Source organism: Pedobacter sp. GW456-11-11-14-TSB4 (assembly GCF_059424425.1).
In genome coordinates this window covers 1-57,671 of sequence record NZ_JBWKZK010000008.1, presented here as the reverse complement: position 1 = coordinate 57,671, position 57,671 = coordinate 1, and the positions used below count along the sequence as shown (strand labels likewise).

At 36.0% G+C, this 57,671-nt stretch carries 47 protein-coding genes (1 of these 47 running past the window's edge); 30 read left to right on the top strand and 17 right to left on the bottom strand.

The genetic code is table 11. From position 1 onward, the window contains the following. Positions 1–103, bottom strand: the 5' end (the start) of a protein-coding gene (locus AC07XU_RS17895; protein WP_494945000.1) for a phosphoribosyltransferase family protein. The gene continues 407 nt to the left of window position 1, outside the view; only the first 103 of its 510 coding nucleotides appear in the window; its start codon is at positions 101–103; its stop codon lies beyond the left edge, outside the window. Positions 104–235: 132 nt separating this feature from the next. On the opposite strand from AC07XU_RS17895, the gene AC07XU_RS17890 reads away from it, so the two are divergent. Further along, on the top strand, positions 236–952 hold the full coding sequence (locus AC07XU_RS17890) for a head GIN domain-containing protein (protein WP_494944999.1): 717 nt from the start codon (positions 236–238) through the stop codon (positions 950–952). A gap of 200 nt (positions 953–1,152) precedes the next feature. On the opposite strand, the gene AC07XU_RS17885 is transcribed toward AC07XU_RS17890, so the two are convergent. The 4 genes from AC07XU_RS17885 to AC07XU_RS17870 all read right to left on the bottom strand — a co-directional run bounded on the left by AC07XU_RS17885 (position 1,153) and on the right by AC07XU_RS17870 (position 3,806). Next, positions 1,153–1,566: a hypothetical protein gene (locus tag AC07XU_RS17885; RefSeq protein WP_494944998.1), complete on the bottom strand. Its 414-nt coding sequence runs from the start codon at positions 1,564–1,566 to the stop codon at positions 1,153–1,155. Positions 1,567–1,570: 4 nt separating this feature from the next. After that, complete coding sequence (locus AC07XU_RS17880) at positions 1,571–2,137, bottom strand: hypothetical protein (RefSeq protein ID WP_494944997.1); 567 nt, start codon at positions 2,135–2,137, stop codon at positions 1,571–1,573. Then, a complete protein-coding gene (gene rlmD / locus AC07XU_RS17875; RefSeq protein ID WP_494944996.1) occupies positions 2,138–3,565 on the bottom strand; it encodes a 23S rRNA (uracil(1939)-C(5))-methyltransferase RlmD in 1,428 nt (475 codons plus the stop codon). Between the two features lie 130 nt (positions 3,566–3,695). After that, positions 3,696–3,806 carry a phenylalanyl-tRNA synthetase subunit alpha gene (locus tag AC07XU_RS17870; protein ID WP_494944995.1) on the bottom strand — a complete coding sequence of 37 codons (111 nt, stop codon included), beginning with the start codon at positions 3,804–3,806 and terminating at the stop codon, positions 3,696–3,698. A gap of 293 nt (positions 3,807–4,099) precedes the next feature. Here AC07XU_RS17870 and AC07XU_RS17865 point away from each other — a divergent pair, with 293 nt between their 5' ends. Beyond that, complete coding sequence (locus AC07XU_RS17865) at positions 4,100–4,663, top strand: hypothetical protein (protein ID WP_494944994.1); 564 nt, start codon at positions 4,100–4,102, stop codon at positions 4,661–4,663. A gap of 180 nt (positions 4,664–4,843) precedes the next feature. On the opposite strand, the gene AC07XU_RS17860 is transcribed toward AC07XU_RS17865, so the two are convergent. From AC07XU_RS17860 to kbl, 5 genes are all read right to left on the bottom strand, one after another. Continuing rightward, a complete protein-coding gene (locus tag AC07XU_RS17860) occupies positions 4,844–5,419 on the bottom strand; it encodes a TetR/AcrR family transcriptional regulator (protein ID WP_494944993.1) in 576 nt (191 codons plus the stop codon). Next, positions 5,419–5,832: a Rieske (2Fe-2S) protein gene (locus tag AC07XU_RS17855; RefSeq protein WP_494944992.1), complete on the bottom strand. Its 414-nt coding sequence runs from the start codon at positions 5,830–5,832 to the stop codon at positions 5,419–5,421. The genes AC07XU_RS17860 and AC07XU_RS17855 overlap by 1 nt, the downstream gene beginning before the upstream one ends. Then, entirely contained in the window at positions 5,833–6,873 is a 1,041-nt protein-coding gene (gene pheS, locus AC07XU_RS17850) for a phenylalanine--tRNA ligase subunit alpha (protein ID WP_494945024.1), read from the bottom strand. A 107-nt stretch (positions 6,874–6,980) separates the two neighbouring features. After that, positions 6,981–7,910 (bottom strand): alpha/beta hydrolase, encoded by a 930-nt coding sequence (locus AC07XU_RS17845; RefSeq protein WP_494944991.1) that lies wholly within the window; start codon positions 7,908–7,910, stop codon positions 6,981–6,983. Between the two features lie 34 nt (positions 7,911–7,944). Then, entirely contained in the window at positions 7,945–9,132 is a 1,188-nt protein-coding gene (gene kbl / locus AC07XU_RS17840) for a glycine C-acetyltransferase (RefSeq protein WP_494944990.1), read from the bottom strand. Between the two features lie 133 nt (positions 9,133–9,265). Between kbl and AC07XU_RS17835 the strand changes: the two genes are divergently transcribed. The 11 genes from AC07XU_RS17835 (at position 9,266) to AC07XU_RS17785 (ending at position 28,754) form a co-directional block, all read left to right on the top strand. Next, on the top strand, positions 9,266–11,716 hold the full coding sequence (locus tag AC07XU_RS17835) for a DUF5686 and carboxypeptidase regulatory-like domain-containing protein (RefSeq protein ID WP_494944989.1): 2,451 nt from the start codon (positions 9,266–9,268) through the stop codon (positions 11,714–11,716). A gap of 127 nt (positions 11,717–11,843) precedes the next feature. After that, on the top strand, positions 11,844–12,776 hold the full coding sequence (gene trhO / locus AC07XU_RS17830) for an oxygen-dependent tRNA uridine(34) hydroxylase TrhO (protein WP_494945023.1): 933 nt from the start codon (positions 11,844–11,846) through the stop codon (positions 12,774–12,776). A 96-nt stretch (positions 12,777–12,872) separates the two neighbouring features. Beyond that, the gene (locus AC07XU_RS17825; protein WP_494944988.1) at positions 12,873–15,773 is read left to right on the top strand and encodes a triple tyrosine motif-containing protein; all 2,901 of its coding nucleotides are present in this window, start codon (positions 12,873–12,875) and stop codon (positions 15,771–15,773) included. Positions 15,774–16,026: 253 nt separating this feature from the next. Continuing rightward, positions 16,027–19,059, top strand: a complete 3,033-nt coding sequence (locus AC07XU_RS17820; protein ID WP_494944987.1) for a SusC/RagA family TonB-linked outer membrane protein — start codon at positions 16,027–16,029, stop codon at positions 19,057–19,059. A gap of 27 nt (positions 19,060–19,086) precedes the next feature. After that, the gene (locus AC07XU_RS17815; protein ID WP_494944986.1) at positions 19,087–20,634 is read left to right on the top strand and encodes a RagB/SusD family nutrient uptake outer membrane protein; all 1,548 of its coding nucleotides are present in this window, start codon (positions 19,087–19,089) and stop codon (positions 20,632–20,634) included. Between the two features lie 19 nt (positions 20,635–20,653). Then, positions 20,654–21,580, top strand: a complete 927-nt coding sequence (locus AC07XU_RS17810; protein WP_494944985.1) for a LamG-like jellyroll fold domain-containing protein — start codon at positions 20,654–20,656, stop codon at positions 21,578–21,580. A gap of 78 nt (positions 21,581–21,658) precedes the next feature. Next, complete coding sequence (locus AC07XU_RS17805; RefSeq protein WP_494944984.1) at positions 21,659–23,329, top strand: glucoamylase family protein; 1,671 nt, start codon at positions 21,659–21,661, stop codon at positions 23,327–23,329. A 12-nt stretch (positions 23,330–23,341) separates the two neighbouring features. After that, entirely contained in the window at positions 23,342–24,676 is a 1,335-nt protein-coding gene (locus AC07XU_RS17800) for a glucoamylase family protein (protein WP_494944983.1), read from the top strand. Between the two features lie 28 nt (positions 24,677–24,704). Continuing rightward, entirely contained in the window at positions 24,705–27,002 is a 2,298-nt protein-coding gene (bglX, locus tag AC07XU_RS17795; RefSeq protein WP_494944982.1) for a beta-glucosidase BglX, read from the top strand. A gap of 44 nt (positions 27,003–27,046) precedes the next feature. After that, a complete protein-coding gene (locus AC07XU_RS17790) occupies positions 27,047–27,823 on the top strand; it encodes a carboxylesterase family protein (protein ID WP_494944981.1) in 777 nt (258 codons plus the stop codon). A gap of 535 nt (positions 27,824–28,358) precedes the next feature. Further along, on the top strand, positions 28,359–28,754 hold the full coding sequence (locus AC07XU_RS17785; protein ID WP_494944980.1) for a hypothetical protein: 396 nt from the start codon (positions 28,359–28,361) through the stop codon (positions 28,752–28,754). 39 nt (positions 28,755–28,793) lie between these two features. Here the strand turns inward: AC07XU_RS17785 and AC07XU_RS17780 are convergent, their stop codons facing one another. Both AC07XU_RS17780 and AC07XU_RS17775 read right to left on the bottom strand, forming a co-directional pair. After that, positions 28,794–29,522, bottom strand: a complete 729-nt coding sequence (locus AC07XU_RS17780; protein WP_494944979.1) for a YebC/PmpR family DNA-binding transcriptional regulator — start codon at positions 29,520–29,522, stop codon at positions 28,794–28,796. A 156-nt stretch (positions 29,523–29,678) separates the two neighbouring features. Then, complete coding sequence (locus tag AC07XU_RS17775) at positions 29,679–30,623, bottom strand: NAD-dependent epimerase/dehydratase family protein (RefSeq protein WP_494944978.1); 945 nt, start codon at positions 30,621–30,623, stop codon at positions 29,679–29,681. Positions 30,624–30,865: 242 nt separating this feature from the next. Between AC07XU_RS17775 and AC07XU_RS17770 the strand changes: the two genes are divergently transcribed. From AC07XU_RS17770 to AC07XU_RS17730, 9 genes are all read left to right on the top strand, one after another. Then, entirely contained in the window at positions 30,866–31,546 is a 681-nt protein-coding gene (locus AC07XU_RS17770) for a gluconate 2-dehydrogenase subunit 3 family protein (protein WP_494944977.1), read from the top strand. Positions 31,547–31,564: 18 nt separating this feature from the next. Next, complete coding sequence (locus tag AC07XU_RS17765; RefSeq protein ID WP_494944976.1) at positions 31,565–33,265, top strand: GMC oxidoreductase; 1,701 nt, start codon at positions 31,565–31,567, stop codon at positions 33,263–33,265. A gap of 93 nt (positions 33,266–33,358) precedes the next feature. Further along, on the top strand, positions 33,359–34,513 hold the full coding sequence (locus tag AC07XU_RS17760; RefSeq protein WP_494944975.1) for a Gfo/Idh/MocA family protein: 1,155 nt from the start codon (positions 33,359–33,361) through the stop codon (positions 34,511–34,513). A gap of 5 nt (positions 34,514–34,518) precedes the next feature. Then, a complete protein-coding gene (locus AC07XU_RS17755) occupies positions 34,519–35,571 on the top strand; it encodes a sugar phosphate isomerase/epimerase family protein (RefSeq protein ID WP_494944974.1) in 1,053 nt (350 codons plus the stop codon). 44 nt (positions 35,572–35,615) lie between these two features. Continuing rightward, positions 35,616–36,002: a c-type cytochrome gene (locus tag AC07XU_RS17750; protein WP_494944973.1), complete on the top strand. Its 387-nt coding sequence runs from the start codon at positions 35,616–35,618 to the stop codon at positions 36,000–36,002. Positions 36,003–36,024: 22 nt separating this feature from the next. Next, a complete protein-coding gene (locus AC07XU_RS17745; RefSeq protein ID WP_494944972.1) occupies positions 36,025–37,482 on the top strand; it encodes a Gfo/Idh/MocA family protein in 1,458 nt (485 codons plus the stop codon). 75 nt (positions 37,483–37,557) lie between these two features. Then, complete coding sequence (locus tag AC07XU_RS17740; protein WP_494944971.1) at positions 37,558–38,241, top strand: 3-keto-disaccharide hydrolase; 684 nt, start codon at positions 37,558–37,560, stop codon at positions 38,239–38,241. Positions 38,242–38,317: 76 nt separating this feature from the next. Then, on the top strand, positions 38,318–39,535 hold the full coding sequence (locus AC07XU_RS17735) for a nucleoside permease (protein ID WP_494944970.1): 1,218 nt from the start codon (positions 38,318–38,320) through the stop codon (positions 39,533–39,535). 21 nt (positions 39,536–39,556) lie between these two features. Beyond that, positions 39,557–40,432 (top strand): TIM barrel protein, encoded by an 876-nt coding sequence (locus AC07XU_RS17730; RefSeq protein ID WP_494944969.1) that lies wholly within the window; start codon positions 39,557–39,559, stop codon positions 40,430–40,432. 1 nt (position 40,433) lies between these two features. On the opposite strand, the gene AC07XU_RS17725 is transcribed toward AC07XU_RS17730, so the two are convergent. The 3 genes from AC07XU_RS17725 to AC07XU_RS17715 are packed head-to-tail and all read right to left on the bottom strand — an operon-like array spanning position 40,434 to position 43,450. Then, positions 40,434–41,180 carry a YdcF family protein gene (locus AC07XU_RS17725; RefSeq protein WP_494944968.1) on the bottom strand — a complete coding sequence of 249 codons (747 nt, stop codon included), beginning with the start codon at positions 41,178–41,180 and terminating at the stop codon, positions 40,434–40,436. Positions 41,181–41,222: 42 nt separating this feature from the next. Next, a complete protein-coding gene (locus tag AC07XU_RS17720; RefSeq protein WP_494944967.1) occupies positions 41,223–41,591 on the bottom strand; it encodes a YtxH domain-containing protein in 369 nt (122 codons plus the stop codon). Positions 41,592–41,644: 53 nt separating this feature from the next. Then, the gene (locus tag AC07XU_RS17715) at positions 41,645–43,450 is read right to left on the bottom strand and encodes a lamin tail domain-containing protein (protein WP_494944966.1); all 1,806 of its coding nucleotides are present in this window, start codon (positions 43,448–43,450) and stop codon (positions 41,645–41,647) included. Between the two features lie 49 nt (positions 43,451–43,499). Here AC07XU_RS17715 and AC07XU_RS17710 point away from each other — a divergent pair, with 49 nt between their 5' ends. From AC07XU_RS17710 to AC07XU_RS17675, 8 genes are all read left to right on the top strand, one after another. After that, positions 43,500–44,492: an aspartate-semialdehyde dehydrogenase gene (locus tag AC07XU_RS17710; RefSeq protein WP_494944965.1), complete on the top strand. Its 993-nt coding sequence runs from the start codon at positions 43,500–43,502 to the stop codon at positions 44,490–44,492. A 118-nt stretch (positions 44,493–44,610) separates the two neighbouring features. After that, a complete protein-coding gene (dacB, locus tag AC07XU_RS17705) occupies positions 44,611–46,020 on the top strand; it encodes a D-alanyl-D-alanine carboxypeptidase/D-alanyl-D-alanine endopeptidase (protein ID WP_494944964.1) in 1,410 nt (469 codons plus the stop codon). 106 nt (positions 46,021–46,126) lie between these two features. Further along, positions 46,127–46,636 (top strand): GNAT family N-acetyltransferase, encoded by a 510-nt coding sequence (locus tag AC07XU_RS17700; protein WP_494944963.1) that lies wholly within the window; start codon positions 46,127–46,129, stop codon positions 46,634–46,636. Between the two features lie 119 nt (positions 46,637–46,755). Next, complete coding sequence (locus tag AC07XU_RS17695) at positions 46,756–48,714, top strand: beta-N-acetylhexosaminidase (protein ID WP_494944962.1); 1,959 nt, start codon at positions 46,756–46,758, stop codon at positions 48,712–48,714. A 15-nt stretch (positions 48,715–48,729) separates the two neighbouring features. Next, positions 48,730–50,247, top strand: coding sequence for a glycosyltransferase family 39 protein (locus AC07XU_RS17690; protein WP_494944961.1), 1,518 nt, complete (start codon positions 48,730–48,732; stop codon positions 50,245–50,247). Between the two features lie 191 nt (positions 50,248–50,438). Then, complete coding sequence (locus AC07XU_RS17685; protein ID WP_494944960.1) at positions 50,439–52,142, top strand: M28 family peptidase; 1,704 nt, start codon at positions 50,439–50,441, stop codon at positions 52,140–52,142. Then, positions 52,142–53,134, top strand: a complete 993-nt coding sequence (locus tag AC07XU_RS17680) for a metallophosphoesterase family protein (RefSeq protein ID WP_494944959.1) — start codon at positions 52,142–52,144, stop codon at positions 53,132–53,134. Before AC07XU_RS17685 ends, AC07XU_RS17680 begins: the two co-directional genes overlap by 1 nt. Before the next feature lie 61 nt (positions 53,135–53,195). Continuing rightward, entirely contained in the window at positions 53,196–53,594 is a 399-nt protein-coding gene (locus AC07XU_RS17675) for an acyl-CoA thioesterase (protein WP_494944958.1), read from the top strand. A 352-nt stretch (positions 53,595–53,946) separates the two neighbouring features. Here AC07XU_RS17675 and AC07XU_RS17670 read toward each other — a convergent pair whose 3' ends face one another. Both AC07XU_RS17670 and AC07XU_RS17665 read right to left on the bottom strand, forming a co-directional pair. Further along, positions 53,947–54,852 carry a PorP/SprF family type IX secretion system membrane protein gene (locus AC07XU_RS17670; RefSeq protein ID WP_494944957.1) on the bottom strand — a complete coding sequence of 302 codons (906 nt, stop codon included), beginning with the start codon at positions 54,850–54,852 and terminating at the stop codon, positions 53,947–53,949. 50 nt (positions 54,853–54,902) lie between these two features. Then, positions 54,903–57,671, bottom strand: a 2,769-nt coding sequence (locus AC07XU_RS17665; RefSeq protein ID WP_494944956.1) for an MBG domain-containing protein, incomplete at its 5' end; no start/stop codon positions are given.

Sequence of the window (57,671 nt, the reverse complement as noted above, 5' to 3'; positions counted from 1 at the left end):
TTTCCTTTTCATCTAAATTATCTTCTAATATTTGATAGGCAATCCGATTTATCTTTTGAGCTATTTGTTTTTTATCGAGAATTAAGACTTGATTATTAGGCATGTTCTGGCATTTTTAAGCTTTACAAAAGAACGACTTTTAAGCCTCAAAAACCAATACAAAAAAATAATTTACTTTTTATGCAACGTTTCCTGTGCAATTGCGTCTAATAAACACAGACCTCAAATACAGATTATGAAATTTTTAAACTCAGCAAAATCATCTCTGCTTGTTTTATTAGCACTTACTTTATTTAATTTAAGCGCTAGTGCCCAAAGCAGCAAAAGTGTTAACGTTAAGTCTTTTAATGAAATTACCGTATCTAGCGGAATTGACTTATACCTAACTCAATCGGCTAACGAAACCTTAACAATTAAAGGCAATGAAGATTTAATTAAAGATGTTATTGTTGAACAAAAAGGAAGTTCGATAGTAATTAAATATAAAGATGGAGTTAGTTGGAGCCGCATGTTTAAAAACGAAAGTATTAAGGCTTATATAAATTACAAGAATATTAAAGCATTAACTGCTAGCGGAGGCTCTGATGTTTTTACTCAAAACAGCTTAAAAGCTGATGCTTTAGCTTTAAAAGCGAGTGGAGGTTCTGATTTAAAATTAACGCTTGCTGTAAAAGATTTAAGCTTAACAATTAGTGGCGGCAGTGATGCTGAGCTAAAAGGAAGTGGTGAAAACTTAATTGCAAGTGCAAGCGGGGGTTCTGATATTGATGCTTTTGCTTATATAGTTAATAATGCAAAGGTTGCAATTAGTGGCGGTAGCGATGCTAATGTTTACGTTAACAAAGCGCTTGAAGCTAGTGCTAGCGGCGGCAGTGATGTCAGTTTTAAAGGTAATGCATCATTAAAAAAGACATCATCATCTAAAAGTGGTGATGTAAGAAGAGTAAAATAATCTAAATCCCGCATTTGCGGATAAATAGATATAGAATAATTTTAGTTTAGTTTTAGTTTAAAAAGCCAATATTGTGGATGCAATATCGGCTTTTATTTTACCAACTTACTTTTGTGCGCTCCCTATTCTCGAAGAGAGGGAATTAGCAGCTTGTGAGACATAACCATAAATCCGAACTTCGCCAAGTTTCGGTTGTCTTATTACTTCCCTTTGGGATAAGGATAATAAACAAAATTTGCTCCTTCTGGAACAACTACAAAAACACACATGTAATTTTCTGGTTTTTTGTAAGTTTTTAGAAACTGCTCTTTCTTATCAGGATGGATAATTCCTTTTTGTATAAATTCTTCTAATGTTGAAGCTTGAATTGTCCAATCTGTATTAAGTTCTGCTTTATTTAAAATCACTTCACCAATACTTACTTCATGCTGGTGGGCTATAAAAATTGGGTTTAATGAAATACCTTCCATCATTATTTCAACAGCTACTTCCCTAATCGAATCTGCGTAAAAAGTTAAATCTTTCTCTAAACTTACTAGCGGACTTTTCTTCTCTTTTTTTGGCGCTCCATTTTCATCTGAGCTTAAATTGCTCAATAACTCTTCACTCTCCATATACTTAAAACTTAATCTCTTTTTTTAGTGTAATAAATTTATCATCGGCTAAACTATCTGTTAGCATTGCAAAACCATCTGCTGATTTAATTATTCGTTTACTCAGCGGATATTGATCTGAACAAAAATACATACTGCCCTTTTTAATCAATTTCCATTTTTTATTTTTAACTGAATATAGGTTTAAACTTGCCCAACAACTACTAAACCAGTCTGGCCGCAACAAAAGCTCTGGTATGCCATCGCCATCCAAATCGTTGCCTAAAAATAAATCAGCACCAATTGCTTCTTTATGTGCTAACATGGGCAAATTTTTATTTGAGAAATATACATAAGTGATGTATTCTTTCCTTTTATCTCCCATATCATCCTCAATTGGTTTCGGTTTAACGATAAAGGCTGTATCTATTTTACTGAGCAAAACTGTATCAATAATTCCATCTTTTGCCTTCTCAATTTGAGCGATATTACTTATTGTATCTGACAATTTCTGGTCATTTGTTTTGTCTTTAACTTCGGCATTACAAGCGCCAAATAAAACAACTATAACAAAACAAAGCCAGTTTTTCATTTATTTCAATTTAAGTAAAACCACGTTTTCTACATGTTGTGTATGCGGAAACATGTCTACAGGTTTAATGCGTACCACATCATACTTCTCTTTTAGCAAAGCTAAATCTCTAGCTTGAGTAGCAGCGTTACAACTTACATACACAATTTTTTCTGCTTCCATTTCTAACAAACGCTCAACCACATCTGCATGCATACCTGCTCTAGGCGGGTCGGTAATTACCACATCAGGCTTACCATGCGATGCAATAAAATCTGCGGTTAAAATATCCTTCATATCGCCAGCATAAAAAATGGTGTTGTTAATGCCATTTAGTTCGGTATTAAACTTTGCATCTTCTATCGCCGTTGGCACATATTCAATTCCTACAACCTGCTTTACACTACAAGCTACAAAATTGGCAATGGTACCCGCACCAGTATATAAATCGTAAACCAATTCATCACCTTTAAAGCCAGCAAACTCTTTGGTAATTTTATACAATTCGTAAGCCTGATTAGAATTGGTTTGATAAAAAGATTTAGCACCTATTTTAAATTTAACAACGCCATTATCTGTTGGCATTTGCTCAAAAATATGATCTCTACCAGCATAAGTTATCACTTCTTGATCAAAAATGGTATCGTTCTTTTTCTGATTTTCGATATAAAGCAAAGAAGTAATTTCTGGAAATGAAGTTTTTAAATGCTCCATTAAACCATTTATTTGCTCTTGTTCTGCATAAGCGAAAACAACCACTACCATCACCTCTCCTGTTGATGATGTTCTAATGATCAGATTTCTTAAAGCACCTTCGTGGTTACGCAAATCGTAAAAGCTAATGTTATTGGCTAAAGCGTAGGCTCTAACGCTTAATCGTAGGCTATTACTTGGCTCTGCTTGTAAATAGCAATGCTCAATATCTAAAATTTTATCAAAACGCAACGGTACATGAAAACCCAAAGCATTCATTTCTCTACCTTCAGCTTCAAACTCCATGTCGGTTGCGTTTAACCAACGTTTGTTGCTAAAAGTATATTCTAATTTATTTCTGTAGTATTTATTTTCTGCCGAACCTAAAATTGGCTCCATTGACGATGTATCTATTTTGGCCAAACGTTGCAAAGCAGCCTCCACATTTTTTTGTTTAAAGCGCAGTTGGGCCGCGTAATCCATGTGTTGCCATTTACAACCACCACAGGAACCAAAATGACTGCAAAAAGGATCTACCCTATGTTCTGATTTGGTTTGTACGTTTTCAATGATCGCTTCAGCAAAATTCTTCTTCTTTTTCACCACGCGGATATCAACCACATCGCCCGGAACGGCTTTGTCTACAAAAATCACCAATTCATCGGCTTTGCCAACGCCTTTTCCTTCTTCTGCAATGTCAATAATGCTTAGTCCTGCAATACGGATTGGCTCAGCATTTCTTCTGTTTCTACTCATTAATGCAAAGATAGTAAAAAGGTAGAAGGTAAAAGGCTTAAAGGTTGAAGGTTTAAGAAGCTAAAATTTAATCGTATTGAGCCCTTTCCTTTTGGTAGGGTTAGGTGCAGAGAACAAAAAAATGCTTAATCTATTTGCCGAAAACTTTAAGAATAAATCCAAAAGCACCTTCTAACCAATTAAATTTTACATCAAATTGCTCATCAACCAAAACCGAAAACTCTAATAATTCTTTACTCATTTCAATAGATTTAATGATGATTAATATTACAAAAGTATAGTTTTATACCGAAAACCAAAACGGTATATGTTATTATAATGTTAATTTTTAGAAAAGCAATGTTCTGAGCTTTTATTTAAGGATTGTCCCGCTATCACTTCAATTCCCGATGAAAAATCGGGATATTTCCGTTTTATCGGGTTTATGATATTACTGATTGTGCAACTATTTTAAATTGCATAGTTTTAATAGAGCCAGATTTAAAGATAAATGCCAACCGTTAGTAAGTGTAAATAATTATTTAACTTAACAACATGAAGAAATATATTTTAATTCTCGCTCTTGCATCAATAAGTATTTACGCAAATGCCCAACAAAAATCTGGCGCTCAGCAGTTTTGGGATACTTTAAAACAACATTGCGGCAAAGCTTACCAAGGTGAAGTAACTCAAGGTATAACCGATGATTTTAAAAATGGCGCATTAATTATGCATGTTAAATTTTGTGATGACGGAACAATTAAAATCCCATTTTTTGTAGGCGAAAATAGATCTAGAACCTGGGTTTTAACACTTAAAAACGATCGTATTTTGTTAAAACATGACCACCGACATGAAGATGGCACCGAAGATAAAGTTACGCAATATGGTGGTATGACAACCAATAGCGGACAAGCAGGCATTCAGGTTTTTCCTGCAGATCAGCAAACGGCAGATATGCTACCAACCGCAGCTGGCAATGTTTGGTGGATAACAATAGACAAAGATTTCTTTTCTTATAATTTACGCAGAATTGGTTCTGATCGGGTATTTACTGTAAAATTTAACTTAGCTAAGCCTGTAGAAACGCCTAAGGCACCCTGGGGCTGGAAAGATTAATTAAAATTTTTTTTTGGCGATAAAATCGCCCTTCTCGAGCATCCTCGTTACAAACGAGGACGATTTAGGGATGATTTTCTTCCATTACCAAAATTCGGCAACCTAAATCTACTTCAGGATTTTTCTTGTAAACAGAACGGATGCTGAAAAAATTCAGCATGACGACAAATAATTAAAATCTTACAACGCGGCTTTTACCAAATAGGGCAATAACTCTTTTTGAAAAGTTACAAAGTTCTTGCGTACATCGGAATCGCTAACTGAAGTAAAGGCAAATGAGAAAACAATACTTTTACTGGCTTTTAGTAAAAATGCCAATCCGCCTTTGCGAGCTGGGTTATTTTTAAAATGATCTAATTGTAAATAGGCAGAAAGTAACAAAGCCTCAAGCTGGTCTGATAAGTGTTTTAAAAACTCTTGCGAATTTGCATTCTCGCGAACAAAATCCCAGCCAATAAACTCGTTGCAAACCGTGTAAGATAAGCGGCAGGTTTTCATCACCAAAGCTTTTAAATGCTCTTCTTCGTTTTCGAAATTAACTTTATTGCTTAAAATTTCACGAAGATTAACATCCAAGTAGTCCATTAAAATTGCATCTAAAACTTGTTCTTTGCTATCGAAATATTTGTAAATAGTTGCCTTCGCAATACGTGCCTTTTTGGCAATTTCGTTTACACTGGTTTTATGGTAACCGTATTTCCTAAAAAGCTCTTTAGCTGCTCTTACAATGCTTTCTTTTATTTTTTCTGGCTCCATTAATTAGTTACTTGTAAAGTATTACCAGCAATGGTAACACTGTACCTTTTTAGGGATGTTGTAGCTGGCGCCTTAACCGGGCTGCCATCATACAATGAATATTTGGCGCCAGAAATACGATCTGTAGCCGTTAAATTTGGGTCGTCTATCTCAACTGCATTTTTTTGTTCTGGATTTACAGTACTACATCTATCATAAGCCACATACGCGTTATCCGCTCTACGATAAATAATAATACCTGCAACACCATAACCACTAAAACTCACCGCACCACCTGCAGAGCTTAATCTACTTAAACGTGGGTCGGTTAATGGCATATTAAAATTTACGGGAAAATCTGGTATTAGGTTTTGCTCTTTCGCACATGAAGTGCAAATTGAAATGAACAAAAGTAAACCAAATAACTTTTTCATCTATATAATCGCAGTTTTATATTGTTTTAAGAAACGCACATCATTCTCAGAGAATAAACGTAAATCTTTGATCTCGAATTTTAAGTTGGCGATACGCTCTATTCCCATACCAAATGCAAAACCACTGTATTTTTTACTGTCGATACCGCAGTTTTCTAAAACGTTTGGATCTACCATTCCGCAACCCAAAATTTCTACCCAACCACTTCCTTTACACATTTGGCAACCAGCACCTTTACAAATGGTACAAGAAATATCCATTTCGGCACTTGGCTCGGTAAACGGAAAATAAGATGGACGGAAACGTACTTTAGTTCCCTCTCCATAAAGCTCTTGTACAAAATAGAAAAGTGTTTGTTTTAAATCGGCAAATGAAACATTTTCATCAACGTATAATCCTTCTACCTGATGGAAGAAGCAATGTGCTCTTGCAGAAATTGCTTCGTTACGGTAAACGCGACCAGGCATTAAAGCTCTAAAAGGCGGCTGACCAGCCTCCATCATACGAACTTGTACAGATGAAGTATGTGTACGCAATGCGATGTCACCTTTCTCGCCTCCTTTTTTAATGAAGAAGGTATCTTGCATATCTCTCGCAGGATGCTCTTCTGGAAAATTTAAAGCAGAGAAGTTATGCCAATCATCTTCAATTTCGGGTCCCTCAGCAACGCTAAAGCCTAGCTTATTAAAAATCTCTATGATTTCTCTTCTTACTAAAGCTAATGGGTGACGAGCACCAATTTCAAAACCCTCACCAGGCAATGTTAAATCAAGTTGTGAATCTTCAGTTTTCTGTTTTGAGTTTTCAGTTAGCTCATTTAAGGCTTGATATTTAGCTTCTGCTAATTGCTTAAATTCATTTAAAACTTTTCCCAAAGTTCTTTTTTCTTCAGGAGAAACAGCTTTAAATTCATCAAAAATATCTTTAATAATACCTTTTGTACCTAAAAAACGAATACGAAATTGTTCCAGCTCATCTGCACTTGTAGTATTAAATGCATTTATTTCTGCTGTATATTGTGTGATCTGCTCTTGCAACATGCGCCAAATATACGGCATTTTATAGAATTATTTTAAAGCCACGAGTTCAAATACCAAGTTGAAATACATTTATTACAACAAAATGAACTGAAGAGTAAAAAATTGCGCTAATCTAATGTTGTATTAAAATAAAGTACAGATGCATCTAATACCTCCTGCCATTTTCCAGTTTGCGAAAAAAAGTGATTGGCTCCAACAACGTAAAAAAATTGATTTGGCACTTTTAATTCATTTAACTTAGCTCTAAATGCGCTGTAAGTTGTAATATCTTGTTTAGGTAAGCCTTGCAAATCATTATTTTCTGGCAACACATTTAATGTTGGTATTTTTCTATCCACATTTGCTACACTTAAAGCGCTAATCTCCTTATAGTAAGCCTCATTTTCCAAGCTAACTTCGTAACCAGTATAGCGATAACCTGCCTCAAAAAGTAAAGGCGGTAAAAACTGCCAATTTGGGATATTCGAAAAAACAAAATCTAATGGCCCTGCTAAATTAGAAACTGCCTTAACCTTGTTTATATTTCTCTTATCGTAGCTGTACAAAAGCGATAAGGATGCACCAGCACTATGCCCAATCATAACAATTCGATCTGCATTTAACACCCATTCTTTGGCATTAGCCATTGCATAATCAACTATGCTACTCATATCAGTAACTTGATCTTTTACCTTAACTTCACTCTCTAACCTTACGGGAACAGCTTGAGTAGATAAACCCGTACCATTAACCAATCGATAATTTACATTTAAAACTGCGTAACCTTTTGTTGCCAGATACTTTGCTTGTGTAGTAAATTCAGATTTATCGCCTCCTATAAAGCTACCTCCATGCACTAATATAATAATCCCTGTGTTTAATGTTCTATTTGCAGGCAAATAAACATCCATCTTCTGCTTGGCATCAGAACCGTAAGCAACATCTAACATCGTTTTTGCTTGAGCTTCTACTTGGTAAGCTGGCTGATCATTTTTATCGCAACTAGCAAAAAACAATAATAAAATGATATTGAAGAAAACAACTTTGAAATTTTTCATATTGACAATAAAAATTATAACGAATTAGATGTAATTAAATTACACCTAACTCTTTACCAACTTTTGTAAATGCAGCAATTGCTTTATCTAAGTGATGTTGCTCATGTGCTGCAGAAAGCTGTACTCTAATTCTAGCTTTTCCTTGTCCAACTACAGGATAGAAAAATCCTACTACATAAATGCCTTCATCTAACATTTTTGCTGCAAATGATTGTGCTATTTTGGCGTCATATAACATTACTGGTACGATTGGATGAAAACCTGGTTTAATATCAAAACCAGCAGCAGTCATTTTTTCTCTGAAATATTTGGTGTTACTTTCTAATTTATCGCGAAGTGATGTCGTTTCACTTAGCATATCTAAAACAGCAACTGATGCACCAGCAATTGCAGGAGCTAATGTATTTGAAAATAAATATGGACGTGAGCGTTGACGGAGCATATCAACAATTTCTTTTTTACCAGAAGTAAATCCGCCAGATGCGCCACCTAAAGCCTTACCTAAAGTACCCGTAATAATATCTACACGATCCATAACATTAAAATGCTCATGCGTACCACGACCAGTTTTACCAATAAAACCAGTACAGTGTGATTCATCTATCATTACCAATGCTTCATATTTATCGGCTAAATCACAAATTTGATCTAAAGGCGCCACAGAACCATCCATAGAAAAAGCACCATCAGTTACAATAATTTTATGTCTGCAATCTTTTGCTGCAATTAATTGAGCTTCCAAATCAGCCATGTCGGCATTTTTGTAGCGAAAACGTTGTGCCTTACATAATCTCACGCCATCAATAATAGATGCGTGATTTAATTCATCAGAAATAATTGCATCTTCTGCTCCAAACAAAGGTTCAAAAACCCCACCATTTGCATCAAATGCAGCAGCGTATAAAATGGTATCTTCAGTTCCTAAAAATTCAGAAATTTTAGCCTCTAATTCTTTATGAATATCTTGTGTACCACAAATAAAACGAACAGAAGACATGCCATAACCATAATCATCGATGGCTTTTTTTGCAGCTTCGATAACTTTTGGATGAGACGATAAACCCAAATAGTTATTGGCGCAAAAATTAATTACTTCTGCTCCGCTACTTACTTTTATATCAGCACCCTGTGGTGTGGTAATAATTCTTTCGCGTTTAAATAATCCGGCATTTTCTATTTCTTGAAGCTCTTTTTGCAGAACAGGTTGAAGGGTTTTGTACATAATAATTATTTTGGTGCAACCAATAGTGATTAATTTTCGTCACAAATATAATATTTTGCTCGTTAACAAACTTTAACACATTAAATGCGTTAACTTTTACAACTAAAGCGATATTTACAACTTTAATATCTATATGAAGAAAATATACCTCTCTATTGTTTTTATGTTAGCGATAACTAGCTTATCATTAGCGCAATACCAAATCACTGGAAAAATTACCGAAAGTAATGGCGATGCTATTCCTTTTGCATCAATATATATAAAAAATACAAGCAAAGGGGTTTCGGCAAATGTTGATGGCATGTATACCATTAACATAGGAAAAGGTGCTTACACTCTAGTTTATACTGCTATTGGTTTTAAAACTACAGAGAAAACTATCGAAGTAAGCAGTAATCTAACTGTAAATCAGGCTTTGCCAACCGAAAGTTATACATTAAATAATGTGGTGATTAGACCTAATGCCGAAGATCCGGCTTATGAAATTATAAGACAAGCTATTAGATTAAGAAAACAACATTTAAACGAGGTAAAAGAATTTAGTACTGATGTTTATACCAAAGGATTACAAAAATTGGTAAGTGCTCCCAAAAAGTTTATGGGAAGAGATATTCAAAAAACTTTAAACCTAGATACCAACAGACAAGGAATTTTATACCTTTCAGAAACTCAATCCACTTTCAGCTTTAAAAGACCAAATAAAATTCACGAAGAGATGGTCTCTTCTAAAGTATCTGGTAATAATAACGCATTTAGTTTTAATAAAGCTTCAGATTTGATTGTGAATTTTTATGAGAATTTGATGCTAGAAAATACTGGTTTAAGTGGCCGAAGTTTTGTTTCGCCAATAGCAGATAATGCGCTATTTTACTACAGGTACAAACTTTTAGGGAGTACCCAAGAAAATGGAGTTACCATTAATAAAATTGAAGTTATACCCAGACGTAAAAATGATCCAGTTTTTAGAGGTATCATTTATATAGCCGATGATAGCTGGCGTTTATTAGGCACCAACCTAAATTTAACAGAAGATGCTGGCATAAACTTCGTAGATACTTTAAATATTAGTCAGCAGTTTGTGAAGGTTGAGGATGTTTACATGCCATCTAGTGTAAGATTTCAGTTTAATGGCGGCATTTTAAAGTTCAAATTTGAAGGTTATTTCATTGGTATTTATAGCAATTATAATATCAAACCTAAATTTCCGGAGAAATTCTTTACTGCCGAAATTTTAAAAGTTACTAAAGCTGTAAACAAAAAGGATTCTTTGTATTGGATGAATAATAGGCCTATTCAGCTAACAGAAGAAGAAAAATTAGACTATAAAAAGAAAGATAGTATTGCATTGCTCAAACAATCTAAACCTTATCTAGATTCTTTAGAGAACAAAAACAATAAATTTGGAATTGGGAAGCTATTTTTATCAGGCTACACAATTAACAATAGGTACGATAAAAAATATATTTCCTTTGATCCGTTAATCACTTCTATTTTTTATAACACAGTTGAAGGGCTTGCTTTAAAATATGGCGTAACTTTTAGGAAGAATTTTGAGGATAGAAAAAGTTTTTCGATTAGACCAGAAGTTCGATATGGCTTTAGCAATAGAATTTTTACGGCAAACCTAAGCTCAAGTTATTATTACGATCCACTTAAAAGAGCTAGCGTAAGTGCAAGTTTCGGGACAGAAATTGCCGATTTAAATAGATACGGAACTATGAGTTTACGTTCTAACACCATCAACTCGTTACTTTTTGAAACAAACTTGCTTAAGCTTTATAAAAAAGAATTTTTCACTTTAAGTTCTACAAGAGAATTGGCAGATGGTTTACAAGCTTATGCCACTGTTGAATATGCTAAAAATAGTACGCTGCAAAACACCAGCGATTATAGTTTTAGAGATATATCTGACAAAGCTTTTACGTCTAACAACCCTTTCACACCAAGCTTAGAAACTCCTTTATTTCCAACCCATACTTCGTTTAATATATCGGCTAGTTTAGTTTATACCATCGGGCAAACTTACATTACCAGACCAGATGGTAAATTTTATCAGGAGTCAAAATATCCGCGTTTTCAATTAAACTATAGAAAAGGTTTTAAAGGGATTTTAAATAGTGAGGTAGATTTTGATTATCTAGGACTTGAAATCTATCAAGAACGGATTAGTGCTGGTTTACTCGGCTATTTTTCCTTTGTTGTTGGAGCAGGAAAATTCTTAAATAATAAGGTTGTTTATTATCCAGATAGTAAACATTTTAGAGGAAATAATTCAACTATCTTCCCTCCTAACTTAAGGAAATTTAGATTTTTGGATTTTTACCAATATAGCACGGATAGACATTTTGCTGAGGCACATATTGAGCATAATTTTGGCGGCTTACTGATTAACAAAATTCCTTTACTTCGTAAACTTAAGTTCGAAGAAATTATTGGGGCCAGCTATTTAACCCAACCAAATAAAAAGAATTACAAAGAATTTTACTTTGGTATAGAGCGCTTTGGTTTTGGCGTAAGTTATGGTTATGCTTATGATGGTAGTAAAAAGGTTGATCAAGGATTTAGAATTGCCTATAGTTTGTAAACTCCATCAATCCTCAATGGAATGCTTAAGATTTTGCACATCAACCCCTTAAGCCTTCGCCCTTGCAACCTTGTGCCTTTTTCCTTACATTTGCATCATTAAACGCCGTTTGCAGCGGTATCAATAAATTATGATGTACAATACTTTACTCTATTATTGCTATTCACCTATAGCAGATGCTGAACAATTTGCAGCAGATCACTTGGTTTTTTGTAAATCTTTGGGTTTAGTTGGCAGAATTATAGTGGCCGAAGAAGGTTTAAACGGAACTGTTTCTGGCACTAAAGAAGCTTGTGATGCTTACATGCAAGCCATACATGCCGATGAACGTTTTGCAAAAACAGAATTTAAAATTGATGAAGTTGCTGAGCCTTCTTTTATTAAAATGCATTGCAGGTACAAGGCTGAGATTGTGCATTCTGGATTAAGAGACACAAGCATTATCAACCCAAATAAGCAAACTGGAAAATATTTGGAACCCAAAGAATTTAGCGAAATGTTAGATCGTGATGATGTAGTAGTGCTTGATGTGCGTTCCAATTACGAACATAACTTGGGCAAGTTTAAAAACGCTGTAACGCTAGACATCGAAAATTTCAGAGATTTCCCAGATCAGATTAATGCATTAGCTCAGTATAAAGATAAAAAAGTAATGACCTATTGCACAGGTGGTATTAAGTGCGAAAAGGCATCAGCTTTGCTTTTACACCATGGCTTTACCGATGTTTACCAATTACATGGTGGCATTATAAAATATGGTAAAGAAGCTGGCGGTAAAGATTTTGAAGGTAAGTGTTACGTATTTGACAACAGAATTGCGGTTGATGTTAATACTGTAAATCCAACCATAGTTTCGGTTTGCTATAATTGTGGTACAACTACTCCAAAGATGATCAATTGCGCAAATCCGGAGTGCAATGAACACATTACACAGTGTGATGATTGTGGTGAGACTTTGCAAGGATGTTGCTCGGTTGCTTGCTCCACTCATCCACGTAAACGCCCTTATGACGGAACTGGATATTATGTAAAAGTGCCTCAGCCTGTTGCAAAAGCTTAGGTTTTAACATCATTATTAAACAGCTAACTAAAAATGTCACCAAAAATTAGTTTTAAATAATTATTTTGCAGTGCTATGCGCAGCAAATTGAAATGAATGAAAAAAAAATCCCTTAAATATTTTCACCTTCTTTTCGCTCTTTTACTTTTTTCAGGAAAACTGTTTGCCGATGATATTCAAAGCATAGGTGTTCCTTATGTTCAAAATTATCCAAAATCTTCTTACCTATCGGGAAATCAGAATTGGTCTATCGCCAAAGATAAAAATGGCGTAATGTATTTTGGCAACGCCGAAGGTTTGTTAACTTTTGATGGCAAATATTGGCAACAGTACAAAATGCCAAACCGTCAAATTGTTAGAGCTGTAGCTACAGAAAATGGATTAGTATATACAGGAAGCTTTGGTGAATTTGGCTATTGGAACTATCAAAACAAACGACTTGTTTATAAATCACTAATCAATCTTATCCCAAAACCACACAAAATTACTGATGAGGTTTGGAAGATTTATATCGTAGGCAAGAAAGTTATCTTTCAAACATTTTCTACCATTTACATCTACGAAAATCAAAAAGTAAGTGTAGTTAAAGGGCCAGGCACATTTCTTTTTATACATGCCGTTGGTAATAAAATATTTGCTCAGGTTTTGGGCAAAGGTCTTTTTGAACTTAAAGATAAAAAACTGCAAAGCTTACCAGGAAGCGAGCTAATGGGCTCAACTGGTATTTTATCTATACTTCCATACAAAGACAATAGATTCATTATAGGCACAAGCAAAAACGGTTTATTTATATATGATGGATTAACATTTGTACCATTTGCAAGTGATGCAAACTCGTTTCTTAAAACATTTCAACTAAATAACGGCGTTAAATTACTCAATAAGTACTACGCCTACGGCACTATTTTAAATGGATTAATCATAATCGACGAAAATGGAAATGTAGTACAGCGAATCAATAAATCTAGCGGATTACAAAATAATACGGTTTTGAGTTTATATGCTGATAATGAACAAAATTTATGGGCAGGTTTAGATAACGGTATCGATAGAATTGAGCTCAATTCGCCTCTATACTTCTATTTCGACAAAACTGGTCAATTTGGGACCGTATATTCAAGTTTGATTGTAAAGAACAAAATATATCTTGGCACCAATCAAGGTTTATTTGTTAGTCCATGGTTGCCAGAAAATGGCAATACAAACAATAATTTCGATTTCAGATTAATCCCCAACTCACAAGGTCAGGTTTGGGATCTTAGTTTAATTGACAACCAACTTATTTGTGGCCACAACGACGGCACGTTTATCATCAACGGTGATCAAATGCAGAAGATATCTTCAATTAGTGGTGGTTGGACCATCAAAAAACTAAATTCAAATCCTAATTACTTAATTCAAGGCACCTATACTGGTTTAGTTTTATTTAAAAAGGATGTCAGTGGAAATTGGATTTTTAGCCATAAAATTTCAGGCTTTGGCGAACCATCAAGATATGTTGAGCAAGATAACAAAGGCGATATCTGGGTAAGTCACGCCTACAAAGGGTTATATAAATTAGCTTTAAGCAACGATTTAAGATCGGCGAGAAACATCCAATTTTACGATGAGAAGAACGGTCTTCCGAGCAGTTTTAACATCAACATGTTCAATGTAGAGAATAAAATTATTTTCTCATCAGATAATGGATTTTTAGTTTACGATGAAATTAGCAACCGCTTTAGCAAATATGATGTGTTAAACAAAAAACTGGGCAGCTTTTCTACATCAAACAAAATTATTAGTGCCGGCTTTAAAAAATATTGGTTCATCAATCATGGTAAAATGAGTTTGGTTCATTTAACCGAACCTGGCAAAATCTTAGTTGATTCTAGTCGATTTAGTATTTTGGATGGCAGAATGGTTCAATACTATGAAAACATTAGTCAGATTAGCAGTAAAATTTACTTAATTAGCGTTGACGATGGTTTTGTAATTTACGATAGCTCAACATCAAATAACCAGGGCCAAAATCTAAAAATCCCATCGGTACTTATAAGAAAAGTAGAGGATATTACTGATAAGTATACTGTTTTATCAGAAAACGGAAGCTCACAAAGCTTAATAGAAATACCATTTAGCCGAAACAATATTAGGATATCTTATGCACTGCCTTATTACAGACAGGCAAAAGTTAAGTATCAGTTTTACCTAGAAGGATATTCAAACCAATGGTCTGATTGGAGCTCAGCAACACAAAAAGATTTTACCAATCTAACTAAAGGCACTTACAGATTTAAAGTTAGGGCTAAATTAAACGATAATATCATAAGCGAAACAACAGTACTTGAGTTTAAAATATTGCCACCTTGGTATGGTAGTAATTGGGCTATTGGCTTTTATCTCATTGTAGGCATTATTGCCCTTTATGCAGGTAAACGTATTTATGAGGCAAAGCTGATGAAAGATCAGCAAAAGATTACCGATAAACTACAGGCAGAAAAAGAGGATTTTCTTAAAAAAGAAGCCGAAGCCACTGAGAAGCAAATTATTAAAATACAAACCGAGAAACTGCAAGCCGAACTGGCGAGTAAGAATAGAGAATTAGCGAATTCTGCGATGAGTTTGGTTTACAAAAATGAGCTTTTGCAAAAGCTTAGCGAAGAGATGACTAAGCTTAAAGATGAGAATGGAAAGAAGCTATCAGAAGATCAGTTAAGAAAAATACAAAAGGTTATAGATGATGGAATGAATGATGAACGTGATTGGAACCTTTTCGAAAACAGTTTTAATGAAGCACATGAAAGTTTCTTTAAAAAACTAAAAGCAAACCATCCAGACCTTGTGCCAAACGACTTAAAACTCTGTGCCTATTTGCACATGAACATGAGTAGTAAAGAAATGGCATCACTGTTAAATATCTCTCTTAGAGGAGTAGAAATTAGACGCTATCGTTTGCGTAAAAAGCTAGAAGTACCACATGATAAAAACCTTACAGAGTTTTTAATGGAACTTTAACACTACATCATTACCTCTCATCGCTTTATTTTCAGCACATCAAATCACAACTTCAATGTTTAGGCTGTAGTAGTTGTAATATTCTTGTTAATAGCCAAAAAACATTGTTTTTAGCCTAAAAAGCAAATCGGTATACCGGTTTGAGATAGTACACAAATACCAGTTGATGTATTAATGTAGAGGTGACAACGTTTGCATAAGCCAACTTAAAACAGAAATTTAGATTAATCAATTAAAAACAAATGTAAATAGTATGAAAAAAATCTTTACAAAATTTTCTGTTCTAACCACACTTTGTTTGCTATTATTAAACGTTGCTTATGCCCAAAATGTTACAGTTAAGGGTAAGGTTACAGATGGCAAATTACCTATACCTGGTGTTGGGGTAACAGTAAAAGGAACAACGAATGCAACGGTAACAAATCCTGATGGGGATTATTCACTTAGTGTACCTGCAAATTCAATTTTAGTTTTCTCTTCAATTGGTTTTTCACCAAGAGAAGTTGAAGTTAAAAATCAAACAACTATTAACGTTTCACTGGCTACATCTACACAAGACTTAGAACAAGTAGTAGTTGTTGGTTATGGTACTCAGAAGAGAAAAGATGTAACTGGTGCAATTTCTAGCGTAAGCGGAGAAGAAATTTCAAGAATGCCAGCTGTTAGCCCTTTAGCATCGTTACAAGGTAAGGTTGCAGGTTTAACTGTAGTTAACTCAGGTGGTGCAGGTTCTCAACCAGTTATCCGTATACGTGGTATTGCAAGTACAAATAACGCTACTCCATTATACGTTGTTGATGGTTTTATTCAAGACAACATTGATTATTTAAATCCTGCAGACATTGAGTCTATTGATTTACTAAGAGATGCTTCATCTTCAGCAATTTATGGTTTAAGAGGAGCAAATGGTGTTATTGCTATTACAACTAAAAGAGCAGCTAAAGGTCAAACACGCATCAACTTCACCAGTAATGTTGGTATCCAAAAAGTAATTGATAAAATAGATGTTACTGATGCAGATGGTTTTAAAAAACTATACTCAACTCAGTTAGCTAACATTGGAGCTGCTCCATTCGATTTCAGTAACTATAACGGAAATACCGATTGGCAAGATCTAATTTTCCAAAATGCCATTATCAATACCAATAGTTTAACATTCTCAAATACAGGTGAAAAATCTACAACGTTGATTAATTTTGGATACAACAACCAAGAGGGAGTATTAAAATATAATCAATACCAAAAATTCATCTTAAGATTAAGCCAAGAAATTAGAATAACCGACAAATTTAAGGTTGGTGCAGATTTAACTGGTTTCCATGATATTTCTAATAATAGAGATGCAGAAGTAAATAGAGGTAGATTTAATAATGCATTGTGGGCTACTCCTGTTGTACCTGTTCAAACGGATGCAAATACGTATTATGCTATGCCATCTTTTCAAAGAGCACAAGTTGGTAACCCTATTGCTGCAATGGAAAGAAGTAGAAATAACGCAATAAATAAAGGACTAAGTTTTAATGGTAGTGTTTTTGCTGAATTGAAATTCTTAAAAGACTTTACTGCAAGATCTACCCTTTATGCTGGTTATGGCAGTACTTATGGTAGAGGATTTACAAGACCTCCATTCACGTTTATCAACGTTGGAGAAAATGGTAGCCCAACTACCACAGTTATCGACAATCAATTCCGCTCAACTGTAAGTCAGGCACAATCAGAAAGACATAGATATCAACAAGATCACACAATTACTTATGATAAAACAATTAACAATGATCATAGAGTAACTGCAATGGTTGGTTTCACGTCTTTACGTACTGCAAGCTCTAATGTTAGTGCTTCGCGTACAGACAGTACATTGGTTGTTCCAGATAACCCTGACTTATGGTATATTGATGTAATCAATAGAAATAATGTTTTCAATAATAGTGGTACTGGAAATGAAGAGACTAACGCTGGTGTTTTCGGTAGATTAAGCTATGCTTACAAAGATAGATACTTGTTTAATGGAACTATTCGTAGAGATGGTAGTTCGAGATTTGCGCCAGGAAACAGATGGGGAACATTTGGTAGTATTGGTTTAGGATGGGTTGCTAGTGAAGAGGATTTCTTTAAAGAAAATGTAAAAGGTATAAACTTCTTAAAACTTCGTGCATCATATGGTAGACTTGGTAACTCAAATGGGGTAGGAAACAATCTTTATCAAGTTACCCTTGAGAGCGGACGTAGCGCTGTATTCGGAGAGAATATTTTTACTGCAGTAGGTGATGCCTACAGAGCGGATCCAAATTTAAGATTCGAAGTTATTCAAGGTATCGACTTAGGTTTAGATTTACGTGCTTTTGATAACCGTTACAATGCTGAAATTAATTTATACAATAAAAAAACAGATGGTTTGTTAACTAGTTTCCCATTAATAGCAGGAACTCCTTCATTTTTTACAAACTTAGGTGAGGTAAATAATAAAGGTATTGAAGTTAGTATGGGTTGGACAGATAAAATAGGTAAAGACTTAACGTTCAATTTATCAGGAAATTTTAGTTACAACAAAAACGAAGTAATATCGATTGGTAACAATATCGATTTTCAAATTATTGGAAACGGTGGTGTTAACTTAACTAATACTGGTCAATCAATCGGTTATTTCTATGGTTATAGACAAACAGGTATTTATCAATCTACAGCAGATTTAGACAGAACACCTAAATTTACCAACTCTTTACCAGGTGATATCTCTTATGAGGATGTAAATGGTGATGGAATTATTTCTCCATTAGATAGAACTTATCTAGGTACTCCATTCCCTCCATATAGCTATGGTATGAGTTTATCATTAGGCTATAAAGGTTTTGATGCTTTAATTGAGGGCCAAGGCGTAGCCGGTAACCAAATCTACACACAACGTAGAACTCAAAATTTTGCAACATTAAATTATGAAGCTAACAGATTAAATGCATGGACAGCTCCAGGAACTTCGAATGTAGAACCAATTTTAGATAACACTCGTGGTAATAACTTCTTGTTTAGCTCTCATTATTTAGAGCCGGGAGATTATTTCAGATTACGTACTGTACAATTGGGCTATACTTTTGGTCAAAATATGCTAGCTAAAACGGGTATCCAAAAATTAAGATTATATGTTAGTGGTCAAAACGTACAAACATGGAGCAAAGTAACAGGATATACACCTGAAGCACAAATTGGTAGTATTTTAGGTGGCGGTGCAGATAATGGCGTCTACCCAGTACCAGCAGTTTATTCTTTTGGTTTAAACGTTACTTTTTAATCTTAGAACGATTTAATTTTTAATAAAATGAAAATATTTAATAAAAAAAATGTTTGTATCGCAATTACAGCGGCAAGCTTAATTTCTATCAACTCTGGATGTAAAAGCTTTTTGGATACGGAAAGACAGGGAGAATATTCTACGGAGAATTATCCATATCCACAAGGAGGAACACCTTACGATACTTTTTTATTCTCAGCATATGATGCTTTAAGAGCTTACAATTATGTATCTGATGGCTTTATGGTGGCTTCAAGTATTAGAAGTGATGATGCAGACAAAGGCAGTACCCCAACTGATGGCGGTGCCGATGTTATCAGCATGGATAACTTTCCTGTGCTTGTAAATAGTAGTAGAGCAAACACATTATGGACTGAGTATTACACAATGATCATTAGGTGTAACGATATCCTTGATAATGTACAAAACAATACCTTAATTATTGCTACCCCAGAAGCTAAATTACAGGCTGAAGCTGAGGCTAAATTTTTACGTGCTTATTCTTATTTCGTTTTGGTAAGAACTTATGGTAGAGTACCAAAGATTGATAAGACTTTAGCCGTAACTGCCAATGTTCCACAAAGCAGCGCAGCAGAAATTTATGCTTTTATTGAAGAAGACTTGAAATTTGCAGCAGCTAATTTACCAATTAGCTGGGAAAGTAAATTTTCAGGAAGATCTACAAGAGGAGCTGCGAATGGTATTTTAGCCAAAGTATATTTATATCAACAAAAATGGGCTTTAGCAATGTCTACAGCTAATTTAGTAATGACTTCTGGTCAGTATGATTTATCTGTAAACTATGGTGTAATTTTTACAGAGGCTGGTGAAAATAGCAAAGAGTCTGTATTCGAAATTCAAGGTACAGCAAGTGCGCAAGTTCCTACAGCAAATGGTATTCAATATGCCAACATACAAGGTACAAGAGGTAATACAGTAGAATGGAACAGAGGATGGGGCTGGAATATGCCAAGTGCTCAGTTAGAAGCTGCTTATGAACCGAATGACCCTCGTAAAAACAGAACCATCTTATATTGTAGCCAAGCTGGCGCACCACGCCAAACTTACTACGGACAAACAGCTCCTTTATTCCCAACAGAAGTTCCAAATCCGAAATATAATCATAAGGTTTTAGCTAGCCCAACCTATATAGCTAGATATAATACTCGCGGAAGCTGGTGGATGAATGTTAGAATTCTTCGTTATGCTGATGTTGTTTTAATGTATGCTGAAGCTGCTAATGAATTAGGTGGCACAACTAACATAAATAATGCATTAGCTGCGGTTAATAGCGTTAGAGCTAGAGCCAGAATTGGCGCACCAGCTGGTACTTTGCCAGATTTAACTACAACAGATCAGGCTACATTACGTACTGCTATTCGTCAAGAAAGAAGGGTTGAATTAGCTATGGAACACGAGCGTTTCTACGATATTGTACGTTGGGGAATTTCTCAGCAAGTAATGCAAGATGCTGGTAAAACAAATTTTGTTGCCTCTAGAGATAATCTTTTACCTATCCCTCAACAACAAATTGATTTAAGTAAAGGTGTATTAACACAAAACCCTGGATATTAATCTTTAATTCAACAAGAAAATGAAATTATCAAAATTATATATTAATAGCTGTGTTGTGGCTCTTTCACTAACAGCTACGGTATTATCCTCTTGTAAAAAAGATGGTAATCCTAACAACCTACCAGAAGTATCTGCCTCTGCATACGAAGGTAAAATTGATGGCTACAATAGCTCTGATGAGATTTATCCAAATAACTTGGTAGCTTATTGGAACTTTGATGCAAATAAAAACGAAACCAAAAGTAATACTACTCCAACTTCAACTGCTAATGATGCTTTAGTTGCTGGTGGCGTTAGAGGTCAAGCGCTTTCTTTAACTGGTGGTTACCTTTATTTTGGCACACAATTAAACGCGTTTAAAACAGATGCATTAAAAAGTTTTACCATTAGTGAGTGGGTTCAAGTTTTTAACAATGGCTCTAAACGTACCATGATTTTTCAATTGGCTAGACCAGGCATTTTTAATGGAAGCATTAACTTCGCTTTAAATACCCAGTCGTATCCAGCTACAGATTTAAACAATCTTAAGGTACAACCAACTTTTACAACTATCGGTGGTGGTACTCAAGATAATATCAATACGCAAAGAGATAGCCCAGGCATGCCAAATTATGTACCATACATTACGCCTACTTTAGCTCAAAATAAATGGATCCACCTTTTGCTTACTTATAACGGTACCACAGGTTTTTTCAATATTTGGATCAACGGTGTTAAAGCTGGTGCATTCCCAAGCAGAGGTACAGGCAATAATTTATTTAAAGCTTACGAGCCAGGAGAAATTATTATCGGCGGTAACTACAATACTATTCCTGGTAAAACAGTAAGTACAGACGTTAGTTTCGCAGCAATGACTGGTAAAATTGATGAGTTGAGAGTTTACAACATCGATTTACCTGATGCAAATATTAAAGCCCTTTATAACCTTGGTTTAGCAGGCAAATAAATCTTAAGCACAGTGTCCTTGTGACACTGTGCTTTCTTTTCTTCATCACCCTATTTAGCTTTGAAAAACAAAACACTTATGAAAATGAGCTGCAGAACCTTTACCATATTTTCAATAGCCCTCTCCTTTTTTTTTGCAGTTGCATGTAAAAAAAGTGCAACAGAAGCACCCAAATCTACCGACACATCATTATCCTTTACTGTAAACGATGCCAATAACGGCACACTCAAATATTCGGGCTTAAATTTAAAACCCATTATCAAATTTAATTTTACTGAGGCCATTAACCCCTCAACTGTTGCTAGTGGAATTGCCTTTACCGACCCTAATGGCAATAACATTGCGCTCACTTCAACTTTTCAAAATGGAGATAAAACTTTAATCATTACTCCACAACTAGACCTGAACTCATTTACAAGTTATACACTTGCTATCAATAATAATTTAAAATCATCAACTGGCGGAAAATTAATCAACCCTGTTAACATTAATCTAATTAGTGGATTAAACGACACCGATAAATTTCCTCGCATAACCGATGATGAACTTTTAACACTCGTTCAAAAACAAACATTTAAATACTTTTGGGATTTTGCTCATCCCGCTAGCGGAATGGCTAGAGAAAGAAATACTTCTGGCAATACGGTAACTTCCGGTGGCTCTGGTTTTGGTGTGATGGCAATTATCACAGGTATACATCGTGGTTTTATTACCAAAGCTGAAGGTTTAGCTCGTCTGCAAAAAATAGTAGACTTTTTAAAAAACAAGGCAACCAGACATCATGGTGCTTACTCACATTGGATGGATGGAAATACAGGAGCAACACTTCCTTTTAGTGCTAAAGATAATGGTGCAGATTTAGTAGAAACCTCTTTTTTAATGTCGGGATTAATTACTGCCAGACAATATTTTAGCAGCAACGATGTAGCAGAAACAACTTTAAGAGCTGATATTAATTCAATTTACAATGGTGTTGAATGGGCTTGGTTTAGAAAAGACAATGGCAACACTTTATATTGGCATTGGAGCCCTACAAATGCTTGGGAAATGAACTTACCCGTACAGGGATGGAATGAATGTCTAATCACTTACGTGATGGCAGCTTCCTCTCCTACTTCTTCCATTCCAAAATCAGTATATGATAATGGCTGGGCTAGAAACGGAGCTATGAGAAATGGAAACACCTACTACGGCGTACAACTACCTCTCGGAACAGCAAATGGCGGCCCACTGTTTTTAGAACATTATTCATTTCTAGGTATCAATCCCAATGGATTGGTTGATGCTTATGCCAATTATGAAACACAAACTAAAGCACACACTTTAATTAATTATAACTATTGTGTAGCTAACCCAGCAAAAAATGTAGGTTATGGACCTAACTGTTGGGGCCTAACAGCAAGCGATATCCCGAATGGATATGGTGCAAATTCTCCAAACAACGATAGAGGTGTGATATCACCAACTGCAGCATTATCTTCTTTCCCATATACACCAACAGAATCAATGCAAGCACTAAAATTCTTTTACTATAAATTAGGTGATAAAATTTGGAAAGAATATGGTTTTGTTGATGCTTTTGCATTGAATGATCCTTGGTTCGCTAGCTCACATCTAGCAATTGATCAAGGTCCAATCATCATCATGATAGAAAATCACCGTAGTAAACTTTTATGGAACTTATTTATGAGCGCTCCTGAAGTTAAAACCGGAATGAAAAATTTAGGCTTCACCAGCCCAAACCTATAACACAACACACAAATGAAATTTTTATATACAATTCTCCTTTTCGTTATTCTGAGCAGTTGCGGCACCCAAAAAACAAATGTAGCATCTTCAAAAAAATTAACTGATGATCAACTTTTAACCTTAGTTCAAAAACAAACCTATAAATATTTTTATGAAGGTGCAGAGCCTATTTCTGGACTTTCGAGAGAGCGTTATCATAGCGACAACATTTATCCATCAAACGATAAAGATATTATTGCTACTGGTGCTAGTGGTTTTGGTATAATGGGAACCATTGTTGCCATAGAACGTAAGTTCATTACTAAAAAGCAAGGCTATGATCACCTCAAAAAAGGTTTAGATTTTTTAGCAAAGGCTGATCGTTTTCATGGTGTTTGGGCTCATTGGATGCATCCCTCTGGTAAAGCTAAAGCATTTGGTAAAAATGACGATGCTGGCGATTTAGTAGAAACTTCTTTTTTGGCACAGGCTTTGGTTTGTGTACGTCAGTATTATGCAAATGGCAATGCAGAAGAAAAAGAATTAGCTCGCAAAGCGGATGAGCTTTGGAAAGGAATTGAATGGAACTTTTTCCGCCAAAATAATCAGAATGTTTTGTATTGGCACTGGTCGCCAAATACGGGCTGGAAAATGAATTTTGCTATTACAGGTTATAACGAATGTTTAATTACTTACATCATGGCAGCATGCTCTCCAACCCATGGTGTACCCGCAGAGGTTTATCATCAAGGTTGGGCAAAAAGTGGGGCAATTAATACCAATTTTTCAATGTATGGTCATCCTGTTAAGTTAAAACATAATGTTGTTGGGCAAAATGTAGGACCACTTTTTTGGGCTCACTATTCTTATTTAGGATTAAATCCAAAGGGATTAAAGGATAAGTATGCAGATTATTGGGAAGAAAACAAAAGTCATACTTTAATTAATTATGATTATGCAATTGCCAACCCAAAAGGATTTAAAGGATATGGAGCTAACTCTTGGGGCTTAACGGCAAGTTATTCAGTAAAAGGTTATGCTGCTCACATGCCATCAGCAGCGGAAGACAAAGGTGTAATTAGTCCAACGGCAGCACTTTCTTCTTATCCTTACGCACCGAAAGAAAGTATGCAAATGATTAGACATTTGTATGAAAATATGGGAGATAAAGTTTGGGGAGAATTTGGTTTTTACGATGCCTATAGCGAAACGGATAACTGGTACCCTAAACGTTACATTGGCATAGACCAAGGGCCAATTGTTGTAATGATTGAAAACGGTAGAACTGGTTTGCTTTGGAACTTATTTATGAGCGCTCCAGAAATCCAACAAGGACTAACAAAACTAGGTTTCACTTATCAAAAATAATTTAGAATAAAGAATAATATAAGCATACATGAAAAAAATCAACTTCCTACTCGTAATAGCCGCATTTACAATTAACGCTGGTTTTGCCCAACAGAAAAAATCTGTTAATCCTACTCAGCAAAAAATGAATACTTTCATTAACAATTTAATGTCTAAAATGACAATTGATGAAAAAATTGGGCAGTTAAATTTAGTGACAGGTGGCGAGGCAAACACAGGATCTGCGGTGAGTACAGCTATCGAATCGAAAATTGAAAAAGGAAATGTGGGTGGTATTTTTAGTATGACAACACCAACTAAAATTCGCAAAACACAAGAAATTGCAATGAAAAGCAGGCTCAAAATTCCTTTGATTTTTGGTCAGGATGTGATTCATGGTTACAAAACTACATTTCCAATTCCTTTAGCTTTAGCCGCAAGCTGGGATCTACCTTTAATAGAAAAAACTGCCCGTGTTGCTGCTCAAGAAGCAAGTGCTGATGGTTTAAACTGGACTTTCTCACCTATGGTTGATATTGCCCGTGATGCTCGTTGGGGAAGAATTGCCGAAGGCAGCGGTGAAGACACTTACCTAGGTTCTCAAATAGCTAAAGTTATGGTAAGAGGTTATCAAGGAAACGATTTAGCTGCAAACAACACATTAATGGCTTGTGTAAAGCACTTTGCATTATACGGAGCATCTGAAGCTGGTAGAGATTATAACACTACCGATATGAGTTTAGACAGAATGTACAATGAATATTTACCTCCATACAAAGCTGCTTTAGATGCTGGTGCAGGTAGTATTATGGTTTCTTTTAATGATATTAATGGTGTGCCAGCTACTGCAAACAAATGGTTATTAACTGATGTATTACGCAAACAATGGGGCTTCAAAGGATTTGTTGCTTCAGATTATACGGGTGTTAGCGAATTGGTAAACCATGGTTTAGGAGATTTAAAAACTGTTTCTGCATTGTCTCTTAAAGCCGGTACAGATATGGATATGGTGAGCGAAGGCTATTTAACAACCTTAAAGCAATCTGTTAAAGAAGGAAAAGTAGCCATCGCACAAATAGACAATGCTTGTCGATTAATTTTAGAAGCTAAATACAAGTTAGGTTTGTTTGATGATCCTTTTAAATATTGCAGCGAAGAACGTGCTAAGAATGAAATCTTAACTCCTGAAAACTTAAAATTTGCGAGAGAAACCGCAGCTAAAACTTTTGTATTATTAAAGAATGACAACCAAACCTTACCCCTTAAAAGAAAAGGAACAGTTGCTCTAATTGGCCCATTAGCAAATACTGCTAGCAATATGCCTGGGACATGGAGCGTAAATGCTGATATGTCTAAAGTACAAACGCTTCTGCAAGGTTTAACAGAAGTTGCTGGTAAAGATGTTAAAATTGTTCATGCTTTAGGCTCGAATCTAATAGCTGATGCCAACCAACAAACATGGGCTACTGCTCATGGTAGAGATATTCCAAGAGATAACAGACCTGAAGAAGATATTATTGAAGAAGCGGTCAAAACTGCTAACAAAGCTGATGTAATAGTTGCAGCATTAGGCGAAGCCTCTGAAATGAGTGGTGAAAGTTCTAGCAGAACTGACATAGGCATACCAGAAACTCAGAAAAAATTATTGGCTGCATTACTTAAAACTGGTAAGCCTGTTGTGTTGGTATTATTTGCTGGTCGCCCAATGACTTTAAAATGGGAAAGTGAAAATGTACCTGCTATTTTAAATGTTTGGTTTGGTGGTAATGAAGCAGCAAAAGCAATTGGCGATGTTTTGTTCGGTGATGCTAATCCTTCTGGAAAACTGACTGTTACTTTCCCTCAAAACGTTGGTCAGGTGCCTTTGTATTATAGCCACAAAAACACTGGTCGTCCTTTGGCAGATGAGAAATGGTTTTTCCGTTTCCGTTCTAACTATCTAGATGTAAGCAACGAACCTTTGTACCCATTTGGATATGGTTTAAGTTATACTACATTCGATTATAGCAACTTTAAATTAAGCAGCAATACTTTAAAACCTGGACAAAAATTAACTGCTTACGTAACCATTACCAACACAGGTAAATTGGCTGGCGAAGAGATTGTTCAATTGTACACTCGTGATCTGGTTGGCACAAGTACTAGACCAGTTAAAGAACTTAAAGGATTTCAAAAAATTATGCTTCAACCTGGCGAAAGCAAAGTTGTTACTTTTAGCATAGCAGAAGAAGACTTGAAGTTTTACAATAGCGATTTAAAATTTGTTGCCGAAGCTGGAGATTTTAAAGCTTTTGTTGGTTCAAATGTTAGAGATGTAAAAGAAGTAGATTTTAAATTGGTTAAATAAACCCCAAACCCCTAAAAGGGTTTTTTATAGCTTAATATTAAACAATGAAAAAAATATCCATTATAGTTACGCTTTGCTTATTAGTGTCGTCTGCTTTTGCGCAAGATTTAAACAAATACGAAAGACAAAGTTTTGTACTTGGTAGCGATACTTTAAAATACAGGATTTTGTATCCTGAAAACTTCGATGCCAATAAAAAATATCCGGTTGTTTTATTTTTGCATGGCAGAGGAGAGAGTGGTAACGACAACCAGAAGCAATTGGCAAATGGCGGAAAGCTTTTTTTATCTGATAACTATCGTAAAAACCACCCTTCAATTGTTATCTTTCCACAATGTGCAGAAGACAGTTATTGGGCAAATGTAGAGATTGAAACGGTAAGCAATAAACGCTTTTTTAATTTCGTAAAAGGTGGTGATGCTACAAAATCAATGAATTTAGTTTTAAAATTTACCGATGAATTTTTCAAAAAACCATTTGTAGAGCAAAGTCAAATTTATGTTGGCGGATTATCTATGGGAGGAATGGGAACTTTTGAAATTTTAAGGCGTAAACCAAAAACATTCGCTGCAGCGTTTTCAATTTGCGGTGGCGATAATCCTGCAAATGCAAAAAAATATAAAAATGTACCACTTTGGATCTTTCATGGCGCTTTAGATGATGTGGTAAATCCACAATTAACCTATAGCGTATTTAGAGAGCTGCGAAGATTAGGTAATGAACCAAAGTATACCATTTATCCAAAAGCAAACCATAACAGCTGGGATGCTACTTTTGCAGAACCAGAATTAATGCCATGGTTATTTAGTCATAAGAAGTAATTAACTTTGTAACTATAAACAACAGTTATCGCGTAAATACACACACAAAAAAAAGAAATAATTTCTCAAATTTTCCCATAAGATTATTTTAACTTTCTTGTAAATATCAGGTAAATAAAAAGAACCATTTTAACCGCTTAACAGTATTATTAAAATTTATCAAATCCTTAAATAGATAATTTAAGGATTTTTTTTATGCTAAAAACATATTAAAAAAATCAAAATTTATTAATTGAAAATTTATATACACTTGTAAATCAGATATTTATTTAAAAATAAAGTTTTTCTATCTCCAATTGTCCTTAAAAATCGCTAGCTTTTTTAAATTTAAATTATCCTTTAGATAAAATACAAATTAAAAGTAATCGATAACTGTGTCTAAACTAATAATCATATCTCATAGTTAATTATCCACTTATCAAAACAGGGCTTAAAATTTGAATTAGAATATCATTAAAGCTTGTGAATCAGAATGCCTAATGCAAGATAAAATTTGCTATGCATTTCATTTTCATAATTATTAATAATTGCTATGATGATGTTCAATAAAAAATTAATTATCGTTTTTATATTAACATTCTTTGTAATAAAAATTTCAAGTGCTGCAACTGGTTGTATAGCCAATGGCGCCATATTAGGTCAACCTACAGCAGGCACAAGGTTGTATACAACATTAGTAAGTGGTACTAATTACAATTTGTATGGAACTAACATAGATAATCCGAATTCAATTTATTGCGTAACTGCAACCGGCGGCTCATGTACCATTCAAGGAATTTTCGGCAGTTATCCTGGCTATCTTGTTGAATATAATCTACCTGTTGGCTGCCCAATTGATGACTATACTTTAGCTATAACCGGGTTGCTTGGACTAATCGGATTTTATAATTTAAGAACCAAAACCTGTTTGTTAAACGAAAAAGCCTCGTAATTAATTAAATTACGAGGCGTTCCTATACAATTTACGGTATTACTCTGCCATGTTGTGATACACGGCTTGTACGTCATCATCCTCTTCTAGTTTATCAATCAACTTCATTACATCTAGTGCTTGCTCTTCCGTAACCTCATGATGTGATAAAGCAATACGCTCTAATTTAGAACTCTTAAGTTCAATACCTTTTTCTTCTAAGGCTTTTTGTAGCGGACCAAAATTCTCAAAAGTTCCTTGTGCTACAGCGATATCATTTCCTTCCTCATCGGCCTCTACATATAATTCTTCCAAGCCTGCATCAATCAATTCAAATTCCAATTCTTCTAAATCCAAATCTTCAGCCGGTACAAACCTAAAAATAGATTTACGGTTAAAAACAAAATCTAACGAGCCAGTTTTACCCAAAGAACCATCGGTTTTATTAAAATAGCTACGCACGTTTGCAACTGTACGGTTTGTATTATCTGTTGCAGTTTCAATTAAAACGGCAACGCCATGCGGTGCATATCCTTCGTACACAATTTCCTCGTAATTAGCCATAGATTTATCCGAAGCACGTTTAATTGCAGCTTCTACTCTATCTTTTGGCATATTTACAGCTTTAGCATTTTGCATAGCTGTACGTAAACGTGAGTTTGTTTCTGGATGAGGTCCAGATTCTTTAACCGCCATTACAATATCTTTACCGATACGAGTAAACTGAACGGCCATTTTAGCCCAACGCTTAAATTTTCTTTCTTTTCTAAATTCGAATGCTCTTCCCATTGTTATAGTATTAAGATGTGAGATGTGAGATACGAGACATTAGGTCTCTAACTTTCCAACTCCTTACTTTTATTTTTTATGATTTATTTCTTTTTTGGTCTATCACCTTTTGTCTTTAGCTCTTAGAGCCTTCAAACTTCCATCCCTCAACCTTTATTATTTCTTTAAATTCATTAACATATCATTAGTCATCCTCGCCAAATCAAATTCAGGCCTCCAAGCCCAATCATTTTTCGCCATACTATCATCAATAGATCTTGGCCAACTGTCAGCTATATCCTGACGAGGGTCATTTTCGGTGTAAGATAATTTAAAATCTGGAATATGCTTGCGAATTTCTGCTGCTAAAACTTCTGGCGTAAAGCTAACACCACCAAAGTTATAGCTCGATCTAATTGAAATCTGATTTGATGGTGCATCCATCAATTCAATTGTGCCTCTAATGGCATCATCCATGTACATCATTGGTAATTCTGTATTTGCCGACAAAAATGAAGCATAACTTCCTTTTTTTAATGCTTCATGGAAAATATGAATCGCATAATCAGTTGTACCTCCACCTGGTGCAGCTTTCCAACTAATTAACCCTGGATATCGGATACTTCTAACATCTAAATTATACTTCTGATAATAATATTCGCACCAGCGTTCACCAGCCATTTTGCTTATTCCATAAACCGTGTTTGGGTCCATAGTGCAGTATTGTGGCGTATTGACTTTGGGAGAATTTGGTCCAAAAACAGCGATAGAACTAGGCCAATAAACCTTTGCCGTTTTAAAAGCTAATGCTAAATCTAATACATTTAGCAATCCGTTCATGTTTAAATCCCAAGCTAATTTAGGGTTTTGTTCTCCTGTTGCAGATAATAAGGCTGCTAACAGATAAACTTGACTTGGCTTATATTTCGTGAAGATCTCTTTTAAAATCTCCTTATCTAATACGTTAACAAATTCAAACGGACCCGCATTTTTTGTTTCGTAGTCAGGTCTTCTAATGTCACATGCCACTACATTATCATTGCCATAGGCAGTACGCAATGCAGTAACAAGCTCCGTACCTATCTGCCCATTAGAACCTAAAACTAAAATCTTTTCGCTCATACATTAAGGATATTTCACAAAGGTAAAAAAATGCAACTAACCTTTTAATAGATGTAAACAATAATTTTTAGCGGCTAATTTTTATTTTGTAAGTTAATTTTTACAATTACTAAATCCTTTTAGTTGTGCTTTAAACGCAGTTTTTTCATTTGTGTATTTTTTACACCACATAAATTTTGCGGGCTTTTCTTTATGTATGGATTTTTTGTTTAATTTAATGCCACAAAACCTAACCAAAGTATATGAACAGAAGAGAAGCCGTAAAGAGCGTTGCCTTTTTAATTGGTGGAGCTTTATCTGCTACCACAATTGCTACATTATTTGATAGCTGTAACGAACCTGGGAAAAATGGTGAAAATTTATTTACCGAAGATCACCAGAAAATAGTTACTGAGCTGGCAGATATTATTATTCCAACAACAGCTAAATCTCCTGGAGCAAAGGCAGCAAATGTTGGTCCTTTTATTACCATGATGATGAAAGATTGTTATCCACAAGATGCACAAGAAGCTTTTGTAAAAGGAATAGATGATCTTGAAAAACAAGCAAAAAAACAATACAATAAATCATTTTTAGAGATTACTGTACCAGAACGCATTGCGTTAGTTACTAAGCTACGTGAAGATACCATAGCTGCCCAAAAAGATGCTAAAGATAAAAGTGATGCAACTAAAGCTGGCGAAAAGGTTACAAACGAAACTCCAAAAGAGATCAAACCAGAAATAGAAAAACCTGGAAACCCAATGGCTGTTAAAGAAAAACCTAAAACTCCACCTTTATTTTTTGCAATTGCAAGAGATTTAACCATACTAGGGTTTTTCACATCTGAAGTTGGTTCCACACAAGCTTACGAGTTTGTAGAAATCCCAGGCCGCTATGATGGCGATATGAAAATGAAACCTGGTCAAAGAGTTTACGCATAAATCTAATCTCATTTTATAATGAATTTAAATACTAAAGCAACCGCACAAAATACTTACGACGCTATAGTTGTAGGATCTGGAATTAGTGGAGGTTGGGCAGCAAAAGAATTAACCGAAAAAGGTTTAAAAGTTCTATTACTAGAACGTGGTAGGAATATAGAACATATAAAAGATTATACCACGGCTATGAAAAAGCCATGGGAGTTTGAACACCGTGGTAAATTAACTGAGGAACAGAAAAGAACACACCCCGTTCAAAAAAGAGATTATCCTTACCAAGAATACAACGAGAGCTTTTGGGTTAACGATTTAGATTGCCCTTATACAGAAGTTAAGAGATTTGATTGGTATCGTGGTTTTCACGTAGGTGGAAAATCTTTAATGTGGGGCCGCCAAAGTTACCGTTTAAGCGATTTAAATTTTGAAGAAAATTTAAAAGATGGACATGGTGTTGATTGGCCTATTCGTTACAAAGACATTTCTCCATGGTATGATTATGCTGAGAAATTTGTAGGCATCAGCGGGATGAATGAAAATTTCCCTCATTTTCCTGACGGGCACTATTTACCACCTATGCAAATGAATGTGGTAGAAAAAGCAGTTAAAGAACGTATTGAAAAGAAATACAACCGTAGCCGCATCATGACCATGGGCCGTGTAGCTAATTTAACGGTTGAACATGGTGGTAGAGGAAATTGCCAATACCGTAACTTATGTAGCAGAGGTTGTCCTTTCGGTGCTTATTTTAGCACGCAATCATCAACATTACCTGCCGCAGTTGCAACAGGAAACTTAACCTTGCGCCCGTTTTCTTTAGTAAACGAAATTATTTACGATAAAGAAACTCAAAAAGCTAAAGGCGTAAGAATTATCGATTCTGAGACGATGGAGCATATCGAATATTTTGCTAAAATAGTTTTCGTTAATGGATCTACATTAGGCACTACTTTTTTATTGCTGAACTCTACTTCTGCCGAGCATCCAAACGGGTTAGGTAATGGTAGCGGTGAGTTAGGCCATAACTTAATGGATCACCATTTCCGTGCTGGAGCAAATGGTAAAGCCGAAGGTTTTGATGATAAATACGTTTACGGTAAAAGAGCCAACGGAATTTACATCCCTCGTTACAGAAACATTGGTAACGATAAACGTGATTACTTACGTGGCTTTGGTTACCAAGGTAATGCAAACCGTGGCAGCTGGCATAAAGAAATTGCAGAGCTTGATTTTGGTGGCGATTTTAAAGATATCATGAGCACACCAGGAGCTTGGAGTATGGGCTTAGGTGGTTTCGGTGAAACTTTACCATTCCATAAAAACTATGTATATATAGATAAGACTAAAAAAGATAAATGGGGACAAAATGTTTTAGCAATTGATTGTGAGTTTGGTGAGAATGAAGCTAAAATGCGTGTCGACATGATGAATGATGCTGCTGAAATGCTTGAAGCAGCTGGTCTTAAAGATGTAAAAACCTTTGACAATGGCTCTGAACCTGGCATGGCTATTCACGAAATGGGTACGGCTAGAATGGGTCATGATCCTAAAACATCAGTTTTAAATAAGTGGAACCAAATGCATGAAGTTAAAAATGTATTTGTTACTGATGGAGCCTGTATGCCATCGGCAGCATGCCAAAACCCATCGTTAACTTATATGGCATTAACCGCAAGAGCGGCAGATTTTGCAGTAAGCGAATTGAAAAAAGGAAACCTATAAATTCCTCCCCTACCCCTTCCAAAGGAGGGGCTAGGTGGAGCTTAAAATATAAACTATACAAAAGTCCTCCCTTCGGGGGGATTTAGGAGGGATATGAAGCACAAAATAAGAATGGGAATGGTTGGCGGTGGCAAAAAAGCCTTTATTGGGGCCGTACACCGCATGGCTGCAGGTTTAGATGGATTAATTGAATTGAGTTGTGGCGCTTTTAGCAGCAATGCAGAAAATGCAATCGAATCTGGTAAAGACTTGTTTCTTCCCGAAAACAGAATTTACACTAGTTATACAGAGATGATAACTACAGAAAGTAAACTTCCCGCATCAGAAAGAATACATTTTGTAAGTATTGTAACACCTAATAATTTACATTTTGAACCAGCCATGTTGGCTTTAGAACATGGCTTTCATGTTTTAATTGATAAACCTATAACCTTAACCTTAGCAGAAGCCAAAGCACTAAAGGCTAAAGCAGAAGAAACAGGATTGATGATTTGCCTTACCCATACTTACTCGGGTTATCCGATGGTTAAACAGGCAAAAAAAATGGTAAAAGACGGTGCTCTTGGTAAAATCAGAAAAGTTGTGGTAGAATATCCGCAAGGTTGGCTAAGTCTTCCAGCAGATGCTGATAATAAACAAGCTGCTTGGCGAGCTGATCCTTCTAAAAGTGGAATTAGCGGTTGTATGGCCGATGTTGGTACACACGCCGCTCATTTGGCCGAATACATTTCTGGTTTACAAATCACAAAAATTTGTGCCGATTTAAATATCGTTGTAGAAAACAGATTATTAGATGATGATGGCAACGTTTTATTAAAATTCGACAATGGAGCAAACGGTGTTCTTTTCGCATCGCAGATTGCTGCCGGAGAAGAAAATGCCATCAAAATTTATGTCTACGGCGAAAAAGGTGGTTTAGAATGGCATCAAATGGAACCAAACACATTATTGGTAAAATGGCTCGATCAGCCAATGCAAGTTTATAGAACTGGTAATGGCTACAATTCTGACATCGCAAAATACAATACTAGAACACCTTCAGGCCATCCAGAAGGATATTTAGAAGCGTTTGCCAATATCTACAAAAATTTTGCACAAACTATAGCTGCCAAGGAAATAGGTGAAACGCCAAGTGAAGAAATGTTAGATTTTCCAGGTGCTGATGAAGGTGTAAGAGGTATGGCGTTTATAGAAAACGTAGTAGCCTCTAGCAAATCTGATGTGAAATGGTTCGATTTTAAAGTTTAATAATCATGACAACAATACAAGGACCAGCCGTATTTTTAGCCCAATTTATTGGAGATGAGGCCCCATTCAATTCCTTAGATGGAATTTGCGAATGGGCAGCCAACCTAGGTTTTAAGGGCATACAAATGCCAACACTTGATAAAAGATTTATCGACCTAAAATTAGCTGCAGAAAGCAAAACTTATGCAGATGAGCTTACCGCAAAAGTAGCTTCCTATGGTTTGGCAATAACAGAATTATCTACCCATTTACAAGGCCAGTTGGTAGCAGTAAACCCAGCTTATGATTCATTATTTGATGCATTTGCTGCCGATGAGGTAAAAGGTAATCCGAAAGCTAGAACAGAATGGGCTGTACAACAAATGATGTATGCAGCTAAAGCTTCTCAAAATTTGGGCTTGAATGCACATGCTACTTTTAGCGGTTCACTGTTATGGCATACTTTTCATCCTTGGCCTCAAAGACCAGAAGGATTAGTAGAGGATGGTTTTACTGAATTAGCCAAACGTTGGACACCAATTTTAAATGAGTTTGACAAATGTGGTGTTGATGTTTGCTATGAAATACATCCTGGCGAAGATTTATTTGATGGCGAAACTTATGAAATGTTCTTAGATAAAGTTAATCATCATCCAAGAGCTTGTTTATTATATGATCCATCACACTTTGTACTACAGCAATTAGATTACATTCAATATATCGATTTTTACCACGAGCGAATTAAAGCATTTCATGTAAAGGATGCTGAATTTAATCCGACAGGTAAACAAGGCACATTTGGAGGTTATCAAAGCTGGGCAAACCGTGCAGGCAGATATCGTTCTCCAGGAGACGGACAAGTAGATTTTAAACGAATTTTTAGCAAATTAACACAATACGATTATAAAGGCTGGGCAGTTATGGAATGGGAATGCTGTATTAAAGATTCAGAAACCGGAGCTCGTGAGGGTGCAGAATTTATTAAGAAACACATTATCCCAGTTACCACAAAAGCTTTTGATGATTTTGCCGCATCTGGCGGAAACCCGGATTTTAACAAAACGATTTTAGGTTTATAATCCGAATCTAAAAAAACTGAAAAATATATAACACAAAATAACACATGAAAAGAACATTTTTATTTTTAGGAAGTATTGCCTTATTCTTAGCTGCTTGTGGTGGCTCTGGTGATACATCTGAAAGCACATCTGCAACAACTGCAACCACAACACCAGCCCCAAGCAAATCAGCTATGGAGCCAGGAGAATTATTAATCGTTAAATCTGATTGCGTGGGTTGCCACCATAAAGAAAACAAATTGATCGGCCCTGCCTACAAAGAAATTGCTGAAAAATATCCATCAAATGATGAAAATATAGCATTATTAGCTAGCAAAATTATAAAAGGCGGTAAAGGTGTTTGGGGTGCTGTACCAATGACGCCACATCCAAAAATTACCGAAGACGATGCCAAATCAATGGTTAAGTATATTCTTTCGTTAAAAAAATAAATTCACCCTAAAATTAAACTAGATGAAAAACTTAAGTAAGGAAACCGCAGACCACAGCAGACGTAATTTTCTTAAAACAACCGCTGTTGCTGCTGCTGCATTTACTATTGTACCCCGCCATGTTTTGGGCGGAAAAGGATTTTTAGCACCAAGTGATCGCCTAATTGTGGCAGGTGTTGGTGTTGGTGGTAAAGGTGGTGGTGATATCAAGGCTTTCTATGAAAGTGGTAAAGCAGATATTGGTTTCTTATGTGATGTAGATACGCGTAGAGCCGCCGGAAGTGTAAAGGCTTATCCTAAAGCAAAATTCTATAAAGATTGGAGAGAAATGTATGAAAAAGAGCACAAAAATTTTGATGCTGTTTCTGTTTCTACCCCAGATCATAACCACGCAGTACAAGCAATGGCTGCAATGCAGTTAGGTAAACACGTATATGTACAAAAACCTTTAACTCATGATATTTTTGAAGCTCGTGCATTAACTGAAGCAGCTAAAAAATATAAAGTAGTAACACAAATGGGTAACCAAGGATCTTCAAATGATGGTCCACGCCAAATGAAAGAATGGTATGATGCTGGTTTAATTGGAGATGTACACACCATTTATGCATTTACCGACAGACCGGTTTGGCCACAAGGTATTCCATGGTCTGCTAACAAAGCAGATATTCCTAAAGAATTAGATTGGGATTTATGGTTAGGTACTGCTCCTTACAAAGATTACGTAGATAAATTAGTGCCTTTTAACTGGCGTGGATGGTGGGATTACGGAACAGGTGCATTAGGAGATATGGGTTGCCACCTATTAGAAACTCCTTTTAGCGTATTAAACTTAAAGTATGCTACAGAGGTACAAGCTAGTGTTGGCTCAGTATATGTTGATGAGTTTAAACGTGGATATTTCCCAGATAGCTGCCCTCCATCAAGCCATGTAACTTTAAAATTCCCTAAAACAAATAAAACCAAAGGTGATGTAACCGTACATTGGATGGATGGCGGTATACAGCCAGAGAGACCAGAAGAGTTAGCACCGAACGAAAAATTTGGTGATGGTGGTAACGCTACATTATTTATCGGCACAAAAGGTAAAATGACTTCTGAAACTTACGGAAGAAACCCTAAACTTTTACCATTAAGCAGAATGGAAAACCTAAAAGTTGCACAAAAATTTGCTCGTGTAACCAACCAAGAAGCTGGTCACTATGCACAATGGGTAGAAGCCGCAATTGCAGGTCATGGTAAAAAAGAATTAAGTTCTCCTTTTGAAATTGCTGGTCCGCTTACAGAAGCTTTATTAATGGCCAACTTGGCTATTCGTGCAGCTGATGTACAACGTAAAGATGCAAATGGCAGAAACACCTATCCAGGCAGATATACCAAATTACTTTGGGATAACGATCAAATGAAAGTAACCAATTTTGATGACGTTAATCAGTTTGTGAAAAGAAAATATCGCGATGGTTATAGCTTAGGCATATAATTAACAAAAATTAATCTATCATTAACTTTTTAAACAGAGTGATGATAGATTTTAGATCCTTATTAAAATTAAATAATGAAAAAATACATATTATCTGCACTAATGATTTTCGCAGCAGCTCAATTTGCTAGTGCACAAAAAGGTTTTGTGCCTTTGTTTGATGGAAAAACTATGACCGGATGGCATACTTATAATAAAACTACTGTGGGTAGCGCTTGGGAAGTTGTTGATGGCGCCATACACATGAACCCAACCAAAAAAGGTAAAGATGGTGGTGGCGATTTAGTGACTGATAAAGCTTACTCAAACTATCATTTAAAATTAGAATGGAAAGTAGCTCCAAAGGCTAATAGCGGAATTATCTTTAATATTTTTGAAGATCCTAAATACAGACAAACGTATTTAACTGGACCAGAAATGCAGGTTATTGATAATGATGGCCATCCAGATGGTAAAATTACTAAACACAGAGCTGGTGATTTGTATGATATGGTTCAAAGCAAAAGCGAACCTGTAAAACCAGTAGGCGAATGGAACAAAGCAGAAATTATTAGTGATAATGGCAATTTAACCTTAGTTTTAAATGGCGTTAAAGTTGTTAAAACTACCATGTGGGATGACAACTGGAAAGCATTAATTGCAGGAAGTAAATTTGCAAAATGGGATGGTTTCGGCGTACACAAATCTGGCAAAATTGGTTTACAAGACCATGGCGATGAGGTTTGGTTTAGAAACATAATGATTAAAGAATTAAAATAAAACAATAAAGTATAAAGCAAAAAGGCCAAATCTTTGGTCTTTTTGCTTTTCTCTTATACCTTAAACCAAATATAAAATGAACCCAACTATCCGCGTTAAACTATCCTTTATGATGTTCCTAGAATTTTTTATCTGGGGAGCATGGTTTGTAACTATGGGCACCTATCTTGGAAAAAATCTCCTTTCTAATGATGTTCAAATTGGCTCAGCTTACAGCACACAATCTCTAGGTGCCATTATAGCTCCATTCATCATCGGCCTTATTGCCGACAAATTTTTCTCTGCTCAAAAAGTTTTAGGATTTTTACATCTCACAGGAGGAATACTTTTGTGGTTTGCATCTACATCATTAGATTTCGATAGCTTTTTCCCATTTATTTTAGGATACATGATTGCTTATATGCCAACTCTAGCATTGGTTAATTCAATTTCGTTTAAACAAATGAATAACCCAGGCAAAGAGTTTCCTTCGATAAGAGTATTTGGAACAATAGGCTGGATTATAGCCGGCTTGGTAATTGGATGGCTTAATTGGGAACAGGACGGAAACTTAGTTTTAACGTTTAAAATGGCATCAGTTGCTTGTATTATTTTAGGTTTATTTAGCTTTATCTTACCAAATACACCACCTGTTAAAAAAGGAGAAAAAACTAGCTTTGGAGAAATCATTGGCTTAGACGCCATTGGTTTACTAAAAAATAAATCATATCTATTATTTTTCCTTTCTTCTGTAGCTATTTGTGTTCCATTGGCATTTTATTACAATTTCACTAATCCTTTTTTAAATGAGGTAGGAATGAAATCTGCAGCAGGAATACAGTCATTGGGCCAGGTTTCTGAAACGCTATTCATGTTATTAATGCCACTTTTCTTTGTTCGCCTAGGCGTTAAGAAAATGCTAGCTATAGGTATGATTGCTTGGGTTGTTAGATATTTATTCTTCGCCTTCGGCAACGCTGATAGTAATTATTGGATGTTAATTGCAGGTATAGTTTTACATGGTATTTGTTATGACTTCTTTTTTGTTACTGGACAAATTTATACCGACAGACTTGCTGGCGAAAAGTTTAAAAGTGCTGCACAAGGGTTTATCACATTGGCAACTTATGGTGTAGGTATGCTAATTGGCTCAATAATTTCTGGAATGGTTGTAGATAAATATGCTGTAGATGGTGGACATATGTGGTATAACATCTGGATAATTCCAGCTTCAATTGCTGCTGTTGTAGTTTTACTGTTCTTAATTTTCTTTAAAGACGATAATAAAGAACCAGAAACCCAAACCGAATTATAAATAAAATTGCTATTTTGCAGTATGAACTCTAGAAGAACTTTCCTCAAACAATCTGGTCTATTTGCAGCTGCAGTTGCAGTTGCTCCATCATTCGCTTGTACACCGGTGGCTAAAAAGGCTGTCGGCTTACAACTTTATAGCTTAAGAGATGTGATAAAGAATGATATAACTAGTATCATTTCTAAAGTCGCTGCAATAGGCTATAAGGAAGTTGAAACCTTTAGCTACTCTGCAAAAAATGGTTTTTGGGGTCTAGATGCAAGAGCATTTAAGGCTTTATTAGATCAACATGGTATGAGCTCTCCTAGTGGACATTTCGAAATGGGCGAATACATGACGGGAAAAAATACCGACGTGCTAAAAACTTATATTGATGCTGCTAAAATTTTGGGTAGTGCTTATGTAACTGTGCCTTGGCTTGATGGAAACGTTAGAAAAACTGCAGACGATTATAAAAAGATTGCGGCTAAACTTAACGAAGCAGGTAATTTATGTAAAGCTTCTGGTTTAAAACTCGCTTACCATAACCACGATTTTGAATTTAAAAAATATGGCGACACTACTGGTTTCGACATCTTGTTAAAAGAAACCGATAAAAAACTAGTTGATTTTGAGTTGGATCTATATTGGACAGTAAGATCAGGAGTAAATCCTTTAGATTTATTTAACGCTCATCCTAAACGCTTTACCATGTTTCATGTTAAAGATATGGACAAAACCAACAAAGCTTTAAATGCGGAAGTTGGACAAGGAAGCATCGACTTTAAAAATATTTTAACAGGCGCTAAACAAGCAGGTGTTAAGCATTACTTTGTTGAACATGAAACCAATTACAAACCAGATGTAATGGGTTCTGTAAAATCAAGTTTCGATTATGTGAATACTCAACTTTTGTAAGTTAACTTCTAAACCTGTCAACAACCAAACCTATCCACTCTTTAATAAGTAGGTTCCAGTTACTCATTGCTTCGGCACTTGGTATAATAAAATCCGACAAGTCATATTCAACTTTACCAATATGATTTGTCGGATAATATTCAGCTCTATCCTTAAAATATTTATCGAAACTTAGTTTTGCTCTTGGTATATGCCAAGCGCTAGTAATTACTAAAATAGAAGCACTTTTATCGGTTGCTTTTAGTAAGGCACTACTAAATTTAGCATTTTCAACCGTATTTCTACTTTGATTTTCAATCAAAACAACAGAATCTGGCAATTTCAAATCAGCTAAATATTTTTTAATAAGATCAGCTTCTTTTATTTCTGTATGAACCAAATTTCCACTGCCACTGGTAATTAATATTTTTTTAATTATTCCTTTTTGATACAGATTGATAGCCTGCAAAAGTCTATCTGCAGTAAAACCAAAAGCTACCTCGCCGTTTCTTTTGTTGATATTTGAAAAGCCACCTAAAACGATCCCAACTTCATACTTTTTTATGGTTGGGTATTGGGCTTCATAAGCATTAAAACATTTGCCTACCAAGTAAGAGTTTGAGAATACTAAAAGCAACCCTATACCAACTAGCAAAAAACGTTTTCTTTTAGTCGCACTTTTGGTAAAATAAGCTATAATCAATATCAAGCAAATCCACACCAATGGTTTAATTAAAAACGAAAATATTTTAGAAAATAGAAATGCCATAAAACAAAAAAATCCTATAAAAATAGGATTTAAATTTGCTTTTTAGCTTATAGATTGCTCAGTGTTCTGACTTTCAACATGCGCTTCATGAATAATATCTTTTATATCTGATTTTCGCTTTTTAGGCACTTTATTTACAAAGTGTGGAACTTCAGGGGCCACATCATCATCATGCTCTTCAAAATCATTACCACTTAATTTATTTCTAAGCGCATTAAACTTGTCTTTTGCATTATCTCCTAGGCCTTTTGCCTTATCTCTAATTACTCTTCGCGTATCTTCGCCACTTTCTGGAGCAAATAAAATACTCAAAATAGCACCTGCAGCTAAACCAGCTACCAAAGCAACTGCAACGTATCCGTTGTTATTAGATCTCTTTGTTAATTTCGATATTAATCTTCCGTATTTCATAGTTTTAAAGTTTTAAAAATAACAAGGCTTAAATAAAATTGTTTTTTGATTTTTTAATTCAGCTTAGCTGCCAAAACACACGTCTGTTTAAAACTCTCTATTTTTCCACTTGCTGTAAAAGCGTCAAACTTAATTACATAAATACCAATATTACTTTTTATACCTGCATCATTAAGGCCGTCCCAAGTAAAATATCCATTGCTTGCAATGGTGGTATTTCGCTGTAAATTTTTTACCAAAACTCCCCTATCCGTATAAATATTCACAGTAGCCACATAACCATTACTTACAAAGTCGTACTCAATTTTCAACACATCTTCAAAGCCATCATTATCTGGAGAAAATACTTTGTTTGATATAGAAACCTTACTTTTTGTGATCGAACTATCAAACTCTTGTGAATTTTTAGCTGTTGGTGTTGCAAAACCTACAGATTGTGCGGCAGATTTAAAGTTACCAACCGCATTCGCATCTTCTTTAAATGATATCCGCTCTAGCGATACACCATCTCCATCTTGCAATAATTTAATGTGCATATCTTCAGCATAATTAAATTGCTCTAAAACTTCATTATTTGTCAAAAGTACAACAGTGCCTTTATCGTTATTAAAAGATGGCAAGCTACTCATTTGCACAAATTGATTAGGAAATTTTGCTTCATAATGACCCTTTACAACTGTCGGATTAGCTGTTAAAACCCAGTATGATTTTGCTGGCATGTAGACCGAATTAAGAGTTACATTTTTTATATTTGCTGGTACACCATTTGCATCAGAATTAGCCAATTGTAAATCTTTTAAATCTAGTATCTGGTTCGTATTGTTATAAATCTCTACAAAATCTACACCTCCAGTTTTAGGATTGGCTAAAATTTCACTTATTAAAATATCACCCTTTTTTAGGATGTAAGGTTTAAGGTAAAAAAAGTTTGCAGTGTTGGCATTGGTTGTTATTATATTGCCTTTTATATCACTCACATTGTTTACGGTTAACTTATATTCGCCAGTTGGCAATGCCGATGTAAAAGTTAATTTATAAGTGTTTGCAGCAGCCGTAGTGGCTACACTATTTGGGCTCCCTAAATTGCTTACATTGTAATTACTCGCCATCAAGGCGGATGTAGACCTTAATCTTTCAGAAAAAACCACTTCGATATTAAATTCATCAATCGTTTTTGCACTAAGCAAAGCTGGCGGTTTTACATCTGGTATTAATTCCTTAACTTCAAAATCATCGAAAATAAAACCTGTTGAACGGGTTGCTGTATAATCGCACCTAACACCAAACCAATCTGTATTAATGTAGGTTAAATCGGTAACGCTGCCTTCTAAAACAAACGTGCCATTAGCATTAATATCGGTAAAAAGTTCCCATTTACCATCTTCGTTTCTGGTTACCCTTACTTTGGCTTTTAATAAATTTACATCTGCTCTGCTTTTTGCTGCACCATCAATTATTTTTGTAACCGTTAAACCGGTTTGCCTGTACAAATCATAGCTATCTGTACTGCCGCTTTCTCCAATTTGGATAAAATATCCGTTTAATGATGCACTTAAATCCTGTTTATCAGCAATTAAATAAATTCTTGCTTGGTTGCTAGATGAGGGATCAAAATTCATTTGCACAAAAAAATCCCATTGCGTATTAAGTGCTAAAAAACTAGATGTACTTAGGCTAACAATTTGAGCATTAGTACTTAACGAACTTTGAATCTGCTTATTGGCATTGATGTTAAATTGTGTAGTTTGACCAACCCAAACTGGATTAGCGGTAAAATTACCATCACTAAAGTCATCAGATAATTGACCGAATGTAAGTTTAACACTCAGGAGCATAAAAAAAAGTAAAGTTTTTCTCATATTTGGTAGATATTAAGAATTAACTAAATATAATTAAAAAAACAGAAAAATGAAAGTTGCAGTAGTAGGTGCCACAGGACTTGTAGGTACTGTAATGTTAAAAGTATTGGAGGAGAGAAATTTCCCGCTAACAGAATTAATCCCAGTTGCTTCAGAAAAGAGTGTTGGTAAGTTAATTACGTTTAAGGGTAAACAGTTCCCAATCGTTAGCATGGATACTGCGATTGGAATGCGCCCTGATATTGCTCTATTTTCTGCTGGTGGTAGTACTTCATTAGAACATGCTCCACGCTTTAAAGAGGCAGGCACAACAGTGATCGATAATTCATCTGCATGGAGAATGGATCCAAAAATCCCGTTGGTTGTGCCAGAGGTTAATGCAAACATTTTATCACTTGATGATAAAATTATTGCTAATCCAAATTGCTCTACCATTCAAATGGTTGTAGCTTTAAAACCTTTGCACGATAAATATAAAATTAAACGTGTTGTTGTTTCTACTTATCAATCGGTTACAGGTACAGGTGTAAAAGCGGTTGATCAAATGATGAACGAACGTAATGGCGTTTATGATGGAGAAATGGCTTATGCTTATCAAATTGATTTAAATGTTATTCCTCAAATTGATGTATTTACCGAAAATGGATACACCAAAGAGGAAATGAAAATGATTAATGAAACCCGTAAAATTATGGGCGATAATAGTATTCGTTTAACTGCAACAACTGTTCGTATTCCGGTAATGGGTGGTCACTCTGAATCAGTAAACATAGAATTTGAAAACGATTTTGATGTGACTGAAGTAACCTCATTATTAGAAAAAACAGAAGGAATTATTGTAGTTGACGATATTGCCAACAATAAATACCCAATGCCAAAAGATGCACATGAAAAAGACGAAGTTTTTGTTGGTCGCATACGTAGAGACGAATCGATGCCAAATACGTTGAACATGTGGATTGTTGCCGATAATTTACGTAAAGGTGCCGCAACTAACGCAGTACAAATTGCCGAATATTTGGTGAGAAAAGAATTGGTTTAGATCGTAGTCATAAACTATCTTATAATAAAAGTGATGCCTCAAACACATCACTTTTTTTGTTTAACAATAATTCCTAATCTAAAAATTAGAAAAAACTATTCCTCTATTTTACTGTCCGATGAAAACACTTAAACTATCCCTAATTTTAATTGCACTTTCTACAGTTTGCTTCGCCCAATATCCAATTGCCAAAATTGAACAAGCTTTTCAAAATTTAGCAAACGATGAACAGGCGAAATATGCCATTACATCACTTTGTGTTTTAGATGCGCAAAACGGAAAAGTAGTTTTTGCTAAAAATGAAAATATCGGCTTGGCAACAGCATCTACCTTAAAAACCATAACAGCAGCAACTGCTTTTAGCATTTTGGGTAAAGATTTTAAATATCAAACTACTTTGGCTTATAGTGGTAAAATTGATAGTGAAGGAACTTTAGAAGGCGATATAATTATTGTTGGAAGTGGAGACCCAACTTTAGGATCATGGCGTTATGAGCAAACTAAAGAAAATGTGGTTTTAAACAGTTGGGTTAGTGCAATTAAAGCTGCAGGAATTAAAAAAATTACGGGCTCTGTTATTGGCGATGATAGTTTATTCGGCACTCAAACCATGCCCGAAGGTTGGATTTGGCAAGATATGGGAAATTATTATGGCGCTGGCGGATCTTCACTCTCATGGCGTGAAAATCAATTCGATGTGAAGTTAAAGCCAGGTAGCAGTACCGGATCTGCAGTTGTTGTTCAAAATTTTGTTCCAGCAATGCCTTACATCAAAGTGGTTAACGAACTTAAAACGGGCTCATCAGGCTCAGGCGATAATGCTTACGGTTTTTTACCTCCATACGGTGATTTGGCTTATTTAAGAGGCTCATGGGGAATGGGAATTGGTAAATCAGGCATCTCATTAGCCTTACCAGATCCAGCTTATGATGCCGCTTACCGTTTACAAGATACTTTATCGAGAATAAATATTCCGGTAGGTAAAACGGCTACAACAATTAGAAAAATGAGCTTAGCCAACCAAAGTTTACCTGCAATAACACAAAAATTAGCTACAACAAGTTCTCCAGATTTAAGTGAAATTGTATATTGGTTCAACAAAAAAAGTGTAAATCTTTATGGCGAGCAGTTGCTTAAAACCATCGCCTGGAAAACGGGTAAAACACCATCAACAAAAGGTGGTGCTGCAGCTGTTATTAACTATTGGGCTACTAAGGGAATTGATAAAAATGCATTGAATATTCTTGATGGAAGCGGGTTATCTCCAGGAACCAGAGTAACTACTTCTGCCATGGCTAATATTTTATTTCAGGCTCAAAAAGAAAATTGGTTTGCTCCTTTTTATGATTCATTACCAGAAAACAATGGCATGAAACTTAAAAGCGGGAGTATTAATGATGTTTCTGCCTATGCTGGCTATTATACCGCAAGCAAAGGACAAAAATACATCGCCGTAATTAATATCAACAACTACAGCGGCTCGGGTATTAGCAAAAAACTATTTAGAGTTTTGGATACTTTGAAATAAAATAGAGAGTTTGTCATTCCGACTTCGGAGGAATCTCTTTGCTAAATTCTCAAAAATAGATTCTTCGCTATGCTCTGAATGACAAATCTTGTTTAATAACGAAATTATGCAATTTGAACTTCGCCCCTTCCAATCTACAGATTTAAGTAGCTTGGTAAAACATGCTAACAATTATAATATTGCCAAAAATCTAAGCAACAAATTTGCTTATCCTTACACAACAGATCATGGCATTGCTTTTATCAATTTAGCTTTGTCGGCAACACCCTCAGAAATTTTTGCAATAACTATAAATAATGAAGCTGTTGGTTCAATTGGTGTACACCCGAAAACAGATATCCATTGTAAAAATGCAGAAATCGGTTATTGGATTGGAGAAGAATTTTGGGGAAATGGAATTGTACCCGAAGCTGTAAAATTAATGGTTAATTATGGTTTCAAAACTTTTGATATCACCAGAATTTATGCTTCAACATACGATACTAATCTAAAATCTCAACGTGTTTTAGAAAAAGCAGGCTTTAACCTAGAGGCAGAGTTTAAAGAAACCTTATATAAAAACGGAACTTTTTATGATGAAGTTGTGTATGCCATTAGAAAACCGCTCCATATTTAATAAGCAAAATTGCCAATCCTCGCGAACCTAAAATCCTTAAAAGAGATTCTCCCAAAGTCTCAATCACAAAAGATTTTATTTAAATTGCATCCAAATATTTTTTAACCAATCCCTTTTTGATGAAATATATCTTCCGCATACTTCCGTTTATTTTATTGAGTTTTACTCTTTCTGCTCAAACCATTGATGACAATAGCGAAACCTTTGCTAACAACGAACCTATAGCTACTAACCCGATTGCCATTATACCAGAACCGGTAAAATTGGTTAAACAAGCCGGTCACTTCACCCTTCCACAAAATATAACCATCCAAGTTGGCAAATCACCAGAGCTTAAACAAACTGTTGCATTTTTACAGCAGCGTTTAACCGTACCAACGGGATATTTTGTTAGCGTCGTAAATCCGCCAATAGCAAATGTCACTATAAAATTGATTTTAAACGATACAGAAGATACCACATTAGGCAACGAAGGCTATCATTTAAATGTGGGCTTAAAACAAATTACAATTAGAGCAAATAAACCTGCTGGTGTTTTTTATGGTGTACAAACGCTGATGCAATTGTTACCTAAAGAAATTGAAAGTAAAGAGGAAATCAATAACACAAAATGGATTGCTCCATGTGTTGATATTGTAGATTATCCTCGTTTAGGCTGGCGTGGTTTAATGTTTGATGTGGCCAGACACTTTTTTACCAAAGAAGAAGTGAAGCAATATATAGATGCAATGGTTCGCTATAAGTACAATCTTTTACACTTGCACTTATCTGATGATGAAGGTTGGAGAATTGAAATTAAAGGTTTACCAAAATTAACCGAAGTTGGTGCTTGGAACGTAAAAAGAGTTGGCACATTTGGTGATTTTATTCCTCCAAAAGCTGATGAACCACGCAATTATGGCGGTTTTTATACACAAGAAGATATTAAAGAATTGGTTACCTATGCCAAAGAGCGTTTTGTAGATATTATGCCAGAAATTGATGTTCCTGGACATAGCTTAGCGGCAATTGCCTCATACCCAGAGTTATCATGCACGCCAGAAGCGATAAATTACAAAGTACGCAGCGGCGAAAAAATTATGGATTGGAGCCGTGGCGCACCTCCTCTAGGTTTGGTAGACAATACACTTTGTCCGGCTAACGAAAAGGTTTACGTATTTTTAGATACTGTATTTTCACAAATTGCACAGTTATTTCCATTTCCTTACATCCATGTAGGTGGCGATGAAGTGGCACGTAATTATTGGGAGAAAAATGACCAGATCAAAGAACTGATGAAACGCGAAGGCTTAAAAACCATTCCACAAGTGCAAGCTTATTTTACCAAAAGGGTAGAACAAATTATTACGGCTAAAGGTAAAAAATTTATGGCCTGGGATGAAGTTTTAGAAGGTGGTGTTTCTCAAAATGCTGCGGTTATGAGTTGGAGAGATATGAAATACGGCAAAGAAGCGGCATTAGCTGGCCATGAAGTAGTAATGAGCCCTACCCAATATGCGTACATAGATTACATGCAGGCAGACGCCATCACAGAGCCTAAAGTTTATGCATCATTGCGTTTAAGCAAATCTTACGAGTTTGATCCTATCCCGGCAGGTGTTGACCCAAAATTTATTAAAGGCGGACAAGCGAACCTGTGGACAGAGCAAATTTATAACATACGCCAAGCAGAGTACATGACTTGGCCACGTGGTTTTGCTATCGCCGAATCGGTTTGGAGCCCTAAAGAAAAGAAAAACTGGACTAACTTTTTTGCACGTACTGAGCAACATTTTAAACGTTTGGATGTAGCAGAAACCAAATATGCGCCAAGTGTTTACGATCCTATTTTTGCAGTAAAACGCAGTGCGGATAGAAACTTATTGGTTACGCTGACTACAGAAGTTGAGGGTTTAGATATTTATTACAGTTTTGATAATTCATTTCCAGATCGCTTTTACCCTAAATACACTACCCCACTTGTACCACCCATTGATGCTAAAGTTTTAAAGGTAATTACTTACCGAGGAAAAGATCCTGTAGGTAGAATGATGAACATGCCAATTGAAGAATTAGAGAAAAGAGCTGGTAAAAGATAACAATCAAGTCGCGATGTGAAAAAAGGAACCCTCATTTTATTTCTTTTTGTGATCATAAAAATGGTTTTACAGTATTTTCTCGTAAATCCAGTATATGAACTACATCGTGATGAATTTCTGCACTTAGACCAAGCCAAACATTTGGCTTGGGGTTTTCATTCAGTCCCTCCAGTCACTTCATGGATATCGTGGTTAATTTTACAATTAGGAAATTCAATATTTTGGGTTAAGTTTTTTCCTGCTTTATTTGGTGCGCTAACTATTGTAGTCGTTTGGAAAACTGTTGAATGCTTAAAAGGCAGCCTATTTGCCTGCATTTTAGCTGCTACTGGCTTACTTTGCTCAGTTTTATTAAGGCTAAATATTTTGTACCAACCTAACTCTCTAGATGTTTTATGTTGGACATTGGTTTATTATACTTTACTTCGTTACCTGCAAACAGAAAAAGCTAAATGGCTTTATTTTTTAGCACTCAGCTTTGCGATCGGATTTTTGAATAAATACAACATCACCATCTGTATTTTAGGATTGATACCTTCAATATTAATTTCTCACCAGAAAAAAATATTTATCAAACCAGAGTTTTACTTTAGTGTAGTTCTGGCTCTCGCTATAATTAGTCCGAATATCATCTGGCAAATTGAGAACGATTTTCCAGTTTTAAAACACATGAAAGAACTGGCCGAAACCCAACTCATTCATGTGAGTAGATTTGACTTTTTAAAAGAGCAAATTCTATTTTTTATCGGGTCGATATTTATTTTAATTGCAGCTTTCATTTCATTTTTCAGACACACTCCTTTCAAACCATTGAGGTTATTCTTTTACACCTATATTTTTACCATCATCATTTTTCTATTACTAAAAGCAAAAGCTTATTACGCAATTGGCTTATACCCTATTCTATTTGCTTTTGGTTCAGTTTACCTGAGCGAATTGCTTCAAAAAGATTGGAAATTTTACTTCAGATATGTAGCTATTGTTATCATTTTGCTCTTCACCTATCCATTAATTGAAGTAGCCTTGCCAATTTACACACCAGAAAAATACGCTCAGTTTGCTCAGCAAAACCTGCCTTTTAGCAGTCATACCTGGGAAGATGGAAAAAAGCATCCCATATCTCAAGATTTTGCAGACATGTTGGGCTGGAGAGAATTAGCTTCTAAAACAGATTCGGTTTACAATAGCCTAACAGATAAAGCCAATACTTTAATCATTTGTGATAATTACGGACAAGCCGGAGCCATCAATTACTACACTAAAACAAGTGGCTTAAAAGCAGATTGCTTCAATACCGATTATGACAAATGGGTAAACTTAGATGATGCAATTAAAACGGTAATAAGAGTAAAAACAGCTAAAAATTTAGGCAATAAAAGAGACCTATCGCTCTTTGAAAATATAAACGAAGTAGCCAAAATAGAAAATCAATTTGCTAGAGAAAACGGCACAAGAATTATCATTTTAAGCAACCCAAAAATTGATTTAGCAAAACTGTTGCGTGAAGAAAGAGCTAAGGGAAATTTGCGATAATATTATCTACACTCCTGTTGCTCTTCTTATTTTTTTCTTAAACATCCCACCCGGTTTTTTACCAATTTAAATCGATAATTTTCATCAGGTGTGCACACCTATTTACGCAAATGGTAAGCCAATTGAAGAATTATGATGCTAACTTATAATTATTGCTGATATCTTGCTAACTTCCCATTTTTAATCAGCACATGAAAAGAATTTTAATTTTTGCCTTTATATTATTATCAAATCAGAGTTTCTCGCAATCGCAAATTGATAATTATTTTAAACTTACCAGAACTAATTTTAATCAAGAAAATGCATTTGCAACCACCGCTTTTGTAGAAAAATATTTTCGCGTACCAGGTAATACAGGTTTTAATGCCAGCATCCACTATGTGGAAGACATTTTAAAGAAAGCAGGTTACGTTGCCGAAAAAGCCAATGAATTTGAAGCGCCGTTAACCTACCGAATTGAAAAACGCCCAATGAAACGCAACACTTGGGAACCTGTTGATGCAAGTGTAACTATTGTTGGCGAAACCTTGCCATTAATAACCTACAAAACCAACCGCAATATGATCCCAATCAATTGCCCATCTACAACAGCGGGTGGTGTTACTGCAGAAGTTGTTTTTGTAGGCAAAGGAACTGCAGCAGATTTAGAGGGAAAAGACCTAAAAGGGAAAATAGTTTTTGTAGAAAATGCAGCTGGCAGGTTACTTACCGTTGCCGCAAAAGAAGGTGCAATTGGCGTGATGGGTTATTCGTTGCCAAAATATAATCAACCAGAAATACATCAAACTTCTATCTCATTTAGCTCAATGCAACCCAATGCAGGCATTTGGTCTCTGCTACTATCTTACGCGGTTAAAGAAAAGTTAAAGGATGCTTGCCTAAAAGGAAAAGTTGAATTAAAAGTTAATATCGAAACCAAAATTTACCAAGCAGAAGAGTTAACCATTGTTGCTAATGTTAAAGGAAATGTAAAACCCAATGAACGTTTTGTGTACAGTGCGCATGTGCAAGAGCCGGGTGCAAACGACAATGCTACAGGTGTAGGCACATTAGCAGAAATGGCTAGAGTTACAGCTAACTTGGTAACAACTGGTAAATTAAAACCTAAACGTACTTTAACTTTTTTATGGGGAGATGAAATTGTAAGTACCGGAAGGTACATTAGCGATGATAAAGAAAGAGCTACAGGTATTTTATGGGGAATGAGTTTAGATATGGTTGGCGAAGACACCAAAAAAACTGGAGGAACGTTTTTAATAGAAAAAATGCCTGATCCTTCTGCAATTTGGACCAGAGGCGAAGATAAACATAGCGAATGGGGCGCAGGTGATGTGAGTGAAAAGGATCTTTTTCCGCATTATTACAATGATTTTATCATGAACATTTGTAAAACGCAAGGCAAATTTGCCAACTGGACTGTAAATTTTAATCCGTTTGAAGGAGGTAGCGACCATACGCCATTTTTAAAAAACCAAATTCCGGGTTTATTGATGTGGCATTTTACAGATGTTTTTTATCATACAGATAATGATAGAATTGATAAGGTTAGCCCAACAACTATGAAAAATGTTGGCGTAAGTGCATTAACGGCTGCTTATACTTTAATAACAGCAGATGAAAACACTGCATCTACGACAGTAAATCAGGTTAAAAGCGATGCATTAAAACGCCTTAATACAGAGTTCGAATTGAGCAAAAAAGCAATAGCTGATGGCAAACCTTTAAAAGATGAAAAACACATTATAGAAGTTTGGGGTAAATATTATGTTGATGCTTTAGCCACAATTAATAGCATGGCAGTTGAGCCTAAAACAACTAGAGTCGGATCTACCATAAAAGTAGCAACTTTAGCGGTTGAGAAACAAACACAAGATTATTTGAATGCACTAAAATAATGAATTTAAGATTATTGTCTTTTGCTTTCCCGATTGGTTTATTAATTGCCTCAATATCATTGCTGGGAGATTCAAAACCAATCTCAAAAACGGAGAAAGGTAAATATTTTAAAATTGCTGTAATTAGTGATTTAAATGCAGGTTATGGTGCTACAAGCTATAACCCAGATGTTGCCGCAACATTAAACGAGTTAAAAGCAATTAAACCTGATATGATATTATGTGCAGGAGATATGGTTGCTGGTCAGAAAGCTACTTTAACACAACAAAACTTAGACAGTATGTGGATGAGTTTTGACCAGCAAATTCTTTCACCAATAAAAGCGATGAAAATTCCTTTTGGTTTTACAGTTGGCAATCATGATGCGTCACCTAATTTTTTGAAAGATAGAAATACAGCGAAACAATTTTGGTTAAAAAACAGAGATGATTTAAACTTAGCTTTTGCTGACCAAGCCAATTATCCATTTTATTATAGTTATGTTAAAAACGATGTGTTTTTTATCAGTTGGGATGCTGCTGGAGCAAATATTAATGATGAAGTTTTTAATTGGATGCAAAAGCAATTAAGTTCTGCTAAAGCGAAAAAAGCAAAACTGAGAATTTTATTGGGCCATCTGCCAATTTATGCCATTGTTGCCAGTAAAAATAAACCAGGTGAAGTTTTAGCACGAACAAATAAAATAACGACCTTCTTAAAAGAGAATTATTTGGATCTCTACATAAGCGGGCATCAGCATGCTTATTATCCCGCAAAAGAAAATGGAATAAGGTTTTTAAACACAGGCTGTATAGGTGATGGACCAAGACAATTAATTGGTGATACCACTGCTGCAAAAAGAGCCTACACCATCATCAATATTCCTGTTAAGGATTACAAAAAATTTAGCTACAAAACATTCATACCAAGCGAAAATAGAGAGATTAATTTAACAGAACTTCCAGATTCTGTGGTTGGATTTAATGGTGTTTCGAGACGAGAGAAAAATTAGTTTGATATTCATATGAATATCGGGCAAATTCAAATCCTTAACTTAGCATAAAACAAAAAAAATGAATTTTCACACGCGTAAATGGATTAAACCAGAAGATCTTAACCCAAATGGAGGATTATTTGGAGGTAGTTTATTAAAATGGATTGATGAAGAAGCAGCAATTTATGCCATAGTCCAACTAGAAAACCCAAAGGTGGTAACTAAGTATATGTCTGAAATAAATTTTGTTAGCTCGGGCAAATTAGGAGATATTATTGAAATGGGTATCACCGCTACTGCTTTTGGCACAACATCCATCACCATGTGTTGTGAGGTTAGAAATAAAATAACCCGAAAAAGTATTTTAACAATTGATAAAATTGTTTTTGTAAATATTAACGATTACGGCGACCCAACTCCACACGGCAAAACGAAAATCAAATACATCGAAGAACAGTTTGAACAAGAGGGCGAATAGTTTTTGCTATTTGTCGTTTAAAATATGCACACCTGACTAGCTGTTATCGGCAAAATTAATGTTATTTCGATGTTCAAATGTATCACTACATTTAATTGCATTTGCCCAAACTCTTTCCTTATAAGAGAATAATATATATAGATGATATCAAAAAAGATTTCACCTCAATACAAATGGAGTTTGCTTTATACCAATAAAATATGCCATTACCATTGTGCAAAAATCTCGAGCAATGGTAATGGCATCTATAGTAAAAACGCAAAATAATATGAAATGGCTTAAGGAAAGAAAAGTGTAATAAAACGATAACTTGCAATTTTACCCCCTAAATTATAGTCATCCAATTTTACAGCTACCTTGGCAATAGCAATCGAAGGTTCAACTCAAATCCCCCGTTAGCATAACCGTTAAGTTTAGCCGTCTGTGAAGTGTAGAGTGCACTAACTAAGTACTTCTTTCTAAAATCCATCCCAAGCCCCGCAGTAAAACTTTCGGTGCTGTGGTAAATTCCAGTAAAAAATACCTGACGTTCTGCAATACCTACCTGCACGCCTGCATCCCAAACATCATCGTTACCTGTTACACCACGCAATGCAGCCTTGGGTTCTACAGCAACCTCATCCATACCAGAGCCAATATTAATCCTGTAAGATAGTGCGGCATAATAACTAGCCTGATCAGCAAATGCAATCTCATTCCTGTCGAACAGGGTTTTCAGATTTGGCAGAGCGAACTGAGCTGTCAGTTTGCCGCTGGTGTAGGCAACCCCAAGGTCACCATCTATATAGGTTTTTCGGGTATTGTACATCCCAATCATCGGATCTACAGTGCTACCCTTAACGCTCCCGTTATCCAACCGTTGGTTCATAAAACCACCAGATACTCCGAAGTGCAGCGTTTGAGTTTCTGAAAGTGGCAGATGATAAGCATAGGTGGCCACTACACGAGTTCGTCCCAAAAGACCAGATTTCTCGTTAAATAGACTCATTCCAATGCCTACTTTCTCAAAACCATATTCTGCTGTCAGGTTCTGCGATACAGGTGCACCAGGTATACTCGTCCACAATGCCCTATAGCTACCGTTAAATGCTGAACCTTTTACTGCTCCCGCAAATGCAGGATTGGCGATATACTGGTTCACATAGTATTGCGCCGCGGGCGGATTTAACTGGGCTGAAACCCTTCCTCCTGTTAACCCCAAAAGCATAAAGGCAACAAACCTTAGCCCAATTTTCTTGTTTTTCATCATGTATCTCATGGTGTATTTTTTAAGCGGGTGGTTTAAAATCGCCACCCGCTAAGTAATTTCTATTTACTGTTTAATATGGTAATAAAGCCCTTCAATGTTCTAAAACCTGGCCCGAAGTCGATAATGTAATAGTACGTATCTTCTGCCAAGGCAACACCTTTTAGTGTTCCTTCCCAGCTATTGTCATAACCTTTTTTCTCATAGATTGTACGTCCCGATTTGTCGAATATCCTCACAGAATTGTTTGGATAAAGGTCGATATTCTCAACAATCCACTTATCATTAAACCCATCACCATTCGGGCTCATTATATTAGTGACATTCAGTTTGATAAAGTCAGATGCTACGTCGATCGTAATACTCGAAGTCTGGCTGCAACCAGCAGTACTGGTTGCTGTTACTGTGTAGGTAGTTTTTACACTTGGGCGTACAGTTAACACAGCAGTATTTTGCCCACTAATTATACCGGCTGCGGTAGACCAAACATATGTACTTCCTCCAGATGCAGTTAACCTAAGAGTCTCGCCTTTGCTCACCGAAATTCCTTTGTCGCTTACAATCTCTAAGTTAGGTAGTGCATTGATGGTAACCCTAAATGTCCTGGTCACTATGTCCACACCTCCATTTGTAGTGCCACCATTGTCACTTAGGGTAACCGTAACTAGTGCAGTGCCAGATGCACCTGCCCTAGCACTATAATTCAAAATTCCAGTTGTTCCGTTCTTAGTAACCGAAAGGTTTTGGAAAAGTGAAGGGTTATTGCTAGTTACTGCAATTGTTGTAGTTTGCGAAGTCTCTGGGCCTGCTGAGATACCTGTAAGCGAAATATTCTGAGCAGCAGTTGTATAACAAATGGTTTGGTCTGCGATTGCCGCCAAAGTTGGCACCTCATTCACATCGCCTAAGTTTATGGTAAACACCTGATCCAAAAATTGTCCATACTGAGTTGTAGACCTTACAAGTACGCTGAAGCTATTTTTAGTTTCATAGTCCAAAGTTCCTGCCGTTCTTAACTGGTTGCCCGAAATAGTGAACAAACCATTGTCAGTAGATCCTGTCCCCGACACCAACGTATATGTAAATGTAGCTGATGGATCTGCCGAAACCGAAGAGAAAGTACCGGCCGAAGTTCCAGCTGGCTGATTCTCTAACAGTGCTATAGCCGCCAAGCTAATGCTCGATGGTGTACCAGGTCTAACATTCAATACTCCGGCAACATAACTGATTGCATAATTTGTACTTGCAGCTCCACTGGCCGTAATAGGATAGTTACCTATCGGACTAGCTGTTACTGCGGTGGTAGCTAATACGGGTTGAGAAGTCAATACACTAGAGGTTTCTCCAGTTACAAATCCTGAATAGCTTACGGTAAGTGCCGGATTAGCCGTTCCCACAAATTTATCTTTGTTATCTGCTGTTATAATTAATGCCTTCCTGTTGATAACCAAGTTGGCACCAACATAATTGATGTTGTAATTTGCTCCAGCTGTCAATGTGCCGATTGTTATCGGATAATTTCCAGCTGTATTGCCTGGGTTTCTTGTCAGGTTTCCAGTAACAGCATCGCTACCGATCAGTCCACCTGTAGCAACTACATAGGTCAACGCTGGATCGCTATCGCCATATGTTTTTGCCTTGGCATCTGCTGTTAGTGTAAGTACCTTAGGAACAATATCTCCTGTTGGATTGGTGACCCCTGTCAAACTATAATTACTCGCTCTGCTGCCTGTTAAGCTCATTCCTGTTCCAGAAACTGACTTAGCTACACCTACGGTAGATGATGCAAATGTTGCCGTGCCACCCGATAATGTTACGTTGGCTAGGTCTGCAGTCAATACGCCTGTTAATGAGCGTGAGGTAATAGTTGCGGTAACATTGCCGTCGTAATTTTTAGCAGCCACGACAAAAGTTCCAGAAATCGGTTTCTGAACAACATTCAATGGTTGGGTAACTGCTATCGCAGCGCCATAATTTGTATTGCCCAACTGGCTAGCAGTGATATTGGTACTTCCCGCGCCAACAATTGTCAAGGTGTTCCCCGAAATCGTGGCAACAGCAGTATTTGAGCTGACATACGTTACCGGATTGCCCGAAGCTCCACCTGTAGCACTAAGTGTTACAGGGGCATCACCATAGGTTCTGCCACTAAGGGTAGCAAATGTGATGTTTTGTCCCTGACTTGCAACCGTCAGTAGCTGATCTACAGCAGTTGCCGAATTGTAATTTGCATTGCCTGCCTGTGAAGCTGTAATTGTAGTCGTTCCAGCTCCTACAATGGTAACCGTTGAGCCAGAGATGGTCGCAACAGCTGTGTTCGAGCTGGCAAAGGTTATTGGATTGGCAGATCCGCCACCTGTTGCCGTTAGGGCAAAAGGAGCATCGCCAAATGTTTTGTTGCCCAAAGCGCCGAAGGCGATGGTCTGATCCTGTCTGCCGATCACAAGACTGCCCGTTGCAGCAGCAGCGGTATAGTTCGGATTGGTTAGACTGGCCACTACCGCATAGGTACCAGCAGCAGATGGAGCAGTAGAACTGCCAGCATAGGTAACAGAAACACCTGAAAGGCCTGCCGGAACAGTAACAGCGGTTACAGCTTTGGCCGTTCCGTCATAGCCCTGCGAAAGTCCGCTCAGGGTAATCGTAGCAGTTGCCTTGCCAACCGTCAATAGCTGATCTACAGCAGTTGCCGAATTGTAATTTGCATTGCCTGCCTGTGAAGCTGTAATTGTAGCCGTTCCAGCTCCTACAATGGTAACCGTTGAGCCAGAGATGGTCGCAACAGCTGTGTTCGAGCTGGCAAAGGTTATTGGATTGGCAGATCCGCCACC

Coding starts and splice junctions, on each gene's coding strand:
- AC07XU_RS17685 (WP_494944960.1), top strand. CDS start 50,439: ATGAAAAGAATTTTAATTTTTGCCTTTATATTATTATCAAATCAGAGT.
- AC07XU_RS17695 (WP_494944962.1), top strand. CDS start 46,756: ATGAAATATATCTTCCGCATACTTCCGTTTATTTTATTGAGTTTTACT.
- AC07XU_RS17890 (WP_494944999.1), top strand. CDS start 236: ATGAAATTTTTAAACTCAGCAAAATCATCTCTGCTTGTTTTATTAGCA.
- kbl (WP_494944990.1), bottom strand. CDS start 9,132: ATGTACAAAACCCTTCAACCTGTTCTGCAAAAAGAGCTTCAAGAAATA.
- AC07XU_RS17835 (WP_494944989.1), top strand. CDS start 9,266: ATGAAGAAAATATACCTCTCTATTGTTTTTATGTTAGCGATAACTAGC.
- AC07XU_RS17825 (WP_494944988.1), top strand. CDS start 12,873: ATGAAAAAAAAATCCCTTAAATATTTTCACCTTCTTTTCGCTCTTTTA.
- AC07XU_RS17785 (WP_494944980.1), top strand. CDS start 28,359: ATGATGTTCAATAAAAAATTAATTATCGTTTTTATATTAACATTCTTT.
- AC07XU_RS17745 (WP_494944972.1), top strand. CDS start 36,025: ATGAAAAACTTAAGTAAGGAAACCGCAGACCACAGCAGACGTAATTTT.
- AC07XU_RS17800 (WP_494944983.1), top strand. CDS start 23,342: ATGAAATTTTTATATACAATTCTCCTTTTCGTTATTCTGAGCAGTTGC.
- AC07XU_RS17790 (WP_494944981.1), top strand. CDS start 27,047: ATGAAAAAAATATCCATTATAGTTACGCTTTGCTTATTAGTGTCGTCT.
- dacB (WP_494944964.1), top strand. CDS start 44,611: ATGAAAACACTTAAACTATCCCTAATTTTAATTGCACTTTCTACAGTT.
- AC07XU_RS17775 (WP_494944978.1), bottom strand. CDS start 30,623: ATGAGCGAAAAGATTTTAGTTTTAGGTTCTAATGGGCAGATAGGTACG.
- AC07XU_RS17710 (WP_494944965.1), top strand. CDS start 43,500: ATGAAAGTTGCAGTAGTAGGTGCCACAGGACTTGTAGGTACTGTAATG.
- AC07XU_RS17755 (WP_494944974.1), top strand. CDS start 34,519: ATGACAACAATACAAGGACCAGCCGTATTTTTAGCCCAATTTATTGGA.
- AC07XU_RS17780 (WP_494944979.1), bottom strand. CDS start 29,522: ATGGGAAGAGCATTCGAATTTAGAAAAGAAAGAAAATTTAAGCGTTGG.
- AC07XU_RS17735 (WP_494944970.1), top strand. CDS start 38,318: ATGAACCCAACTATCCGCGTTAAACTATCCTTTATGATGTTCCTAGAA.
- AC07XU_RS17810 (WP_494944985.1), top strand. CDS start 20,654: ATGAAATTATCAAAATTATATATTAATAGCTGTGTTGTGGCTCTTTCA.
- AC07XU_RS17870 (WP_494944995.1), bottom strand. CDS start 3,806: ATGAGTAAAGAATTATTAGAGTTTTCGGTTTTGGTTGATGAGCAATTT.
- AC07XU_RS17845 (WP_494944991.1), bottom strand. CDS start 7,910: ATGAAAAATTTCAAAGTTGTTTTCTTCAATATCATTTTATTATTGTTT.
- AC07XU_RS17770 (WP_494944977.1), top strand. CDS start 30,866: ATGAACAGAAGAGAAGCCGTAAAGAGCGTTGCCTTTTTAATTGGTGGA.
- AC07XU_RS17720 (WP_494944967.1), bottom strand. CDS start 41,591: ATGAAATACGGAAGATTAATATCGAAATTAACAAAGAGATCTAATAAC.
- AC07XU_RS17880 (WP_494944997.1), bottom strand. CDS start 2,137: ATGAAAAACTGGCTTTGTTTTGTTATAGTTGTTTTATTTGGCGCTTGT.
- AC07XU_RS17750 (WP_494944973.1), top strand. CDS start 35,616: ATGAAAAGAACATTTTTATTTTTAGGAAGTATTGCCTTATTCTTAGCT.
- AC07XU_RS17740 (WP_494944971.1), top strand. CDS start 37,558: ATGAAAAAATACATATTATCTGCACTAATGATTTTCGCAGCAGCTCAA.
- AC07XU_RS17820 (WP_494944987.1), top strand. CDS start 16,027: ATGAAAAAAATCTTTACAAAATTTTCTGTTCTAACCACACTTTGTTTG.
- AC07XU_RS17675 (WP_494944958.1), top strand. CDS start 53,196: ATGAATTTTCACACGCGTAAATGGATTAAACCAGAAGATCTTAACCCA.
- AC07XU_RS17855 (WP_494944992.1), bottom strand. CDS start 5,832: ATGAAAAAGTTATTTGGTTTACTTTTGTTCATTTCAATTTGCACTTCA.
- rlmD (WP_494944996.1), bottom strand. CDS start 3,565: ATGAGTAGAAACAGAAGAAATGCTGAGCCAATCCGTATTGCAGGACTA.
- AC07XU_RS17700 (WP_494944963.1), top strand. CDS start 46,127: ATGCAATTTGAACTTCGCCCCTTCCAATCTACAGATTTAAGTAGCTTG.
- AC07XU_RS17860 (WP_494944993.1), bottom strand. CDS start 5,419: ATGGAGCCAGAAAAAATAAAAGAAAGCATTGTAAGAGCAGCTAAAGAG.
- AC07XU_RS17725 (WP_494944968.1), bottom strand. CDS start 41,180: ATGGCATTTCTATTTTCTAAAATATTTTCGTTTTTAATTAAACCATTG.
- AC07XU_RS17865 (WP_494944994.1), top strand. CDS start 4,100: ATGAAGAAATATATTTTAATTCTCGCTCTTGCATCAATAAGTATTTAC.
- AC07XU_RS17765 (WP_494944976.1), top strand. CDS start 31,565: ATGAATTTAAATACTAAAGCAACCGCACAAAATACTTACGACGCTATA.
- AC07XU_RS17730 (WP_494944969.1), top strand. CDS start 39,557: ATGAACTCTAGAAGAACTTTCCTCAAACAATCTGGTCTATTTGCAGCT.
- AC07XU_RS17670 (WP_494944957.1), bottom strand. CDS start 54,852: ATGAGATACATGATGAAAAACAAGAAAATTGGGCTAAGGTTTGTTGCC.
- pheS (WP_494945024.1), bottom strand. CDS start 6,873: ATGTTGCAAGAGCAGATCACACAATATACAGCAGAAATAAATGCATTT.
- bglX (WP_494944982.1), top strand. CDS start 24,705: ATGAAAAAAATCAACTTCCTACTCGTAATAGCCGCATTTACAATTAAC.
- AC07XU_RS17680 (WP_494944959.1), top strand. CDS start 52,142: ATGAATTTAAGATTATTGTCTTTTGCTTTCCCGATTGGTTTATTAATT.
- AC07XU_RS17805 (WP_494944984.1), top strand. CDS start 21,659: ATGAAAATGAGCTGCAGAACCTTTACCATATTTTCAATAGCCCTCTCC.
- AC07XU_RS17885 (WP_494944998.1), bottom strand. CDS start 1,566: ATGGAGAGTGAAGAGTTATTGAGCAATTTAAGCTCAGATGAAAATGGA.
- AC07XU_RS17815 (WP_494944986.1), top strand. CDS start 19,087: ATGAAAATATTTAATAAAAAAAATGTTTGTATCGCAATTACAGCGGCA.
- AC07XU_RS17760 (WP_494944975.1), top strand. CDS start 33,359: ATGAAGCACAAAATAAGAATGGGAATGGTTGGCGGTGGCAAAAAAGCC.
- AC07XU_RS17715 (WP_494944966.1), bottom strand. CDS start 43,450: ATGAGAAAAACTTTACTTTTTTTTATGCTCCTGAGTGTTAAACTTACA.